Origin of the sequence: Streptomyces chryseus, assembly GCF_014650755.1 — a bacterium.
Classification (GTDB): Bacteria; Actinomycetota; Actinomycetes; order Streptomycetales; family Streptomycetaceae; genus Streptomyces; species Streptomyces chryseus.
Window position 1 is genome coordinate 283,687 of sequence record NZ_BMVO01000002.1, and the last position, 56,643, is coordinate 340,329.

The window sequence follows — 56,643 nt, forward strand, 5'->3', positions numbered from 1 at the left end:
CCCCGTCGGCCGGATCGCCGCACTGCGCATCGACGAGCCCGACCGGCGCCGCGGCAGGGCGACGGTCGCCGCGCTCGCCGCCGAGGAGGTGCTGCGGGGCTGGGGCTGCCGCCAGGTGGAGATCTCCGTCCCCGCGCAGGCGTCGGCCGCGCGGCGCATGGCGGCGGCCCTCGGCTACACGGAACGCCGCCGCGTCATGACCAAGGCACTGCCCGCACAGCCGCCCGGCCTGCCCCCGGGCGTCGTGGGAAGGCCGATGACGGAGGGCGAGTTCTCGACCTGGCTCGTCCACACCAAGGCCGGGTACGTCCGGACCCTGACCGCGCGCGGCTGGTCCGAGGAGGCGGCGCGGGCCAAGTCCGAGGCGGACCACGCGACCGCCCTCGCCGACGGGGCCGCCACCCCGGACACGTACCTGGGCGTCCTGGTCCGCGACGGCGCGGTGGTGGGCACGCTCTGGCTGGCGCTGCGCCACCCGCACCCCGGGCAGAGCGGGTCGTACGTCTTCGATGTCGAGGTGCCCGGGGAGTACCGGGGCCAGGGGCTCGGGCGGGCGCTGCTGCTGCTCGCGGAGCGGGAAACCCTGGCGGCCGGACTGGAGCGCGTGGGACTCAACGTCTACACGGACAACACCCCGGCCCTGCGGCTGTACGAGTCCCTGGGCTACGAGCCGGTGTCGTACCACCTCTTCAAGCAGCTCCTCTGAGACGGCGTCGCGGGCCCGCGTGCGGTCAGGCGAGCAGCCGGTCGACGATCTCCTCGATGCGCGCGCGCAGCCCTTCCTGGCTCTTGCCGCCGTCCAGCCGCTCGCCGTCGATCACGTACGTCGGCGTGCCCGTGACGCCGATGGCCTTGCCCTCGGCCTGGTCGGCGTCGACGATCAGCAGGTGCCTGCCGTCGATCAGGGCGGTGTCGAACTCCTCGGCGTCCAGGCCCAGTCCGGCCGCGACCTCGAGCAGCAGGGGCTCGCCCTTGGCCGTCAGCTCCTCGTTGCGCGCGAGCACGGCCTCCACGTACGGCCAGCCCTTGCCCTGGTCGACGGCCTCCTCGGCGGCCTGCGCGGCGGCGTAGGCGTGCTTGTGCTTCTCGAGGGGGAAGTGGCGCAGGCGTACGTCGAGCCGGTCGCCGTAGCGCTCACGCAGGGCGCGCACGTCGTCCAGGGCGGCGTGGCAGTCGGGGCACTGGAGCTCGCACCAGACGTCGAGGACGACGGGGCGGGCGGAGGAGGAGTCGGTCATGGGGCCAGTCTTCCAGCCCCGTACCCCGCGCCCCAACCGGGACCTGGGGAGGAGCGCGCCCCCGAGATCTCCCTGAGGTCCGCAGGGGGCGTGGCCCGGCCGGCGCGGTCCGGTGCAGGATGGAGGGGAACGTACACCCTGGGGCTGGAGGACCGGATGCTGGCAGAGACCATCTGTTCCGCGGTGTCCGCGGCCGGTCTGGGCATCGCCGCGATCACCGCGTACCGCAAGCGATTCCTGGCCGCGACGCGCATCGCCGCGTACGCGCTCGTGCCGGTCGGGCTGGTGATGACCGGTGTGGTCGAGTGGGTTTCGGGCATCGCCCTCAAGCCGCAGGTCTGGGCAGGATTCGGAGTGCTCGCCCTGTCCTGGGTGCTTTTCATGACGACCAGGGCGGTGGAGCGCCGCGGCGGCGGCACCCGCAGGGAGCGCAGGGCCGCGCGTGCGGCGGGACGCGAGGCCGTCGCTCCGGGGGCGGCCGCGCCGTCGCTCGGCGCCGGGGCCCCGGCGGCCGCGCCGCAGCGGCAGCCGCGGTCCGGGGCGAAGGCGCAGGGCGACGACTTCAGTGACATCGAGGCGATCCTGAAGAAGCACGGCATCTGAGCGGGCACGGCGTCGCGGCGGGTCCGGCACCGGCGGGCCCGGCGTCCGGGCGCGCGGCGGCGCGGCCGAGGACGGTGCGGCTTCCGAAGCGAAAGCTGGCAACTCGGATGCCGAAGTGATCAGCGGAAGATCGCGTATCGCCAAGATCCGGCGAACTGCTGGCGCAGGTGGGCGTGTTGGTCGTGGGGGGTGGTCGGCCTGCGTCATCATCGGCCCGAGATGCTGGACACATCCCGGGGCGAAGCCCCCGCACCCACCGAAGAACCGCGCGGCTGCCTGTTCGCGCTTTCCCAGCCACCCCTGATGATCTTCCTCGGGGTGATCGGCTTCCTGTTGCTGATGGCCGCGATGCACGACCTCTTCCTGCTGTGAGGCCACGGCCCCGCTGGGCGGTCCCCGCCGCGCGGCACGTCAGCCGGCGGCTTCCTTGCGCCGCGCCCGGTACGCCGCCACGTGCAGCCGGTTGCCGCAGGTGCGGCTGTCGCAGTAGCGGCGGGACCGGTTGCGCGACAGGTCGACGAACGCGCGCCGGCAGTCCGGGGCCTCGCAGCGGCGCAGCCGTTCCTGCTCGCCCGAGACCACGATGAACGCCAGCGCCATCCCGCAGTCCGCCGCGAGATGGTCGGCGACCGACGCGCCGGGCGCGAAGTAGTGCACGTGCCAGTCGAAGCCGTCGTGGTCGGTCAGCCGGGGCGTGGTGCCGGCGGCCGCCACGAGCTGGTTGATCAGCTCCGCGCGGGTACGGGGATCGGGCGCCGCGAACACCTGCGCGAAGCGCCCTCGCACGTCCCGTACGGCCCTGAGGTCCGCGGCGGTGAGCGTTCCCACGTCGCTGACGTGGTGGAGCCGCACAAAGCCGTACAGCGCCTCGATGTCGGCGAGCCGGTCGCCCTGGTCGCTCTCCGGTGCCGTGTTCAGCAGATCGACGACGACGTCGAGGGCGCGCCGGGTGTCGTGGGGGATCAGCACGATTCGCTCCCTGGCCTGCCGCGGGCGGGCGCCCGCGGATGCCGGACGACTTTAGCGGCTCGTGCGTGAAGCGCACCGGCGCCGTCCCCGCGGTGGAACGCGCGGAGACGGCGCCGGTGTCTGCCGTATGCAGTTGTCCGCCCCTCGCCGTCGCCCCGAGTCGGACGGCGCTGGGTGGCTCTCGGCCTGGCTCAGTTCTCCGCCAGGATGTGTGAGAGTTCGGTGTCGAGATCGAAGTGGCGATGCTCGGTGCCCGGTGGAACCGCGGCGTCCGTCCGCTTCAGGAACGATTCCAGGGCCCGCGCCGGGGCTTCGAGCAAGGCTTCTCCTTCCGGGGAGCTCAGTGCGATGCAGACGACACCCTGGCCGTGGCTGCGGGACGGCCAGACTCTGACGTCTCCGGTACCGGTGGGCCGGTGCAGGCCCTCGGCGAGGAGATCGCGGGCGAACACCCACTCGACGGTTTCCTCGGCTCCGGTGTGGAAGGTGGCATGCACGGCGTAGGGATCGGCCGTGTCATACCGCAGGCCCGCGGGTACAGGCAGTGATGACTCGCTCGACACTACGAGGCGCAGGTGCAGCTCGCAGCTGACCGTGGTGTTCATAAGCGCCAGGGCCTTTCGCTCAGTGTGCGCTCGGGGATTCGCACGTCGGCGAAATCGACATGCCACCTACGGTGTCGTTGTAAACCCCTCTGACCTTTTTGCGGCGCTTCAGGTACCTCGTACGGCGGAGTGACACTTGAGGCAGTACGACCATTCCGGCCACGCGATCACGTCCGGTAGGTTGGGCCTCATGAACGCGGAGAGTAACGAGCGGGAAGAAGCCGTCGGCCCGGCGGCCGCAGAGCCCGCCGAGGAGGGCGCGACCGGGGGCGAGCGGGAGCTCGGGTCGCGGGCGCCGCAGGTCGTCAAGCGCTACCGCACCCTGCATCTGAGCTGGCAGGTCGGGGTTTTCGTCATCGGTCTGGCGGTCGTGGCGGCGGGCGTGGTCATGCTGCCCCTGCCGGGACCCGGCTGGCTGGTGATCTTCGGCGGCATGGCGATCTGGGCCACCGAGTTCGTGTGGGCGCAGCTGGTCCTGCGCTGGACGAAGCGGAAGGTCACCGAGGCGGCGCAGAAGGCGCTCGACCCCAGGGTCCGGCGACGCAACATGATCCTGACGACCGTGGGCCTGGTGATCATCGCCGTACTGGTCGCGGTCTACGTCTGGAACTTCGGCATGGCGATGCCGTGGCACATCGAGGAGTGACCGGGAAACGGTTCGGGGGACCCGCTGACATGGGGTAATGTGTGCGGAGCGCCGGGGCGATTAGCTCAGTGGGAGAGCGCTTCGTTCACACCGAAGAGGTCACTGGTTCGAACCCAGTATCGCCCACCCGGACCGAAGGCCCGGAAGACGAAAGTCTTCCGGGCCTTCGTCGTTCACCGCATCCGCCCCAGGGTGTCGCGCAGCCGGCGCGCGTCGCGCAGCCGCTGCTCGTACGTCGCCCCGACGGCCAGCAGCAGCAGACCGGCGAGGGCCGGCGGCAGCCAGCGGGGGAGTGCGCCGACCACCTGGACGACGTACGGCGCCAGCTCGTGCAACGCGACCAGGGCGAGGGCGGTGGAGCCGAGCACCAGCAGCGCCTGGAGCCGGTGCCGGGCGCCCGTGAGGGTCACCGCCAGGGCCGCCGCTCCCAGCAGCAACGGGCGCAGCCAGTGTCCGTCGCCCCAGGCCGCGAGCACGCTCGGCAGGAGGGTCGCGGCGAGACCGGGGCCGTACGCCGTCCAGGACGAGGCCCGGGGGTCGCGCCGCCGCCTCAGCACCCCGATCACCAGAGCCGGCACGGTCACGGGCAGCGTGTACGCCTCGGGCGTGGCCACGTCCGAGGCGCCGAGGCGGACCCAGGTGGCCAGCACGAGGAGCACGGCTGCCGCGTACCCGACCGGGCGCCGGTCGGCCCGTACGGCCGTGCCGGCGGCGATCACCCCGCACAGGGCCAGGACCAGCGCGAGCGTGGGCGCGTCGCCCGTCGCGAGCGCGATCGCGACCAGCGCCGCCGCGGCGCCCGACACCTCCAGGGGCAGGGCCGTGACGTGCCCGCGGACCCGGGCGGCGAGTACGGCGGCGAGCGCCGGTACGGCGAGGACCAGCAACGCGGCCCGGTGCGCCGGCAGCTCCAGCGAGGCGGCGCCGGCACCGCTCAGCCCGGTCGCCAGCGCGACGGCCGCGGGGGCGGAGGCGGCCGGGACGACGGGCCCGCCGCCGAGCGCGGCGGCCGTCGCGAAGAGCCCCAGCAGCACGCCGAGCACGGCGAAGGTCGGGAGCTGCGCGGCCAGCGACAGCAGCGAGACGGAGACCGCCGCCGCGAGGGCGCAGCCGAACGCGGTGAGCGCGAACGGCCCGCCGGTCGCGAGTCCCGCACCGGCGGCGGTGGGGCGTACCGCGAGGGCCAGGGGCGCGGCGGCCAGGAGCACGTAGAGGGCCAGGGCCACCGGGTGGCCGAGGTCGAGGGCCGCCGGGACGCTGTACGCCGCCGCCCAGGTCAGGGCGAGGGCGCCGCACGCCGCCGGGTCGCGCCAGGCGGGGCCCGGGGAGGTCCGGCGGCGCGCCGCCGCGAGGACGGCGGCCACGGTGAGCAGGACCACCGGGGCGGCGGAGGGCCAGGGCCAGGACGTCTGGGGGGACAGCGCCTCGCGGATACCGGCGGGGGCGCCCGACCAGACGTGCTCCGCCCAGCGGACGGGCCCCAGGACGGCGACCGCGACCGGCGGCAGCGCCCACAGCGCGCCCAGCGCCAGCACGGCGCCGGACGAACCGGCCGCACCCAGGACCATGGGGCGCGGCAGGCCCGGCCGTACGGCGGCCAGCATCGCCACGGCGCACAGCACGTACACGAGTACCGCCCACGCGCCCGGCACGAGGGGCCGAAGCACGCCGCCGACGGCGGCCAGTACGGCCAGGGCGGCGACGGCGGAGGCGGCGACCGCGTGCGGCGACCAGGTGGCGGCCGTGTCCGGTGCGGGGGCGTGGGTGCCGGGCACGGTGTCCGGTGCCACGCCGCCGCGCGGCGCCGGCGTCCGCCAGGCGGCGAACACCGCCAGGGCCGCGACGGCCAGCAGCAGTACGCCCGGACGCACCGCTTCGCCGAAGCCGCCCGCCGCCACCGACAGCGCGCCGGCGCTCAGCAGCGTCCCCGCTCCCGCCGGCCAGGCCAGGGCGCACGCCAGGGGACGGACCCCCCGGCCGCTGCCCCACAGCGCCACGGCCACGTCGAGCGCGGCCGTCGCCAGCAACGCCCAAGTGAGCGTGAGCGGACCGGCGTCGGCGGCCAGCGCCCAGAGCAGGAAGGGGAACTGAGCGGTGATCACCGCCGCGGGCAGCGGCAGGCGCAGTCGGCCCAGGCCCAGACCGTACGCCGCCCAGAGCACCGCCAGCGCCGCCGATCCGCCCGCGGCGTACGCCAGCGCGTCCGTGTCCGGCGCCGCAACGCGGTGCAGGGCGTACACGTCGAGCACCGTGAGCGCGAGGCCGAGCGCGGCCACCGACTCGGCCGTCGACACGAGCCCCCGGCGCAGCAGCACGGCGGGCGCCGCCAGCGCCAGCGCCGTGACGGCGGCCAGCACCGCCGAGCGGCCGCCGATGCCCAGGTGGCCCCAGCTGACCAGGGTGAAGGCGACGGCGGCGATCGTCAGCAGGACGCCGCCGAGCGTGAGCAGCACGTTCTGCGCGCCGCGCGGCGAGGCGTCCTTCGGCGCGGGCGGCGCGAAGGGGTGCGGGGGGCTCGGCGGGTACGGGGCGGCGACGGCGGCCTGCCGCATGACGCCGAGCAGCCAGGCCCGGCGAGCCAGCAGTTGGGCGCGACGGGCTTCGAGGTGTCCCAGTTCGCGGTCGAGGATCACCAGTTCCTCGGCGGGCGGTGGCGCGTTCTCCATGCCGACGAGTGTGGTGGCCGCCACACCCCGGGACATGGGTTCGCGTACTCAGATCGGTGCGTGAGTACGCGACGCGGGCAGACTGCGGGCATGAACTGGAGCCATTACCGCTTCCGCAGCGTGTGGGACCTGCCCGCCCCGCCCGGCGCGGTCTACACCGCCCTGGAACAGGTCGACGCGTACCCCCGCTGGTGGCCGCAGGTGCGGGCCGTCACCCGTCTCGACGAGAACACCGGCGTCGTCCGCGTGCGTTCCTTCCTGCCGTACGAACTGGTCGTCGCCGTGCGGGAGAAGCGGCGCGCACCCGAAGCCGGCGTGCTGGAGGTGGCCATCAGCGGCGACATGGACGGCTGGGCCCGCTGGACGGTGCGGCCGCGCGGCGCGGACGGGACGCGCGCCGTGTACGAGCAGGAGGTCGAGGTCCGCAAGACACTGGTGCGCCGGCTCGCCGTACCCGGGCGTCCCCTTCTCATCGCCAACCACGCGCTGATGATGCGCGGCGGGCGGCGTGCGCTGGCGGCAGCCCTCGCGGTTTGAACCGAACCCGCGAGGGGTTGTATGGTTCAGTCCGTTCCCGGGCGATTAGCTCAGTGGGAGAGCGCTTCGTTCACACCGAAGAGGTCACTGGTTCGAAACCAGTATCGCCCACCCCGGGAAAGGCCGGTCCGTCCCAGACGGACCGGCTTTTTCGTGCCCCCGCACCGTGCGTGTTCCCCTGCGCCCGGCCGCTCAGGCCGCGGCCGCCGGGATCTCGGGGCGCAGCGGCCACGCCGGATTCACCGCCTCCTCCGACCCGTTGCGCGCGAACCACGCCTGCAGCCCGCGTGCCTGCGCCGCGTGCCACACCGCCTGGAGGGAGTGCAGCTCGGCGGGGGAGAGCCGTTCGAGACGCGTGGCGAAACGGCGGCCCAGCGCGCGTACGACCTCCAGCGAGGCCGTCGCGTCGGCGGCCGCGTCGTGCGCCCCGTCCAGTTCCACCTCGTACTGCGCGCACAGGTCGGTGAGCGTACGGCGGCCCTTGCGGTAGCGGTCCAGATGCTTGTCCAGTACGCGCGGGTCCAGCACGCACAGCGGGCGGCTCTCCAGATACCGCGAAAGCGACGAAGCGCGGTGGCGCCGCAGCTCACGGTCCAGCAGCGTCAGATCGAACGGTGCGTTCATCACGACCAGCGGCCGGCGGGCGATGCTCTGCTCGGTGAGGCACCTGGCTATCTCCTCCATGACGGGGGCGGGCCAGCGGCCGTTGCGCTGGAGGTGATCGTCCGTCAGGCCGTGGATCGCGGCCGCTTCGGCCGGCACCGGGATTCCCGGATTCACCAGCCAGCGCGTCACCCGCACCCGCCCGCCCGGCGCGTCCTGCACGACGAGCGCGGCGGAGACGATGCGGTCCTCCTCGACATCCACCCCCGTCGTCTCGGTGTCGAACGCGGCGAGGGGTCCTTCGTACCAGCACGTCATGTCGAACTCCTCTGACTCCTATGGCAGATGGCGTGCGTCCCCTGCCCGAACCGGTGATACCCGGGACGTTTGCCCGGTACGCCGTTTGCGGGGCAGGCGGAGCGGAGACAACACAGGTGACGGCACGGGCGGTTGACGGACCGTCGCGGGGAAAGATCGGCAACAGCCCGGAAGGCACCGTCAGCCATGGCGCTCACGCAGCCCGAACCGGGCGGGCTGCTGCCCGAGCGGATCGCACCGCTGCGCGGCGGACTCGCCACCACCGCCTGCATGGAGACTCTTCAGGTGGGCTATCTGCACGCGGTCGCGGCGGCCGCGGGATGCTCTCTCTCACAGCCGTTTCCGGACAACGGCATCGACTGGCACGTGAGCCACAGCGCTCCCGAGCACACGGTCGACGACGAAGTCACCATCAAGGTGCAGCTCAAGTGCACCTACCAGATCCCGCCGCACCCGGCCGGGGGCGCCTTCTCCTTCACGCTCGACAACGCGCACCTGGAGAAGCTCGCCCGCAGCCCGGTGTCGGTGCACAAGATCCTGGTCGTGATGCTCGTGCCGCGGACCCAGGAGGACTGGCTGCGCGCCGGCCACGACCGGCTCGACCTGCGGCACTGCTGCTACTGGACCAACCTGGCCGGACACCCGGTGACGGGCAGGCGCAGGACCACTGTGCGGATCCCGACCTCACGGATATTCGACGACCGTGCGCTCTGCGAGATCATGACCCGGGTCGGGGTGGGAGGGAGACCCTGATGCAGCACCGGCCGAACGACGAGCCCGTACGACCCCACCCGAGCCCGGAGCCCGACGGCGGCTTCGCCGCGGGGCCCGGCGTCTGGGACGCCTGCGCGGGGCCCGATCCCGCGCAGGTCGACCCCGCCGTGCTCGGCGTGCTCCTCGCCCGGCACGGCTGGCGGCGGCGCGGAGGAGCGGCGGGGCGCTACGCGCGCTGGACCGCGCCGGGGCCTTCCGGTGGCGCCACCAGCCTGCTCGTACCGGAGAGCAGGGCGTTTCCCGACAGCGACGACCTGCTCGGCGAGGCGCTGACCGCGCTCGCCCGCTGCGCCGCGCCCTCCGCCCGCGAGGTGCTGGTCTCGCTCGCCGTCCCGAGCGACGAGATCAGGTGGTGGCGCGACGTACCGGAAAGCCCGTCCGGAGCCGCCTCGTGGACGGCGCAGGAACAACTGCGCTCGGCCGCGCGCCGGATGCTGCTCGCGGCGGCGCTCGCCGCGCGGGGGCGCGCCGGGTACTACGGGGCGCGGCACCGGCGGCAGGCGCAGGCGTCGCTGGAGGGCGTGCTGGTGGGACCGGTGCCCGGCGGGCGGGCGCTCGCCGCGTTCGTACCGGTGGAGGCGGGACGCGCGGCGGTCGTACGGCTGCACCACGCCCTGCACGCCGCGCGCGAAGCCGTCGACTACCAGCGGGCGACGGGCGGCATGGACGCCTTCGACTCCGCTGTCGAGGCGGGGGTGAGCCGCGAGCTGACGGACGCGGTGATCGCGCTGGTGCACGGCTCGGAGGGCGCGCGGATCGGGCTGGAGTGGTCGCCGGGCGCCGGAGTGCCCGAGGGCTGCGCGGTGCGTCCCGAGGCGGTCGAGTTCTCGCCCGGCGACCTGCCGGCGCTGAGGGCGGCGGCCGCGCGCTACACCCTCGACGAGCCGTCCGTCGCGGTACGGATCACCGGCGCCGTCGTCCGGATGCGGCGCTCGGGGCCGCGCGGGGCCGGCACGGTGCGGCTGCGCGTCCTGGCGGGCGCGGAGGTGCCGCACGTACGGATGGTGCTCGACGAGGAGGCGTACCGGACAGCGGGCCACGCCCACCTGGTCGGGCTGCCGATCAGGGTCCACGGGCAGCTGGAGAGCCGGGGCGGTTTCCGGCGGCTCACCGGCGCGCGGAGTGTGGTGCCCGTGCAGGTGGACGACGCGGAGCGGGACCGGCTGATGAAGTCGCTCCACGAGAACCTGGACTTCTTCGAGGAGGCGTGCGGCGGGGATTAACCGTTTCGCGAGGAGGTCACCCGGCTCGGTACAGTTACTAGCCACGCGCGCAAGCACTTACGCGCGACCCCTCAGTCAGGAGAGACCGGTGTCAGACGTCCGTGTGTTCATCCAACGCGATTCCGAGCGGGAAGAGCGCGTGGTGACGACGGGCACTACGGCGGCCGAGCTCTTCCCCGGCGAGCGCACCGTCGTGGCCGCGCGCATCGCCGGCGAGCTGAAGGACCTGGCGTACGTCGTCGCGGACGGCGAGGAGATCGAGCCGGTCGAGATCTCGTCCGAGGACGGCCTGAACATCCTGCGCCACTCGACCGCGCACGTCATGGCGCAGGCCGTCCAGGAGCTGTTCCCCGAGGCGAAGCTCGGCATCGGTCCGCCGGTCAAGGACGGCTTCTACTACGACTTCGACGTCGAGAAGCCGTTCACCCCCGAGGATCTCAAGGCCGTCGAGAAGAAGATGCAGGAGATCCAGAAGCGCGGGCAGCGCTTCTCGCGCCGCGTCGTCACCGACGAGGCCGCGCGCGACGAGCTGGCGGACGAGCCGTACAAGCTGGAGCTCATCGGCATCAAGGGCTCCGCGTCGAGTGACGACGGCGCGGACGTCGAGGTGGGCGGCGGCGAGCTGACCATCTACGACAACCTGGACGCCAAGACCGGTGAGCTGTGCTGGAAGGACCTCTGCCGGGGTCCGCACCTGCCCACGACCCGCAACATCCCCGCGTTCAAGCTGATGCGCAACGCCGCCGCCTACTGGCGCGGCAGCGAGAAGAACCCGATGCTCCAGCGCATCTACGGCACCGCGTGGCCGTCGAAGGACGAGCTGAAGGCGCACCTGGAGTTCCTCGCCGAGGCCGAGAAGCGCGACCACCGCAAACTCGGCAGCGAGCTGGACCTCTTCTCGATCCCCGAGCAGATCGGCTCCGGCCTCGCGGTCTTCCACCCCAAGGGCGGCATCATCCGCCGTGTCATGGAGGACTACTCGCGCCGCCGGCACGAGGAGGAGGGGTACGAGTTCGTCTACACCCCGCACGCCACCAAGGGGAAGCTCTTCGAGACCTCGGGCCACCTGGACTGGTACGCCGACGGCATGTACCCGCCCATGCAGCTCGACGAGGGCACGGACTACTACCTCAAGCCCATGAACTGCCCGATGCACAACCTGATCTTCGACGCGCGGGGCCGGTCCTACCGTGAACTGCCGCTGCGCCTGTTCGAGTTCGGGACCGTGTACCGGTACGAGAAGTCCGGCGTCGTGCACGGCCTGACCCGCGCCCGCGGCTTCACCCAGGACGACGCGCACATCTACTGCACCAAGGAGCAGATGGCGGAGGAGCTCGACCGTACGCTCACCTTCGTCCTCGGCCTGCTGCGCGACTACGGCCTGACCGACTTCTACCTGGAGCTGTCCACCAAGGACCCGGAGAAGTTCGTCGGCTCGGACGAGATCTGGGAAGAGGCCACCGAGACCCTGCGCCAGGTCGCCGAGAAGCAGGGGCTTCCGCTGGTCCCGGACCCGGGCGGCGCTGCCTTCTACGGCCCGAAGATCTCCGTCCAGTGCAAGGACGCCATCGGCCGCACCTGGCAGATGTCGACCGTGCAGCTCGACTTCAACCTGCCGGAGCGCTTCAACCTGGAGTACACCGGCCCCGACGGCAGCAAGCAGCGCCCGGTGATGATCCACCGCGCCCTGTTCGGCTCGATCGAGCGTTTCTTCGCGGTGCTCCTGGAGCACTACGCGGGCGCGTTCCCGGCGTGGCTCGCCCCCGTGCAGGCGGTCGGCATCCCGATCGGCGACGCGCACATCCCGTACCTCCAGGAGTTCGCCGCCGACGCGAAGAAGAAGGGCTTGCGGGTCGAGGTCGACGCCTCCTCGGACCGCATGCAGAAGAAGATCAGGAACCAGCAGAAGCAGAAGGTCCCCTTCATGATCATCGTCGGTGACGAGGACATGAACGCGGGCACCGTCTCCTTCCGCTACCGCGACGGGTCGCAGGAGAACGGCATCCCCCGCGAGGAGGCGCTGGCGAAGATCGCCGACGTCGTGGAGCGCCGCGTCCAGGTGTGAGCGGCCCTCCCGTGTGAACGGTGAGAACAGGCCCCCGGCGGGGCAGTCAGCCCGCCGGGGGCCTGTTCTCGTCCTCCCGCGCGAACGTCTGGATCAGCCAGGCCGAGAAGGAGCCCGTCACCGCTCCCAGCAGCGCCATGCCGCCGCCCATCATGGCGACCGCGATGAGCCGGCCGGCCCAGGTCACCGGCGTCACATCCCCGTACCCCACCGTCGTCAGCGTCGAGCAGGTCCACCACAGGGCGTCTCCGAAGGTGCGGATCGACGCGCCGGGCGCGGCGTGCTCCTGGTGGTAGACGGACAGGGCGCCGGCGAACCCCAGCAGCACGGCCGTCAGGCCCGCGTACGTGATCACCCGGGCGTGCAGGCTCAGCCGGGGCCGGTCCCGCCTGCGCTGCACCGCCCCGTACACCCGCACCATGCGGACCGGGCGCAGCAGCGGAAGCACCAGCACGACGGTGTCCAGCCAGTGCGTGCGGACGAAGCCCAGCCTCCGGCCCGACAGCCGCCAGCGCACCGCGTAGTCGGCGACGAACAGCACCCACAGGGCCACGGTCACCGCCAGGCACGCGTCCCGCCAGGCCGGGGCAAGATCGTGGGCCAGCACGCGGACCGCGTAGGAGGCGAGGAAGAGGAGCGACGCGGCGAAGAGCGGAAGCTCGGTCCGCTCCTCCCACCGCCCCAGCGGACTGTCGTGATCGTCGTGCATCGCCCCAGCATGGCCGCCGGGTGGCCGGCCTCGCCCCGGCGACACGTTCGGCGGGTACCACGTCATATGCTGCACTCCATGACGATTGAGCCGGAGCAGCAGATCGGAGTGGGGACGCCGGACGCGTTCCAGCGCCTGTGGACGCCCCACCGGATGGCGTACATCCAGGGGGAGAACAAGCCGACCGGTCCGGGGGCCGAGGACGGCTGCCCGTTCTGCTCGATTCCGGCGAAGTCCGACGAGGACGGGCTCGTCATCGCGCGCGGCGAGCACGTGTACGCGGTGCTGAACCTCTACCCGTACAACGGCGGCCACCTGATGGTCGTCCCGTTCCGCCACGTCGCCGACTACACGGACCTCGACGAGGCCGAGACCGCCGAACTCGGTGCCTTCACCAAGCGCGCGATGACGGCGCTGCGCACAGCTTCCGGCGCGCAGGGGTTCAACATCGGGATGAACCAGGGCTCGGTCGCCGGGGCGGGCATCGCCGCCCACCTGCACCAGCACGTGGTGCCGCGCTGGGGCGGCGACACGAACTTCATGCCGGTCGTCGGGCACACCAAGGTCCTGCCGCAGCTGCTGGGGGACACCCGCACCATGCTGGCCGACGCCTGGCCCGAGGCGCTCTGAGCGGGCCGCCCCCCGGCGGAGCTACGCGTCGTACACGTCGGCCTTCCTCGGCGCCGCGTCCTGGACCAGGCCGCTGAGGACCAGGGACCGGTTGGTGAAGCGGTCGGTGTCCACGCCGTGGTCGTCGAGCACGCGGATCGCCGCCGCGTGCACCACGCGCAGTACGGGCGTGGCCGCGCGCATCGCGTCGTCGGCCATGAAGCGGTGCCGCCAGGGCTTCTCGGCCCAGGCGTGCCGCAGGCCGAAGGGCTCGGGGAGCACGATCTTGCCGCCGAAGTAGTCGAGGACCGGCGGGAACCAGGTGAACGGGGCGCGGACCGCCAGCCTGACCACCTCGTTGGCGTCGACGAGCGGCAGGTTCTTGTCGACCGTCTCCCAGAACTTGACCGCCTTGCTGACCGTCACCGTCTTGGCCGCGGGCTTCGTGGTGAAGAGCGAGTGGACCGGACCCAGCGCGTGGCCGGTGACCTCGATGCGCAGCGTCTCGTGCAGCACGGTGACCGTGATCAGCATGGTGATGACGAGTTGGCCGTCCCACAGGGTGAACTGCACGCCCAGGTAGTGGCGGTTCCCGGCGCCGAACTGCTGCTCGTTGCAGATCCGCTGTATCTCGTGGCCCTTGATCTGGAACGCGTCGACGTCCTGGCCGTCGGGCCTGGCCACCTCGCCCGCGTTCTCGCCGATCGGGGCGACGATCCAGTGCCGTACGGACGGCTTGGGGAAGCCGCCGGTGTGCAGCGGGCCGCGCTCCAGCATGCGCAGCTGGTCGTGGATGGCGCGGATGACGTCCCAGCTGCGGAAGCCGTGGATCTCCTTGCCGGCCTCGCGGGGAACGAGTTCCTCGGCGAGCTGCCAGCTGCCCCAGCGGGTGCCCATGCCCAGTATCCCCTTGGGGCCCGCGTAGAAGACCGAATTGCTGTACTGCTCGGCGGTGAGCTTCGCGAGCGACTGGCGCAGCTGCTCGGCGGCGGACTCGTTGGGGTCGCGGGGCACGGCTTCGGGGATCTTCGCGCCCACCCCGCCGCCCCCCAGCAGACTCTCCCAGCGGGCCCGCATGTCCTTGGCCGTGGACTCGCTGATCCGCTTGGCCAGCACCCAGCCGACGACGGGGGCGACGAGCATCGCCCGCAGATAGATCGCCAGGACTCCGTCGAGGGGCAGCTTGACGAGGAGGATCAGCAGCAGGCCGCCCACGGCGACCAGGGCGGCGGTGCCGAACGCGCCGGCCCGCTTGCCCTGGGCGCCGGCGATCGTGCGGCGCAACTGGAAGACGGCGAGCCAGATGAGCAGGCCGGGCAGGAAGAGCAGACCGAAGAGCGCCATGACGGCGGTGAGCCTGGCGTCCCGCTCCTTGCGGATGCGGGTGGCGGCGAGGCAGTGCTCGACGACGGTCTGCGGCTCGGTGCCGAAGGACTGGATGAGCGCCTTGCGGGCCCCGCCGAGCATGCGCACCTGGACGGCGCGCGAGAAGGCCTCGCCCAGATTCGGTTCGAGGAGGGAGAGCTTGCCCTTCTTCACCTCGGACTTGTGCCATTCGCTGTTGGCCTTGATGATCTCGGTCACCGGGCTGTCGCGGTACGCCGCCGAGGCCAGGGCCTGCGTCGCGGCCGTCTGGCCCGCGGCGCCCTGGAGCGGGACCTGCGCCCCCGGTGAGAAGTCGAACCCGTCATCCGCCACTGCTGCCCCCATCGCCGCACGCAACCGCTCCTGCGGCCTTTGCCCAACTGCCCTGCCCCGCACACCTTCCGGGCCGGGGCGCCCCGGAGCACACCAGCGTATCCGGCGCGGCCGGGGACGGCCCCGGGGATGACCCTGCCCGTCATGGGACAGTGAAATGCCGCCCGCCGCAATCGAATTGGGCGGGCGGCCTGCCAACTATGATCCGTTTTCGGCCTGTTCGCGGATCTTGCCGGAAAGCTGCGGCGGCATCGGTTCGTGGCGTGCGTACGAGCGGCTGAACCCCCCGGTGCCGTGCGAGACCGACCGCAGGTCCACGGCGTACCGCCCGATCTCGATCTCCGGGACCTCCGCGCGCACGAGCGTGCGCCCCTGCCCCGCCTGCTCGGTCCCGACCACGCGCCCCCGCCGTCCCGACAGGTCGCTCATCACCGGCCCCACGTACGGGTCCGGCACCAGCACCACCACCTCGGCGACCGGCTCCAGGAGATGGATCCTGGCCTCGGCCGCCGCCTCGCGCAGCGCCAGAGCGCCCGCCGTCTGGAACGCCGCGTCGGAGGAGTCGACCGAGTGCGACTTCCCGTCGGTCAGCGTGACCCGCACGTCCACCAGCGGGTGTCCGGCGGCGACGCCCCGCGCCGCCTGGGCGCGTACCCCCTTCTCGACGGACGGGATGAACTGGCGCGGCACCGCCCCTCCCACGACCTTGTCGACGAACTCGATACCGCTCCCCGGCGGCAGCGGCTCCACCTCGATCTCGCAGATCGCGTACTGGCCGTGGCCGCCGGACTGCTTGACGTGCCGCCCGCGCCCGAACGCCTTGGCCCCGAACGTCTCGCGCAGCGACACCTTGTGCGGTACGACGTCCACCCGCACCCCGTACCGGCTGCGCAGCCGCTCCAGCGCCACGTCGCGGTGGGCCTCGCCCAGGCACCACAGGACGAGCTGCCGGGTTTCCTGGTTCTGCTCCAGGCGCATCGTCGGGTCCTCGGCGACCAGCCGGGCGAGCCCCTGGGAGAGCTTGTCCTCGTCCGCCTTGCTGTGCGCCTCGATGGCGAGGGGCAGCAGCGGGTCGGGCATGGTCCACGGTTCCATCAGCAGCGGGTCGTCCTTCGAGGACAGGGTGTCCCCGGTCTCGGCCCGCATGAGCTTCCCGACGGTGGCGATGTCGCCCGCGATGCAGCGGTTCAAGGTGCGCTGCTGCTTGCCGAAGGGTGAGGAGAGGGCGCCGATCCGCTCGTCCGCCTCGTGGAGGTCCTGGCCCTCGTGGTCCCGGTCCGTCAGGCCGTGTCCCGACACGTGCACCGTCTCGTCGGGCCGCAGGGTGCCGGAGAACACCCGGACCAGGCTGACCCGCCCGACGTACGGGTCGGACGCCGTCCGGACCACCTCGGCGGCCAGCGGCCCGTCGGGGTCGCAGGTGACCGGCGGGCGCGGCCGGCCGTCCGGTGTGGTGACGGCGGGCGCCTCGTGCTCGGCCGGGGTCGGGAAGCCGCCCGTGATCAGCTCCAGCAGCTCGACCGTGCCGATGCCCTCGCGGTTCCCGTCGGTCGGCGGGGCGGCGGCGAGCACCGGATGGAAGGTGCCCCGCGCCACGGCCCGTTCCAGATCGTCGACGAGCGTCTTGCAGTCGATCTCCTCGCCCGCGAGGTACCGGTCCATGAGGGTCTCGTCCTCGCTCTCGGCGATGATGCCCTCGATCAGCCGGCTGCGGGCCGCCTCGATCCGCGGCACCTGCTCGCCGTCCGGCGGCGACTCCTGGCGCGCGCCGGACGAGTAGTCGAAGACCCGCTGCGACAGCAGGCCGACGAGCCCTTCGACGGGGGCGTGGCCGTCCGCTCCCTGGGGTCCGTACAGCGGCAGGTACAGCGGCAGTACGGCGTCGGGGTCGTCGCCGCCGAACGTCCGCGCGCACACTCGGGTCATCTCGTCGAAGTCGGACCTGGCCGCTTCGAGGTGCGTGAAGACGATCGCCCGCGGCATGCCTACCGCCGCGCACTCGTCCCACAGCATCCGGGTCGAGCCGTCCACGCCGTCCGAGGCCGAGACGACGAAGAGGGCGGCGTCCGCCGCCCGCAGACCGGCCCGCAGTTCCCCGACGAAGTCGGCGTATCCGGGGGTGTCGATGAGGTTGATCTTCACGCCGCCCCATTCGACGGGGACCAGCGACAGCTGCACCGAGCGCTGCTGGCGGTGCTCGATCTCGTCGTAGTCGGAGACGGTCGCGCCGTCCTCGACGCGGCCCGCCCTGTTGACCGCTCCCGTCGCCAGCGCGAGAGCCTCGGTCAGGGTCGTCTTGCCCGATCCGCTGTGGCCGACCAGCACGACGTTGCGTATCGACGAGGGCCGGTCGGCCGTCGCCGCCCTGCCGGCGGCTCCGGGGTGGGTGTGCGTCTTTCCGCCCATGATCCTGCCTCCCAGTTCGAGCACGGTGAGGAGAGGGGGCGCGGACATGTGGGAGCCGCAGTGACGAGGCGACACCAGTGACGCCCGCGGTCATTCGAGCTTTCCACTCCGGCCACGGCGCGTCCATACGTAGTACGCGACCGGCAGGCGCCAGGAGCCCCCGTGGCGGCCCGGCGATGCCCCGGCACTGCCGGAGGCGGGTCGTCGCTACGATGGGCCAGCCGGTGGCCACAGGGGCCGCACGGCGCACCGACCCTCGGGAAGGCCATGCTGAACAAGTACGCGCGTGCATTCTTTACGCGTGTCCTCACACCGTTCGCCGCGTTCTTGCTCCGCCGAGGGGTGAGCCCCGACGCGGTGACGCTCATCGGTACGGCCGGAGTGATGGCGGGTGCGCTGGTCTTCTTCCCCCGGGGAGAGTTCTTCTGGGGCACGATCGTCATCACGCTGTTCGTCTTCTCCGACCTCGTCGACGGCAACATGGCGCGCCAGGCCGGGGTGTCGAGCCGCTGGGGCGCCTTCCTGGACTCGACCCTCGACCGGGTCGCGGACTCGGCCGTCTTCGGCGGGATCGCGCTCTGGTACGCGGGCCGCGGCGACGACAACGTGCTGTGCGCGGTCGCGATCTTCTGCCTCGCCAGCGGCCAGGTCGTCTCGTACACGAAGGCCCGCGGCGAGTCGATCGGACTGCCGGTGGCGGTCAACGGCCTCGTGGAGCGGGCCGAGCGGCTCGTCATCACGCTCGTCGCCGCGGGACTGGCCGGACTGCACGGCTTCGGCGTGCCCCACATCGACGTCCTGCTGCCCGTCGCGCTGTGGGTCGTGGCGGTCGGCAGCCTCGTCACGCTCGGGCAGCGTGTCGTGACCGTACGCAAGGAGGCGGGCGAGGCGGACGCCGCCGCGCCGGGGAGTGAGGCCACGTCGTGAGCGGCGCCAGGGAACGGCTGACGGACGGCCTGTACGGCCTCGGGTGGGCCACCGTCAAGAAACTGCCCGAACCGGTGTCCGTAGCCCTCGGGCGCGGGATCGCGGACACCGTATGGAAGCGGCGCGGGACCGCCGTGCTGCGCCTGGAGTCCAACCTCGCCCGCGTCGTCCCGGACGCCGGCCCCGAGCGCCTGGCCGAGCTGTCCCGGGCCGGCATGCGCTCGTACATGCGCTACTGGATGGAGTCCTTCCGGCTGCCCGCCTGGAGCAAGGAGCGCGTCAGCGACGGCGTGGAGGTCCAGGAGGTGCACCGCGTGACGGACGCCCTGGACGCCGGGCGGGGCGTCGTCCTCGCGTTGCCGCACCTGGCCAACTGGGACCTCGCGGGCGCCTGGGTCACCACCGCGCTCGGCGTCCCGTTCACCACCGTCGCCGAGCGGCTCAAGCCCGAGACGCTGTACGACCGGTTCGTCGCGTACCGCGAGAGCCTCGGGATGGAGGTCCTGCCGCACGAGGGCGGCAGCGCCTTCGGGACCCTGGCGCGGCGGCTGCGCGCCGGCGGCCTGGTCTGCCTGGTCGCCGACCGCGACCTGTCGGCCTCGGGCACCGAGGTGAAGTTCTTCGGCGACACGGCGCGGATGCCCGGCGGGCCCGCGCTGCTGGCGCAGCAGACCGGGGCGGTGCTGCTGCCGGCGACCCTCTGGTACGACGACTCGCCGGTCATGCGGGCGCGGGTCCACCCGCCCGTCGAGGTACCGGAGACGGGCACGCGTGCCGAGAAGACGTCCGTCATGACGCAGGCGCTCGCGGACGCCTTCGCCACCGGCATCGCCGAGCACCCCGAGGACTGGCACATGCTGCAACGGCTGTGGCTCGACGACCTCGAGCCGCGTCAGGAGACTTCGTGAAGATCGGCATTGTCTGTCCGTACTCGTGGGACGTTCCGGGCGGCGTCCAGTTCCACATCCGGGACCTCGCCGAGCACCTCATCGGGCTCGGGCACGAGGTCTCCGTCCTGGCGCCGGCCGACGACGAGACACCGCTGCCGCCGTACGTCGTCTCGGCCGGCCGGGCCGTCCCGGTGCCGTACAACGGCTCGGTCGCCCGCCTGAACTTCGGGTTCCTCTCCGCCGCGCGGGTACGGCGCTGGCTGCACGACGGCACCTTCGACGTCATCCACATCCACGAGCCGACCTCGCCCTCGCTCGGGCTGCTCGCCTGCTGGGCCGCGCAGGGGCCGATCGTCGCCACCTTCCACACCTCCAACCCCAAGTCGCGCGCGATGATCGCGGCGTACCCGATCCTCCAGCCGGCGCTGGAGAAGATCAGTGCCCGTATCGCCGTCAGCGAGTACGCGCGCCGCACCCTGGTGGAGCACCTGGGCGGGGACGCGGTCGTCATCCCCAACGGCGTCGACGTCGACTTCTTCGCGAAGGCCGAGCCGAAGGCGCGGTGGCAGGGGCGGACGATCGGCTTCATCGGCCGCATCGACGAATCCCGCAAGGGCCTGCCCGTCCTGATGCGCGCCCTGCCGAAGATCCTGGCCGAGTGCCCCGACGCGCGGCTGCTGGTGGCGGGGCGCGGGGACGAGGAGGAGGCGGTCGCCTCGCTGCCGAAGGAGATGCGCGAGCGCGTCGAGTTCCTCGGCATGGTCAGCGACGAGGACAAGGCGCGGCTGCTGCGCAGTGTCGATCTGTACGTCGCCCCGAACACCGGCGGCGAGAGCTTCGGCATCATCCTCGTCGAGGCGATGTCGGCGGGCGCCGCCGTTCTGGCGAGCGACCTCGACGCGTTCGCGCAGGTGCTCGACCAGGGGGCCGCGGGCGAGCTCTTCGCCAACGAGGACGCCGACGCGCTGGCCTCCGCCGCGGTGCGGCTGCTCGGGGACCCGGAGCGGCTGGCGGAGCTGCGGCTGAACGGCTCGGCGCACGTACGGCGCTTCGACTGGTCGACGGTGGCCGCCGACATCCTGTCGGTGTACGAGACGGTGACGGACGGCGCGGCGTCGGTGGACACCGACGAACGCTCCGGGCTGCGGGCCCGGTTCGGGCTGGCCCGGGACTGATCCGGGCTGCGGGCCCGGTTCGGGCTGCCCCGGGACTGATCCGGGCCGGGCGCCGGTGGGCGGCCGGGGCCCCGCCGGGCCCGGGTAACGTAGCCGCCCGTGACCGCAACCCTCATCTGGATCGTCGTAGCCCTCTTCGCGATCGGGCTGTACCTCAGCTGGACCGCCGGCCGGCTGGACCGCCTGCACGCCCGTATCGACGCCTCCCGTGCCGCGCTCGACGCCCAGCTGCTGCGCCGCGCCTCGGTCACCCAGGAGCTGGCCACCTCCGGGGTGCTCGACCCCGCCGCCTCGATCCTCCTCTACCAGGCCGCGCACGCCGCCCGGCAGGCCGAGGAGGACCACCGGGAGGTGGCGGAGAGCGAGCTCAGCCAGGCGCTGCGGGCGGTGTTCGGGGAGACGGCGCAGGTCGAGGCGGTCAAGGAGGCTCCCGGCGGTGAGGACGCGGCCGGGGAACTGGCGGCGGCCGTGCGCCGGGTGCCGATGGCCCGGCGCTTCCACAACGACTCCGTACGCGCCGCACGGGCGCTGCGCCGCCACCGCACGGTGCGCTGGTTCCGGCTGGCGGGCCACGCGCCGTTCCCGCTGGCCTTCGAAATGGACGACGAGCCCCCGGTGGCGCTGGCCGACCGCCCCGGCAGCTGACAAAACGATCCACCGGCTGCACATTGGCCCTTGCGGTGGACTGGTCGGGCGATGTTCTCTCAGAGACAGCAAGAACCTTCTTTCTCCGAGTGAGGTCCATCCGTGTCCAGCACCAGCAACTTCCAGGCCCCGGAGACCGGCACCGCACGCGTGAAGCGCGGCATGGCCGAGCAGCTCAAGGGCGGCGTGATCATGGACGTCGTCAACGCCGAGCAGGCGAAGATCGCCGAGGACGCGGGCGCCGTGGCCGTCATGGCGCTGGAGCGCGTGCCCGCCGACATCCGCAAGGACGGCGGCGTGGCCCGGATGTCCGACCCCAACATGATCGAAGAGATCATCGAGGCCGTCTCGATCCCGGTCATGGCCAAGTCCCGCATCGGCCACTTCGTCGAGGCCCAGGTCCTGCAGTCCCTCGGTGTCGACTACATCGACGAGTCCGAGGTGCTGACCCCGGCCGACGAGGTCAACCACTCCGACAAGTGGGCCTTCACGACCCCCTTCGTCTGCGGCGCCACCAACCTGGGCGAGGCGCTGCGCCGCATCGCCGAGGGCGCGGCCATGATCCGCTCGAAGGGCGAGGCCGGCACCGGCAACGTCGTCGAGGCCGTCCGCCACCTGCGCCAGATCAAGAACGAGATCGCCAAGCTGCGCGGCTTCGACAACAACGAGCTGTACGCCGCCGCCAAGGAGCTCCGCGCCCCGTACGAGATCGTCAAGGAGGTCGCCGAGCTCGGCAAGCTCCCCGTGGTGCTGTTCTCCGCCGGTGGCGTCGCCACCCCCGCCGACGCCGCGCTGATGCGCCAGCTCGGCGCCGAGGGCGTCTTCGTCGGCTCCGGCATCTTCAAGTCCGGCGACCCGGCCGCCCGCGCCGCCGCGATCGTGAAGGCCACCACCTTCTACGACGACCCGAAGATCATCGCGGACGCGTCCCGCAATCTCGGCGAGGCCATGGTCGGCATCAACTGCGACACCCTCCCCGAGTCCGAGCGCTACGCCAACCGCGGCTGGTAGTCACGGTGATGAGCAACCCCGTGATCGGAGTCCTGGCTCTCCAGGGCGACGTACGGGAGCACCTGGTCGCCCTGGCCGTGGCGGACGCCACGGCCAGGCCGGTCCGGCGCCCCGAGGAGCTCGCCGAGATCGACGGCCTGGTCATCCCCGGTGGCGAGTCCACCACGATGTCCAAGCTGGCCGTGCTCTTCGGCATGCAGGAGCCGCTGCGCGAGCGCATCAAGGACGGCCTGCCGGTCTACGGCACCTGCGCCGGCCTGATCATGCTCGCCGACAAGATCCTCGACCCGCGCTCGGGCCAGGAGACGTTCGGCGGCATCGACATGATCGTGCGCCGCAACGCCTTCGGGCGGCAGAACGAGTCGTTCGAGGCCCACGTCGAGATCGCCGGCATCGAGGACGGCCCCGTGGAGGGCGTCTTCATCCGCGCCCCGTGGGTGGAGTCGGTCGGCGCCCGGACCGAGGTGCTCGCGGAGCACGACGGCCACATCGTCGCCGTCCGCCAGGGCAACGCCCTCGCCACGTCGTTCCACCCCGAACTGACGGGCGACCACCGGGTGCACCGGCTCTTCACCGAGATGGTGCGCGCCGTACGCTGACGGGATCCCGGTAGGATCTCTGCCGAACGCAGCAGTATTTGGTGACGCGAAGGAGACAGGCGGATGTCCGGCCACTCTAAATGGGCTACGACGAAGCACAAGAAGGCCGTGATCGATGCCAAGCGCGGCAAGCTCTTCGCGAAGCTGATCAAGAACATCGAGGTCGCGGCGCGCACCGGCGGCGCCGACATCGACGGCAACCCGACTCTCTTCGACGCCATCCAGAAGGCGAAGAAGAGTTCCGTCCCCAACAAGAACATCGACTCCGCGGTCAAGCGCGGTGGCGGGCTCGAGGCGGGCGGCGTCGACTACGAGACCATCATGTACGAGGGTTACGGCCCCAACGGCGTCGCGGTGCTCATCGAGTGCCTCACCGACAACCGCAACCGCGCCGCCTCCGACGTGCGGGTCGCCATGACCCGCAACGGCGGCTCGATGGCCGACCCCGGCTCCGTCTCGTACCTCTTCAACCGCAAGGGCGTCGTGGTCGTCCCCAAGGGCGAGCTGTCCGAGGACGACGTGCTCGGCGCGGTCCTCGACGCGGGCGCCGAGGAGGTCAACGACCTCGGTGAGTCCTTCGAGGTGCTGAGCGAGGCCACCGACCTGGTCGCGGTCCGCACCGCGCTCCAGGACGCCGGCATCGACTACGACTCGGCGGACGCCAACTTCGTCCCGACCATGCAGGTCGAGCTCGACGAGGAGGGCGCGCGGAAAATCTTCAAGCTGATCGACGCGCTGGAGGACAGCGACGACGTGCAGAACGTCTTCGCCAACTTCGACGTGTCCGACGAGGTCATGGAGAAGGTCGACGCCTGACGCTCTTGTCAGTGGCGCGAAACAGCGGCGGGCCGACGGGACACACCCGTCGGCCCGCCGCTTTGTCACTGGTAGCCGATAGCCTGCACAAACAGGTGATCGAAGGGGAGGGCATCGTGCGCGTACTGGGCGTGGACCCGGGGCTGACCCGGTGCGGCGTCGGCGTCGTCGAGGGCGTCGCGGGCCGTCCCCTGAAGATGCTCGGCGTCGGAGTCGTACGGACGTCGGCGGACGCGGAGCTGGGGGACCGGCTGGTCGCCATCGAGCGCGGCATAGAGGCGTGGCTCGACGAGCACCGGCCCGAATGCGTCGCGGTGGAGCGGGTGTTCAGCCAGCACAACGTCCGTACGGTGATGGGCACCGCCCAGGCCAGCGCGGTCGCGATGCTCTGCGCCGCGCGCCGCGGGCTGCCCGTCGCCCTGCACACGCCCAGCGAGGTCAAGGCGGCCGTCACCGGCAACGGCCGGGCCGAGAAGGACCAGGTAGGGGCCATGGTGACCCGTCTGCTGCGGCTCGACGCCCCGCCGAAACCGGCCGATGCCGCCGACGCCCTCGCGCTCGCCATCTGCCACATCTGGCGCGCCCCCGCGGTCAACCGCCTCCAGCAGGCGCACGCCGCGGCCCGCGCGCCCCGCATCCCCGTACGGAAGGTCACGCGATGATCGCGTTCGTCAGCGGCCCGGTCGCCGCACTCGCTCCCACCACGGCGGTCATCGAGGTCGGCGGCATCGGCATGGCCGTGCAGTGCGCGCCGAACACGCTGTCCACCCTCCGCGTCGGCCAGGACGCGAAGCTCGCGACCTCGCTGGTCGTACGGGAGGACTCGCTGACCCTCTACGGCTTCGCCGACGACGACGAGCGCCAGGTCTTCGAGCTGCTCCAGACCGCCAGCGGCGTCGGCCCCCGGCTCGCCCAGGCCATGCTCGCCGTGCACTCGCCCGACGCGCTGCGCCTGGCCGTCTCGACGGGCGACGAGAAGGCGCTCACCGCCGTGCCCGGCATCGGCAAGAAGGGCGCCCAGAAGCTCCTGCTGGAACTCAAGGACCGGCTCGGAGAGCCGCTCGGCACCGGCCGCCACGTCGGCGCCCAGCGCGCCGCGTCGGGCCCCGCGCCCTGGGGCGAGCAGCTCCAGGCCGCGCTCATCGGCCTCGGCTACGCGACGCGGGAGGCCGAGGAGGCGGTCGCGGCGGTCGCCCCGCAGGCCGAGGCGGCCCTCGCGGAAGGCAACCGGCCGCCCGTGCCGCAGCTGCTGCGCGCCGCGCTCCAGACCCTCAACCGCGCCCGCTGACTCCGGCCGGCCGGCTCCGACCGCTCACTTCCGATGCGAGAGACCCGTACATGAACTGGGACGACAACGGACCCGACATCGACCAGAGACTGGTCGACTCCGGCCCCGACGGCGAGGACCAGGCCGTCGAGGCCGCGCTGCGCCCCAAGGACCTCGACGAGTTCGTCGGCCAGGAGAAGGTCCGCGAGCAGCTCGACCTGGTCCTGAAGGCGGCCCGCGCCCGCGGCGCCACCGCCGACCACGTGCTGCTGTCGGGCGCCCCCGGCCTGGGCAAGACCACCCTCTCGATGATCATCGCGGCCGAGATGAACGCCCCGATCCGCATCACCTCGGGCCCCGCCATCCAGCACGCCGGTGACCTCGCCGCGATCCTCTCCTCCCTCCAGGAGGGCGAGGTCCTCTTCCTCGACGAGATCCACCGGATGTCCCGCCCCGCCGAAGAGATGCTCTACATGGCCATGGAGGACTTCCGCGTCGACGTGATCGTCGGCAAGGGCCCCGGCGCCACCGCCATCCCGCTGGAGCTGCCGCCGTTCACCCTGGTCGGAGCCACCACGAGGGCCGGCCTGCTGCCGCCCCCGCTGCGCGACCGGTTCGGCTTCACCGGGCACATGGAGTTCTACGAACCGGCGGAGCTGGAGCGCGTCCTTCACCGCTCCGCGCGGCTGCTCGACGTGGAGATCGACACGGACGGCGCCGCCGAGATCGCCGGCCGCTCCCGCGGCACGCCGCGCATCGCCAACCGGCTGCTGCGCCGCGTCCGTGACTACGCCCAGGTCAAGGCCGACGGGATCATCGACCGGGACATCGCCGCCGCGGCCCTGAAGGTGTACGAGGTGGACGCCCGCGGCCTCGACCGCCTCGACCGGGCCGTCCTCAAAGCCCTGCTCAAGCTGTTCGGCGGCGGCCCCGTGGGGCTGTCCACGCTGGCCGTGGCCGTGGGGGAGGAGCGCGAGACGGTCGAGGAAGTGGCCGAACCCTTCCTCGTACGGGAAGGGCTGCTGGCCCGTACGCCGAGGGGCCGGGTGGCCACGCCCGCGGCCTGGGCGCACCTGGGGCTCGTACCGCCGCAGCAGGGTAACGGAAGAATCGGACAACAGGGTCTCTTTGGGACGTGATGGACCTGACGGCGCGGAGGGTCGCCCTGTCAGGAACCCCGGTGCCATGCTGGGCGTTGTTCCATTGATGCGGACTCGCTTAGACTCCGCCGATGCCGCCCTTCCAGGGCCGGCGTGCCCACCCCCGTAGATCAGGCCGCTCCCCGGCGCGGTCGTGCGAAGGAATTTCCGTCCCGTGAATATCGTGACCCTCCTCCCCTTCATCGTGCTCATCGGGGCCATGTTCCTGATGACCCGGTCCGCCAAGAAGAAGCAGCAGGCGGCTGCGCAGATGCGCAACGAAATGCAGCCCGGCACCGGCGTCCGGACGATCGGGGGCATGTACGCCACCGTCAAGGAAGTTCACGACGACACGATCCTCCTCGAGGTCGCGCCGGGCGTGCACGCCGTCTACGCGAAGAACGCCGTCGGCGCCGTCCTCGAGGACGAGGAGTACAACCGCATCGTCCACGGCGACGGTGACCTCAAGATCGACGCTCCGGTTGTGCCGGACGACGCCTCTTCGCTGACCGAGTCCGCGGACTCCGGCGACGTCGCGCGCATCGACCTGGGCAAGAAGGACGAGGCGGGCGAGGCGGACAAGGCGCACGACGCGGCCGACGTGGCCGCCGACGAGCCGAAGGACAAGAAGACCGACGGCGAGAGCGACGCGAAGTAGTCACGTACGGGGACCGGGGCGCGCCCACCGGCGTGCCCCGGTTTCCGGACCGTGTCGACTTCCGCGGGGCTGGGCCCCACATACTTCGTGGCCGCCTTGGCGCTCACCCGGCGCGGGGGCGGTTGGACAGGGAGAAACGAGAAGGTGGCAGCACCGAAGAAGGGCCGCAGGCCCGCGGGGGCTCCGGGCAGGCCAGGTCGAGCCCTGGCTCTGATCCTGATCGCCATGGTCGCGCTCACCAGCGGCATGTTCGCGACCGGTGAGCTCACACCGCGCCTGGGCATCGACCTTGCCGGCGGCACGAGCATCACGCTCAAGGCCAAGCCCGAGCCCGGCAAGCCGAACTCGATCAACAAGACCAACATGGACACCGCGGTCGGCATCATCGACCGCCGCGTCAACGGTCTTGGTGTTTCCGAGGCCGAGGTTCAGACCCAGGGCAACGACAACATCATTGTCAACATCCCCCGGGGCACGAACGAGAAGCAGGCCCGGGAGCAGGTCGGCACGACCGCCCAGCTCTACTTCCGGCCCGTGGTGACGTACACCGCCGGTACGCCGACGCCGGACGCCACTCCCTCCCCGAAGCCCTCGGCGGGCGGCAAGGACGGCAAGGACGGCAAGTCCACGCCGACCGCCACCGCCACCACGCAGGGCCGCGCCGTGACGGACGGGCTCAAGAAGGACGCGACGCCGACGCCCACGGGCAGCGCGTCGAAGAGCCCGGAGAAGAGCGGCGAGCCGTCGGCCACCCCGCCGGCCGACCCCGCGACCGCCGCGCTCGAGAAGAAGTTCACGGCGCTGGACTGCGAGAAGACCGACCGGGTCCAGGTCAACGTGGGCGTCAAGCCCGAGGACCCGATGGTCGCCTGCGGCAAGAACAACGGGGGCCAGTGGGAGAAGTACATCCTGGGCCCGGCCGAGGTCAACGGCAAGGACGTCGACGACGCCAGCGCCACCCTCGACACCCAGCGCGGCGGCGGCTGGAAGGTGAACATGGAGTTCACCGACGCGGGCTCCAAGAAGTTCCAGAAGATCACCGGCAAGCTCTCGCAGCAGCAGCCCCCGCAGAACCAGTTCGCGATCGTCCTCGACGGCGAGGTCGTCTCGGCCCCGTCGGTCAACGAGACGCTGAGCGCCAACGCCGAGATCTCCGGCAGCTTCACCCAGGAGTCGGCCCAGGACCTGGCCAACATCCTGTCGTACGGCGCGCTTCCGCTCACCTTCAGCACGGAGACCGTCACCACCGTGACGGCCGCGCTCGGCGGCGAGCAACTGCAGGCCGGCCTGATCGCCGGCGCCATCGGTCTCGCGCTGGTCGTCGTCTACCTGCTGGCGTACTACCGCGGCCTGGCGTTCGTGGCGATCGTGAGCCTCGTCGTCTCCGCGATCCTGACGTACACGATCATGACGCTGCTCGGCCCGGCCATCGGCTTCGCCCTGAACCTCCCCGCGGTGTGTGGTGCGATCGTTGCCATCGGCATCACCGCGGACTCGTTCATCGTGTACTTCGAACGCATCCGTGACGAGATCCGCGACGGCCGCACGCTCAAGCCCGCCGTGGAGCGCGCCTGGCCGCGTGCCCGCCGCACGATCCTGGTCTCCGACTTCGTGTCGTTCCTCGCCGCCGCGGTGCTGTTCGCCGTGACCGTCGGCAAGGTGCAGGGCTTCGCGTTCACGCTCGGCCTCACCACCCTGCTCGACGTGGTCGTGGTGTTCCTCTTCACCAAGCCGCTGATGACGCTGCTGGCGCGCACGAAGTTCTTCGGCCAGGGCCACACGTGGTCCGGCCTGGACCCGAAGCGGCTCGGCGTACAGCCTCCCCTGCGCCGTACCCGTCGCGTCTCCGCCCCCATCGACCCGAAGGAGGCCTGAGATGTCCCGACTCGGAAGCCTCGGCGCCCGCCTCTACAACGGTGAGGTCGGTTACGACTTCGTCGGCAAGCGGAAGATCTGGTACGGCCTCTCGATCCTGATCACCATCACGGCCATCGTCGGCCTGGCGGTGCGCGGCCTGGTCATGGGCATCGAGTTCGAGGGCGGCGCCGTCTTCACGACGTCCAAGACCGGCGTCTCCGTCGCCCAGGTCCAGGAGGACGCCGAGAAGGCCTCCGGGCACGAGGCGATCGTCCAGGAGCTCGGCAACGGCGGCATGCGGATCCAGATCAGCGGTCTGGACACCGACACCGCCACCCCGGTCAAGGACGAGCTCGCCAAGGACCTCGGGATCTCGGCGGAGGACATCACCTCCGAGTTGGTCGGCCCCAGCTGGGGCGAGCAGATCGCGAACAAGGCCTGGACCGGCCTCGCGATCTTCATGGTGCTGGTGGTGGTCTACCTCGCCATCGCCTTCGAGTGGCGGATGGCCCTGGCCGCCCTCATCGCCCTGGTCCACGACCTCACGATCACCGTCGGTGTGTACGCGCTGGTCGGCTTCGAGGTCACCCCGGGCACCGTGATCGGTCTGCTGACGATCCTCGGTTACTCCCTCTACGACACCGTCGTCGTCTTCGACGGTCTCAAGGAGGGGTCGAAGGACATCACCAAGCAGACGCGCTGGACGTACAGCGAGATCGCCAACCGCAGCCTCAACGGCACGCTGGTGCGTTCCATCAACACCACCGTCGTCGCGCTGCTCCCGGTGGCGGGCCTGCTGTTCATCGGCGGCGGTGTGCTGGGCGCGGGCATGCTCAACGACATCTCGCTGTCGCTCTTCGTCGGCCTGGCGGCCGGCGCGTACTCCTCGATCTTCATCGCCACTCCGCTCGTCGCCGACCTGAAGGAAGGCGACCCGCAGATGAAGGCCCTGAAGAAGCGCGTCCTCGCCAAGCGGGCGGCCGCGACGGCCAAGGGCGAGAACCCGGACGCCGACGGCTACGACGCCTCCGGCGAGCCCTTGGACGGCTCCGCGGGCGACGCGGCGCCGGCCGGCGCCGTCGTCGGTCAGCCGCGCGGCCGCAGCGGGGGCCGGGGCAGGCCCTCGGGGAAGCGCCGATGACGACGGGCACGCAGGACCTCCTGCTCAGCCGCATCCGGGACGTGCCGGACTATCCCAAGCCCGGAGTGATGTTCAAGGACATCACCCCGCTGCTCGCGGACCCGGCGGCGTTCACGGCCCTGACCGACGCCCTCGCGGAGCTGTGTGTGAGCTGCGGCGCCACGAAGATCGTCGGTCTGGAGGCGCGCGGCTTCATCCTGGCCGCGCCGGTCGCCGTCCGCGCCGGCCTCGGGTTCATCCCCGTACGCAAGGCGGGGAAGCTGCCGGGTGCGACGCTGAAGCAGGCGTACGAGCTGGAGTACGGCACGGCCGAGATCGAGATCCACGCCGAGGACCTGGCGGACGGCGACCGCGTCATCGTGATCGACGACGTCCTCGCCACCGGCGGCACCGCCGAGGCCTCGCTGGAGCTCATCCGGCGGGCCGGCACCGAGGTCGCCGGGGTCGCGGTCCTCATGGAGCTCGGATTCCTGGGCGGGCGCGCCCGTCTGGAACCGGCGCTCCGAGGGGCTCCGCTGGAGGCCCTGATCACGGTCTGACCAGCACGGCTGTAGGTGGAAGGCGGGTCCCGGAGGAATTCCGGGGCCCGCCTTCCGCGTTGTGCCTGGTGTCAGGCCGGGGGCGAACCGGAGGCCGGGCATCGTTACCATGGGCTTTCCGGGCCTGACCGGGGGACCCGGACCCGCACGAGGAGCGCTCTTGCCAGACGAGGCCCAGCCACTCTCCCCCAGCTCCCGTCCGGGGGACCCCGCAGCCGCCAAGCCCGACCAGCAGCAGGCCGCAGAGGCCGCGGCGGGCCCGGCCACGCCCGGATCGGGGCCCTCGGCCACGCCCGCGAAGGGCGGCCCCCCGGCGAGCGGCGGCCCCCCGGCCAAGAGCGGCCCTCCCGCCGACGGTGGCGCCCCGGCGGGCGGCGGCGACCCCGTCAGGAATCCCGAGCCCACCGGCAAGCCGAAGTCCGCCCCCGAGCGGGCCGGGTCCACGCCGCCGGTGGCCGGCTCCAAACCGGCCCAGGGCTCCGCCCCGCGCTCCGCCAGCGGGTCCTCCAACCGCGTACGGGCCAGGCTCGCCCGGCTGGGCGTCCAGCGTTCCAGCCCGTACAACCCGGTCCTCGAACCGCTCCTGCGGGCCGTCCGCAGCAACGACCCGAAGATCGAGACGGCGACGCTGCGCCAGATCGAGCGCGCCTACCAGGTCGCCGAACGCTGGCACCGGGGCCAGAAGCGCAAGAGCGGCGACCCGTACATCACGCACCCGCTGGCCGTCACGACCATCCTCGCCGAGCTCGGCATGGACCCGGCGACCCTCATGGCGGGGCTGCTGCACGACACCGTCGAGGACACCGAGTACGGCCTGGACACCCTGCGCCGCGACTTCGGCGACCAGGTCGCCCTCCTCGTGGACGGCGTCACCAAGCTCGACAAGGTCAAGTTCGGCGAGGCCGCGCAGGCCGAGACCGTACGCAAGATGGTCGTCGCCATGGCCAAGGACCCGCGCGTCCTGGTCATCAAGCTCGCCGACCGGCTGCACAACATGCGCACCATGCGCTATCTCAAGCGGGAGAAGCAGGAGAAGAAGGCCCGCGAGACCCTGGAGATCTACGCGCCCCTGGCCCACCGGCTGGGCATGAACACCATCAAGTGGGAGCTGGAGGACCTCGCCTTCGCGATCCTCTACCCCAAGATGTACGACGAGATCGTGCGGCTCGTCGCCGAGCGTGCCCCCAAGCGCGACGAGTACCTGGCCATAGTGACCGACGAGGTCCAGGCCGACCTGCGCGCCGCCCGCATCAAGGCCACCGTCACCGGCCGGCCGAAGCACTACTACAGCGTCTACCAGAAGATGATCGTCCGCGGCCGTGACTTCGCGGAGATCTACGACCTGGTGGGTATTCGGGTACTTGTCGACACGGTCCGCGACTGTTACGCCGCCCTCGGCACCGTCCACGCGCGATGGAATCCGGTCCCCGGCCGGTTCAAGGACTACATCGCGATGCCGAAGTTCAACATGTACCAGTCGCTGCACACGACGGTCATCGGACCCAGCGGCAAGCCCGTCGAACTCCAGATCCGCACGTTCGACATGCACCGCCGCGCCGAGTACGGCATCGCCGCGCACTGGAAGTACAAGCAGGAGGCCGTCGCGGGCGCCTCCAAGGTGCGCACCGACGTGCCCAAGAACACCGGGCGCGGCCAGGACACCGTCAACGACATGGCGTGGCTGCGCCAGCTCCTGGACTGGCAGAAGGAGACCGAGGACCCCAGCGAGTTCCTGGAGTCCCTGCGCTTCGACCTGTCCCGCAACGAGGTCTTCGTCTTCACGCCCAAGGGCGACGTCATAGCGCTGCCGGCCGGTGCGACACCCGTCGACTTCGCGTACGCCGTCCACACGGAGGTCGGCCACCGGACGATAGGGGCGCGGGTCAACGGGCGGCTCGTACCGCTCGAATCCACGCTCGACAACGGCGACCTGGTGGAGGTCTTCACCTCCAAGGCCGCCGGCGCGGGCCCGTCCCGCGACTGGCTCGGCTTCGTCAAGTCGCCGCGCGCCCGCAACAAGATCCGCGCCTGGTTCTCCAAGGAGCGCCGCGACGAGGCCATAGAGCAGGGCAAGGACGCCATCGCGCGGGCCATGCGCAAGCAGAACCTGCCGATCCAGCGCATCCTCACCGGCGACTCCCTCGTCACGCTCGCGCACGAGATGCGCTACAGCGACATCTCCTCGCTGTACGCCGCGATCGGCGAGGGTCACGTCACAGCCCAGAGCATCGTCCAGAAGCTGGTGCAGGCGCTCGGCGGCGAAGAGGCCGCCACCGAAGACATCGCCGAGAGCGCGCCGCCCTCGCGCGGCCGCGGCAAACGCCGCTCGAACACCGACCCGGGCGTCGTGGTCAAGGGCGTCGACGACGTGTGGGTCAAGCTGGCCCGCTGCTGTACGCCCGTGCCCGGCGACCCGATCATCGGGTTCGTCACGCGCGGCAGCGGCGTATCGGTGCACCGCGCCGACTGCGTCAACGTCGACTCGCTGTCGAAGGAGCCGGAGCGCATCCTCGACGTCGAGTGGGCCCCGACCCAGTCCTCGGTTTTCCTGGTCGCCATCCAGGTCGAGGCACTGGACCGGTCCAGGCTGCTGTCCGACGTCACCCGCGTCCTGTCCGACCAGCACGTCAACATCCTGTCCGCGGCCGTCCAGACGTCCCGCGACCGGGTGGCCACCTCGCGCTTCACCTTCGAGATGGGCGACCCCAAGCACCTGGGGCACGTCCTGAAGGCGGTGCGCGGCGTGGAGGGCGTGTACGACGTCTACCGCGTCACCTCGGCCCGCCGGCCGTAGCACGACACGCGCGAGGCCCCGGTACGGACATCCGTACCGGGGCCTCGCGCGTACCCGCCGGGTGTCAGCCGCCGAACTCCTGGAGCCCCTTGAGGGCCTGGTCCAGCAGCGCCTGCCGGCCTTCGAGCTCGCGGGCGAGCTTGTCGGCCCTGGCGTTGTTGCCCGCCGCGCGCGCCTGGTCGATCTGACCGCGCAGCTTGTCGACGGCGTCCTGGAGCTGGCCCGTCAGACCCGCGGCGCGGGCGCGCGCCTCAGGGTTCGTACGGCGCCACTCGTTCTCCTCGGTCTCCTGGAGCGCCTTCTCCACGGCGTGCATACGCCCCTCGACCTTCGGGCGGGCGTCGCGCGGCACATGGCCGACGGCCTCCCAGCGCTCGTTGATGGAGCGGAACGCGGCCCTGGCCGCCTTCAGGTCCTTCACCGGCACCAGCTTCTCGGCCTCGGTCGCGAGCTCCTCCTTGAGCTTGAGGTTCTCGGCCTGCTCGGCGTCGCGCTCCGCGAAGACCTCGCCGCGCGCCGCGAAGAAGACGTCCTGGGCGCCGCGGAAACGGTTCCACAGGTCGTCCTCGGCCTCGCGCTGGGCGCGGCCCGCGGCCTTCCACTCGGTCATCAGGTCGCGGTAACGCGCGGCCGTGGCGGCCCAGTCGGTGGAGCCCGAGAGGCTCTCCGCCTCCGCGACCAGCTTCTCCTTGGTCTTGCGGGCCTCCTCGCGCTGGGCGTCCAGCGAGGCGAAGTGGGCCTTGCGCCGCTTGGAGAACGCCGAGCGCGCGTGCGAGAAGCGGTGCCACAGCTCGTCGTCGGACTTCCGGTCGAGCCTCGGCAGGCCCTTCCAGATGTCCACGAGCGCCCGCAGTCGCTCGCCGGCGGCCCGCCACTGCTCACTCTGCGCCAGCTCCTCGGCCTCGACGACCAGAGCCTCCTTGGCGTGCTTCGCCTCGTCGGTCTGCTTCGCCTTCTCGGCCTTGCGCTCCTCGCGGCGCGCCTCGACCGTCGCCACCAGTGCGTCGAGGCGCTTGCTCAGCGCGTCGAGGTCACCGACCGCGTGGTGCTCGTCGACCTGCTGACGCAGATGCCCGATCGCGGCCTGGGCGTCCTTGGCGGACAGGTCGGTGGTCTTCACCCGCCGCTCGAGGAGGCCGATCTCGACAACCAGGCCCTCGTACTTGCGCTCGAAGTAGGCCAGGGCCTCCTCGGGAGAGCCCGCCTGCCAGGAACCGACGACCTTCTCGCCCTCGGCCGTACGCACGTACACGGTGCCGGTCTCGTCGACTCGGCCCCACGGGTCGCTGCTCACAGCGCCTCCTCCACATGATGCCCGCGAGGGCTGTTCACCCCGGGCATCGTCCACAGTTTCCTTCGCGGGGCTGCATGCGCCCTGCACACCGCCAACATAGGCGAACGGCAGGGCGGCTGTCCGCATCCCGCACCTCCGGATTTACTTGGTGACGGTCGCCCTGTCGATGACGACGGTGGCATTCGGCGCCCCGTCGCCCTGACCAGTCGCCTCACCCGCCCCGGCGATCTTCTTCAGCACGTCCTGACCACCCGCGATGGTTCCGAACGGTGTGTAGTTGGCGGGCAACTTGCTGTCCTGGTAGACGAGGAAGAACTGGCTGCCGCCGGTCCCCGGACCCGCGTTCGCCATGGCGACCGTGCCCGCCGGGTAGACGCCGCCCTTGAGCTTCGGGTCTTTCAGGTTCTCGTCCGGCAGCTTGTAGCCGGGCGTGCCCGAGCCCTGCGCCGTCGGGTCGCCGCACTGCAGGACGTAGATGCCGCTCGTCGTCAGCCGGTGGCACTTCGTGTGGTCGAAGTAGCCCTTGGAGGCGAGGAAGTTGAAGGAGTTCACCGTGCGCGGGGCCTTCGCCGGGTCCAGCGCCAGCGTGATGTCACCGCAGGTGGTGTCGAGCTTCATCGTGTACGTGGCCGACTTGTCGACGGTGAGCGCCGGCTCCTTCTTGTACGACAGCTTCTTGACCGAGCCCGGCGCGGGCTTGGCGCACGGGTCTTGCGCCTTCGAGGGCGTGGAGCTGGGCGTCGCGTCGGCGACGGTGTCGTCCTTGTCGTCGCCGCCCAGCACACCCGTCGCGAACGCCGTCGCGCCGGCCGCGAGCACCACGGCGAGCGCCGAGGCGATCACGGCGTTGCGGCGGCGCGCCTTGCGCCGGTTCTCGGCGCGGCGCTGCTGCTGGCGTTCGAACTTCTCCCGGGCGAGCTGGCGCCGCCGCTGATCGCTGCTGACCACCGGTGTTCTCCTCGTACGTCTCGTGTGTCACTGCTGTCGCACTGCTGTCCGGCCGAGCCGAGCTTGCCCGTACCGTATATGGGTTCGCTGTGCGATGAGCGGCGCCGGTAGGCTCTGATCTGCTGCAATCGACAGCGGCATCTCCCGCCGGACGACATATTGAGGACGATCGTGCTTATTGCCGGGTTCCCCGCCGGGGCCTGGGGGACCAACTGTTACCTGGTCGCCCCCGCCGCGGGCGAGGAGTGCGTGATCATCGACCCCGGCCACCAGGCCGCCGCGGGCGTCGAGGAAGCGCTCGCGAAGCACCGCCTCAAGCCGGTCGCCGTCGTCCTCACCCACGGCCACATCGACCACGTCGCCTCGGTCGTCCCGGTGTGCGGAGCGCACGACGTACCCGCGTGGATCCATCCCGCCGACCGGTACATGATGAGCGACCCCGAGAAGGCGCTCGGCCGCTCGATCGGCATGCCGCTGATGGGCGAGCTGACCGTGGGCGAGCCCGACGACGTCAAGGAACTGGCCGACGGCGCCGAGCTGAAGCTGGCGGGCCTCGACTTCACCGTCTCGCACGCGCCCGGCCATACCAAGGGGTCGGTGACCTTCCGGCTGCCCGAGCAGGCCGACATCCCGTCGGTCTTCTTCTCGGGCGACCTGCTGTTCGCCGGCTCCGTCGGACGCACCGACCTGCCCGGCGGCGACCACACCGAGATGCTCGAGTCGCTGGCCCGCGTGTGCCTGCCGCTCGACGACTCGACCGTGGTGCTGGCCGGCCACGGCTCCCAGACGACCATCGGCCGCGAGCGCGCCACCAACCCGTATCTCAACGGTCTGGCCGCCGCTCCCCGACGAGGAATGTGACGAGACTTCCTGTGAGCACCTTCAAGGCCCCCAAGGGCACGTACGACCTCATCCCGCCGGACTCCGCGACCTTCCTTGCGGTCCGCGAGGCGATCTCCGCGCCGCTGCGGAACTCCGGCTACGGCTACATCGAGACGCCCGGCTTCGAGGACGTCGCGCTCTTCTCGCGCGGTGTGGGCGAGTCCACCGACATCGTCTCCAAGGAGATGTACGCCTTCGAGACCAAGGGCGGCGACAAGCTGGCGCTGCGCCCCGAGGGCACCGCCTCCGTGCTGCGCGCGGCCCTCGAAGCCAACCTGCACAAGAGCGGCAACCTGCCGGTCAAGCTCTGGTACTCCGGCTCGTACTACCGCTACGAGCGCCCGCAGAAGGGCCGCTACCGCCACTTCTCGCAGGTCGGCGCCGAGGCGATCGGCGCCGAGGACCCGGCCCTGGACGCCGAGCTGATCATCCTCGCCGACCAGGCGTACCGCTCGCTCGGCCTCTCGCAGTTCCGCATCCTGCTGAACTCGCTGGGCGACAAGGAGTGCCGCCCCGTCTACCGGGAGGCCCTCCAGGGCTTCCTGCGCGACCTCGACCTCGACGAGGACACCCGCCGCCGCATCGAGATCAACCCCCTGCGGGTCCTCGACGACAAGCGCGCCGAGGTGCAGAAGCAGCTCGTGGGCGCGCCGATGCTGCGCGACTACCTGTGTGACGCGTGCAAGGCGTACCACGAGCAGGTCCGCGAGCTGCTGAACGCGGCGGGCGTCGCCTACGAGGACGACGAGAAGCTGGTGCGCGGCCTCGACTACTACACCCGCACCACCTTCGAGTTCGTCCACGACGGCCTCGGTTCGCAGTCCGCGGTGGGCGGCGGCGGCCGCTACGACGGCCTGTCCGAGATGATCGGCGGCCCCGCGCTGCCGTCCGTCGGCTGGGCGCTCGGCGTGGACCGCACGGTGCTGGCGCTGGAGGCGGAGGGCGTCGAGCTCGACCTGCCGGCCACCACCAGCGTGTACGCGGTGCCGCTCGGCGAGGAGGCGCGCCGCGTCCTGTTCGGTACGGTCACCGGGCTGCGCAGGGCCGGAATCGCGGCCGACTTCGCGTACGGCGGCAAGGGCCTCAAGGGCGCCATGAAGAACGCCAACCGCTCCGGGGCCCGGTACACGATCGTCGCCGGTGAGCGGGATCTGGCCGACGGCCAGGTCCAGCTCAAGGACATGGAGACCGGCGAGCAGGTCCCGGTCGCCCTCGACGGGGTCACCGCGGAGCTGCGCCGCCGCCTGGCCTGAGCACCTTTCCCGCCAAGCAGGGGCCCGGCCGTCGCGACGACGACCGGGCCCCTGCCCGTGCGGCACCCACTCGTACACCCGCTCGTACGGTCAACTCCGCGGGCGCGGATTCGCCCGGCCGGGGCCGGTGCCCGCGTACCTCACTTCGCGCCGGTCACAGCCCTGCGGGAGGGCGCGCGGCGGGGCGTGGGCCCGTATCCCTTTATGTCCATCGAACGGTGGACCGGGGCGGCGGTGCGGCAGAATGAGCCTGTCCGGCAGCCCACTCAGTGACGGAACGGCGATATGACGACTGCAGCGGTGGACGACCGCACCTCCAACGGCACGCAGGACGGCCCGAAGGGCGCGACCGGCAGCGGCCGTCCCCTCGCCCTGCTGCTGGTGATCACGGGTCTGGCCGGGCTGCTGGCCTCCTGGGTCATCACGCTCGACAAGATCAAGCTGCTCGAGGACCCGGGCTTCGAACCGGGCTGCAGCCTCAACCCCGTGGTCGCGTGCGGCAACATCATGAAGAGCGAGCAGGCCGAGGCCTTCGGGTTCCCCAACCCGATGCTCGGACTCGTCACCTACGCGATGGTCGTCTCCATCGGCGTCGGCCTGCTGGCGGGGGCGCGCTACCGCCGCTGGTTCTGGCTCGGCCTGAACGCGGGCACCCTCTTCGGCGTCGGATTCTGCACCTGGCTCCAGTACCAGTCGCTGTACAACATCGGCTCGCTGTGCCTGTGGTGCTGCCTGGCCTGGGTCGCCACCATCGTGATGTTCTGCTACGTCACCACGCACAACATCAAGCACCGCCTGCTCCCCGCCCCCAAGGGCCTGCGCAGCGTCCTCATCGAGTTCCACTGGCTGCCGCCGGTCCTGTGGATCGGGATCATCGGCATGCTGATCCTGACCCGCTGGTGGACGTTCTGGACCAGCTGAGCCGGACGGCGTTGTCAGTGGGCTGACATAGGCTTCACGCGTGGAGCCAGACCTGTTCACCGCAGCCGCCGAAGAGCGTCAGCTCAAGGATCCGTCCAGCAGCCCCCTCGCCGTACGGATGCGTCCGCGCACCCTCGACGAGGTCGTCGGCCAGCAGCACCTGCTGAAGCCGGGGGCGCCGCTGCGCCGGCTCGTCGGTGAGGGCAGCGGGGGCCCAGCCGGACCCTCCTCGGTGATCCTCTGGGGCCCGCCCGGCACCGGTAAGACCACGCTGGCGTACGTCGTGAGCCTGGCCACCCAGAAGCGCTTCGTCGAGCTCTCCGCTATCACCGCCGGCGTGAAGGAAGTACGCGCCGTCATCGACGGGGCCCGCCGCGCCTCCGGCGGCTTCGGCAAGGAGACCGTCCTCTTCCTCGACGAGATCCACCGCTTCAGCAAGGCCCAGCAGGACTCACTGCTGCCCGCCGTCGAGAACCGCTGGGTCACGCTCATCGCGGCGACCACCGAGAACCCGTACTTCTCGGTCATCTCCCCGCTGCTCTCCCGCTCCCTCCTGCTGACGCTGGAACCGCTGACCGACGACGACCTGCGGGCCCTGGTGCGCCGGGCGCTCACCGAGGAGCGCGGTCTGGGCGGAGCGGTCACACTCGCCAACGACGCCGAGGCGCACCTGCTGCGGATCGCGGGCGGCGACGCCCGGCGCGTGCTCACCGCGCTCGAAGCGGCCGCCGGAGCGGCCATCGCCAAGGGCGAGGAGGAGATCACCCTCGAAACGGTCGAGGAGACGGTCGACCGGGCGGCGGTGAAGTACGACCGCGACGGCGACCAGCACTACGACGTGGCGAGCGCCCTCATCAAGTCCATCCGCGGCTCCGACGTCGACGCCGCCCTGCACTACCTGGCGCGCATGATCGAGGCGGGGGAGGACCCCCGGTTCATCGCGCGGCGGCTGATGATCTCGGCGAGCGAGGACATCGGCCTCGCCGACCCGACCGCCCTGCCGACGGCCGTGGCCGCCGCCCAGGCCGTGGCCATGATCGGCTTTCCGGAGGCGGCCCTCACCCTCAGCCACGCCACCATCGCGCTGGCTCTCGCGCCCAAGTCCAACGCCGCGACGAACGCGATCTTTGCCGCCCAGGCCGACGTACGGAAGGGACTGGCGGGCCCGGTCCCCGCGCACCTGCGCGACGGGCACTACCAGGGCGCGGCCAAGCTCGGCCACGCGCAGGGCTACGTCTATCCGCACGACGTACCCGGCGCGATCGCCGCCCAGCAGTACGCACCGGACGCCGTACAGGGCCGCCACTACTACGAGCCCACGCGTTACGGTGCGGAAGCCCGGTACGCCGACGTCGTCGAGAAGGTGCGCGGCCGGCTGCGCGGCGACGGTCAGGCCGAAACCCGCCCCTGACCCAGCGCCGGCCCGCCCGCCGGGTTCAGTGCGCGGCCGCCTCGAACAGCTGGTGCATGGCCCGGCGCAGCCCGACGATGTCCCGCACCGGCTCGCGGAAGTCGAACCGCGCGTCGAAGACCCGCCCCCGCTCACCGCCGCTGAAGCGCACCCGCAGCCCGAACCGGTCCAGCCCCACGGGCACCGCGGCGGTGTCGGCGGCCCTTTCGCCGACCAGACCGCACAGCTGCCGCACCTGGTCGCCGTGCGCCGCGTGCAGATGCTGGAGCAGCTCCGCCTCGTGCTCGACGAGCGGATCGGCGGCCGCCGCCGCGAACGACTCGGGCTCGACCATGCCGGTGCCCCACAGATCGTCCACCCGCGCCTCCCCGACCTCCAGCCGCAGCAGCATGCGCCCCGGCTCCGCGACCCCGCGTACGCAGGTCAGCCAGCCGGAGACCCAGGCGCGGCCCCGGATACGGTTGGGCACGGACACCGGGGCGACGTCCGTGATCTCCAGCACCGCCGGGAGCTCGTCGTCCTGGGCGTGGGTGGCGGCCCGTACGACCGGTGAGTCGGCGGGGAAGACCAGCAGCACCTCGCCGTCGGGCCCCACGCTCCGCTCCTCGGGAACCAGCTGCTCGGGGAGGGCCGCGACGGGACGGGGGAGAAGCACTACCGCGGAGCAGGTACTCTGTACGAGAGTTCGTGTGCGCTCGGCTGCTGACGGCATCCGCGCGATTTCAAGTCCGCTGGGACGCGGCTGACCACGATCTGATCGGACCTCCGTCGCGTCGACACTTTTGATGTCGGCCTTCTTTGTGTTGTCCGTGACGTGACTGGTGTTCCCCGGACGAGACATGCGATCTCCTTGAGTAAGGTGAGCCTAACCTAACCTACAACGGAGGTCTGGAGAACGTGCCTAACCAGTCGCGTCCCAAGGTCAAGAAGTCCCGTGCGCTCGGTATCGCGCTGACGCCGAAGGCTGTCAAGTACTTCGAGGCCCGCCCCTACCCGCCGGGCGAGCACGGCCGTGGGCGCAAGCAGAACTCGGACTACAAGGTCCGTCTGCTCGAGAAGCAGCGTCTGCGCGCGCAGTACGACATCAGCGAGAAGCAGATGGCCCGCGCCTACGACCGCGCCAAGAAGGCCGAAGGCAAGACCGGCGAGGCCCTGGTCATCGAGCTCGAGCGCCGCCTCGACGCCCTGATCCTGCGTTCGGGCATCGCCCGCACGATCTACCAGGCCCGTCAGATGGTCGTCCACGGCCACATCGAGGTCAACGGTGGCAAGGTCGACAAGCCGTCGTTCCGCGTCCGTCCCGACGACGTCGTGATGGTCCGCGAGCGCAGCCGCGAGAAGCACCCCTTCCAGGTTGCCCGCGAGGGTGGCTACGACACCGAGGGTGAGACGCCGCGCTACCTCCAGGTGAACCTGAAGGCCCTGGCCTTCCGCCTGGACCGCGACCCGAACCGCAAGGAAATCCCGGTCATCTGCGACGAGCAGCTCGTCGTCGAGTACTACGCCCGCTGATCCAGCGGCCGCAGTAGTCGGGCACGTGCCTCAGCCCGTCGTCTCCCCGTTCCGCACGGAACGGGAGGCGGCGGGCTCGCGCGTGTGCGGGGCGGCGCCGCGCGCCGTCGTGGTCGCCGCGCGCGGCCGGGGCGGGACGGGTGCCGGGCGGGGAGGCCCTTCGAGAGCCCTGACCACCGCCGCGTCCAGGGACAGCGAGGCGCCCTCGCACCGGAACGCCTCGTACCGGCCGTCACCGAGGCGCTCGCGTGCCTTGCGCTCGCAGAGCGCGTGCGGCGCGTTGTAGTACGCCGAACCGAACAGCGGCAGGCCCACCGACGGCCAGATCCGTTCGGCCGCCCCCTGGAGCACGGCCGCCTCCGCCGGATCGCCGGCGTCCAGGGTGACCAACGCCAGCAGCTCCAGGGCCAGTACCACGCCGAGCAGGTCGTGGAACGCGTGGTCGATCGCCAGGCACTCCAGCAGCAGGTCGCGCGACCGGTCCAGCCGGCCGTCCGTGTGCGCGGCGTAGGCCAGGACGTACAGCGCGTACGCGAGAGCCCAGCGCTCCCCGTGGTCCTCGCAGACCTCGGTGACCTCCTCGCAGATCGCCACGGCCTGGGCCAGGTCGCCACGGAAGGCAACGGCCATCGCCAGTTCGATCCGCGCCATCAGCACATTGCTGTTCAGCTCGCCGATCTCCTCGTACCGCGTCAGCGCCTCACGCAGCAGCTCCTCGGCACGCGCCATGTCGTCGGAGACCAGCGCCAGGCAGCCCGAGCGGTGCACGGCGTACGCCGCCGCCGACGCGTTCGCGCTCAGCTCCGCGCCGTCGCGGCACTCCTGCAGGGCGGCGAGCGCCCCGATGGCGTCGCCCTGGAGCACGGCCACGTAACCGAGCACCCACAGCGCCTTCAGCCGGTGCGCCTCGTGCTCGCCCTCCGGCTCCAGCGCGTGGTCCAGCCAGTGCCGGCCCTCCGCCAGCCGCCCGCAGCCGACCCAGTAGAACCACAGGGTGCCCGCCAGGTACTGGCCCAGGTGCACGTCCTGGGGATGCTCGAGCGAGTACTCCATCGCCCGGCGCAGATTGGGCAGTTCACTGTCGACGCGCGCGGCGACATCGGCCTGCCGGGGGCTGAACCAGTCCAGCTCGCACCACGTCGCGAGCCCCAGGTACCAGTCGCGGTGCCGGCGGTGCACGCGCTCCGCGTCGCCCATGGCCACCAGCCACTCGGCGCCGTACTCCCGGACGGTGTCGAGCATCCGGTACCGGACACCGGCCGCCGAGTCCTCGCGGATCAGGACGGACTGCGCGATCAGATCGGTGATCAGGTCGAGGACGCCGAGCACACTGTCGTCCAGGAGCTCCGGGCCGCCGCAGACGTACTCGGCCGCCTCCAGGTCGAACGGCCCCGCGAACACGGACAGGCGCGCCCACAGCAACCGCTGCTCGGGCGTGCACAGTTCATGGCTCCAGCCGATCGCGGTGCGCAGGGTCTGGTGGCGGGGGAGGGAGCCCCGGGCCGATCCGGTCAGCAGCCGGAAACGGTGGTCGAGCCGGTCGAGCACCTGCTCGACGGAGAGGGCCGTCAGCCGGCCCGCCGCCAGTTCGAGCGCCAGCGGAATCCCGTCCAGGCGACGGCACAGCTCGTGCACGGCGTCGCTGTCGGCCTCCGTCAGCCGGAACCCGGACCGCCCGGCGGCCCGGTCGGTGAAGAGCCGTACCGCCTCCGGGCCGGGCATCGGCGGCAGTGCGAAGGTCTGTTCGCCGTCGACGCACAGCGGCAGCCGCCCGGTGGCCAGCACGGTCAACCCGGGCGCCCGCCGCAGCAGCTCCCTGGTCAGCCCGGCGACGGCGTCGACGAGGTGCTCGAAGCCGTCGAGCACGAGCAGCGTCCGGCGCCCCGCCAGATGCTCCGCCAGCACCGCGCGCGGCGGCTTGCCGGAGTGGTCGGTCAGCCCCAGCGCCTCGGCCAGCGCGTGCTCCAGCAGCCCGGGGTCCGTGAGCGCGGACAGCTCGGCGAGCCGGACGCCGTCGCAGTACCGTTCCTGCGCCTCGCACGCGGCACGCAGGGCGAAACGGGTCTTGCCGACGCCGCCGACCCCGGTCACGGTGACCAGCCGGGCCTCCTCCAGCAGGCGGCCCAGTTCCAGCAGTTCCGCGCGGCGCCCGACGAACCGGTTCAGCTCAGCCGGGAGTCCGCCGTGCGCGGGGGAGTGGGACACGGGAGGGGAAGTGCGTCGCATAGGACACGGAGCGTACCGATCCGTAAGCACTCCGTACAATCGGGCCGGACGGCCCCCGCCCCCGGCCTCAATGCGGTACGGACCCGGAGCCCCGGCGCGATAGGCTCGCAGAACGACTTTTCTCAATGTCAGGGAGCGGTGCAACGTGTCCGGTGGAGAGGTGGCCGGCATCCTGGTTGCCGTCTTCTGGGCGATCCTGGTCTCCTTCCTCGCCGTGGTTCTGGTGAGGCTGGCCCAGACGCTGAGGGCGACGACCAAGCTTGTCGCGGACGTGACCGAACAGGCCGTCCCGCTGCTGGCGGACGCGTCCGCCACCGTACGGTCCGCGCAGACCCAGCTCGACCGGGTCGACGCCATCGCGACCGACGTCCAGGAAGTCACCTCGAACGCGTCCGCGCTCTCGACGACCGTCGCGTCGACCTTCGGCGGCCCGCTCGTGAAGGTCGCCGCCTTCGGGTACGGCGTCCGCCGGGCGCTCGGCCGCGACAAGGACGCTCCGGCTCAGCAGCCGTCGCGTCGCACCGTGATCGTCGGCCGGACCGTGCCGTCCGCCCGGCGCAGGAAGCGGAAGGGCTGAAGCCGCAATGTTCCGCCGTACGTTCTGGTTCACCGCGGGCGCTGCCGCCGGTGTGTGGGCCACCACCAAGGTCAACCGCAAGCTCAAGCAGCTGACGCCCGAGAGCCTCGCCGCGCAGGCCGCCGACAAGGCGGTCGAAGCAGGCCACCGGCTCAAGGAGTTCGCGCTCGACGTCAAGGCCGGCATGGCGCAGCGCGAAACCGAACTCGGCGAGGCGCTCGGCCTCGAAGCGCGGAACGACCCGCAAGCCGTCGAGTACCGACGCGTCGCCGCTCTCGACCACACCAAGCATTCGTACAACCGGAATGAGGACCACTGATGGAGTCGGCTGAAATCCGCCGCCGCTGGCTGCGCTTCTTCGAGGAGCGCGGACACCACGTCGTGCCTTCGGCGTCGCTCATCGCGGACGACCCGACCCTGTTGCTGGTCCCCGCGGGCATGGTGCCCTTCAAGCCGTACTTCCTCGGCGAGGTCAAGCCGCCCGCCCCGCGCGTCACCAGCGTGCAGAAGTGCGTGCGCACGCCGGACATCGAAGAGGTCGGCAAGACCACCCGCCACGGCACCTTCTTCCAGATGTGCGGCAACTTCTCGTTCGGCGACTACTTCAAGGAAGGCGCCATCTCGTACGCCTGGGAGCTGCTCACCAGCTCCGTGGCGGACGGCGGCTTCGGGCTCGACCCCGAGCGGCTGTGGATCACGGTCTACCTCGACGACGACGAGGCCGAGCAGATCTGGCGCGACAGGATCGGCGTACCGGCCGAGCGCATCCAGCGCCTGGGCAAGAAGGACAACTTCTGGTCCATGGGTGTCCCCGGGCCCTGCGGCCCGTGCTCCGAGATCAACTACGACCGGGGCCCCGAGTTCGGCGTCGAGGGCGGCCCGGCCGTCAACGACGAGCGCTATGTGGAGATCTGGAACCTGGTCTTCATGCAGTACGAGCGCGGCGCCGGCGACGGCAAGGAGGACTTCCCGATCCTCGGCGACCTGCCGTCGAAGAACATCGACACGGGTCTCGGCCTCGAACGTCTCGCCATGATCCTGCAGGGCGTGCGGAACATGTACGAGACCGACACCCTGCGCGTCGTCATGGACAAGGCCACCGGGCTCACCGGAGTCCGCTACGGCGCCGACGCCGGCTCGGACGTCTCGCTGCGCGTCGTCGCCGACCACATCCGTACGTCGGTGATGCTCATCGGCGACGGCGTGACCCCCGGCAACGAGGGCCGCGGCTACGTGCTGCGCCGCATCATGCGCCGTGCCATCCGCAACATGCGCCTCATGGGCGCCACGGAGCCGGTCGTCGCCGAGCTCGTCGACGTGGTCGTCACGACCATGGGCGAGCAGTACCCGGAGCTGCTGACCGAGCGCAAGCGCATCGAGACGGTCGCCGTCGCCGAGGAGGCCGCGTTCCTCAAGGCCCTCAAGGGCGGCACCAACATCCTCGACACCGCCGTGACGGAGACCAAGGCCGCCGGCGGCCAGGTCCTCTCCGGCGACAAGGCGTTCCTGCTCCACGACACCTGGGGCTTCCCGATCGACCTCACCCTCGAGATGGCCGCCGAACAGGGCCTGTCCGTGGACGAGGACGGCTTCCGCCGCCTGATGAAGGAGCAGCGGGACCGCGCCAAGGCCGACGCCAAGGCCAAGAAGACCGGCCACGCCGACGTCTCCGCCTACCGCGAGGTCGCGGACAACTCCGGCTCGACGGAGTTCACCGGCTACACCCACACCGAGGGCGAGTCGACCATCGTCGGCCTGCTCGTCGACGGACTGCCCTCGCCGGCCGCCACCGAGGGCGACGAGGTCGAGGTCGTCCTCGACCGCACGCCGTTCTACGCCGAGGGCGGCGGCCAGCTCGCCGACACCGGCCGCATCAAGCTGGACACGGGCGCCGTCATCCAGATCCGCGACGTGCAGCAGCCGGTCCCGGGCGTCTCCGTCCACAAGGGGTCGGTCCAGGTCGGCGAGGTGACCGTCGGCGCCTCCGCCTACGCCGCCATCGACCTGAAGCGCCGCCGCGCCATCGCCCGCGCCCACAGCGCCACGCACCTGACCCACCAGGCGCTGCGCGACGCGCTCGGCCCGACGGCCGCCCAGGCCGGTTCGGAAAACTCGCCGGGCCGCTTCCGCTTCGACTTCGGCTCGCCGAACGCCGTACCGGGAACCGTGCTGACCGACGTCGAGCAGAAGATCAACGACGTGCTGGCCCGGGAACTCGACGTCCAGGCCGAGGTCATGTCGATCGACGAGGCCAAGAAGCAGGGCGCCATCGCCGAGTTCGGCGAGAAGTACGGCGAGCGCGTGCGCGTCGTGACCATCGGCGACTTCTCCAAGGAGCTGTGCGGCGGCACGCACGTCCACAACACCGCCCAGCTGGGCCTGGTGAAGCTGCTCGGCGAGTCCTCGATCGGCTCCGGCGTACGGCGCATCGAGGCCCTGGTCGGCGTCGACGCGTACAACTTCCTGGCCCGTGAGCACACGGTCGTCGCCCAGCTCCAGGAGCTGGTCAAGGGCCGTCCGGAGGAGCTGCCGGAGAAGATCTCCGGGATGCTCGCCAAGCTCAAGGACGCCGAGAAGGAGATCGAGAAGTTCCGCGCGGAGAAGGTCCTCCAGGCCGCCGCCGGTCTCGCCGCCGGTGCCAAGGACGTGCGCGGCGTCGCGGTCGTCACCGGTCAGGTACCGGACGGTACCTCGGCCGACGACCTGCGCCGGCTCGTCCTGGACGTACGCGGCCGCATCCCGTCCGACCGCCCGGCGGTGGTGGCGCTCTTCACCACCGCCAACGGCCGCCCGCTGACCGTCATCGCCACCAACGAGGCCGCCCGCGAGCGCGGTCTCAAGGCCGGCGACCTGGTCCGTACGGCGGCCAAGACCCTCGGCGGCGGCGGTGGCGGCAAGCCGGACGTGGCCCAGGGCGGCGGCCAGAACCCGCAGGCCATCGGTGACGCCGTGGCCGCGGTCGAGCGCGCCGTGGGCGAGAGCGCCTGATGCGACGCGGCCGTCGGCTCGCGATCGACGTCGGGGACGCCCGCATCGGGGTCGCCTCGTGCGACCCCGACGGGGTGCTGGCCACGCCGGTGGAGACCGTGCCGGGACGCGACGTCCCGGCCGCCCACCGGCGGCTCGGGCAGCTCGTCGAGGAGTACGAACCGATCGAGGTCGTGGTCGGCCTCCCTCGCTCCCTCAGCGGGGGCGAGGGGCCGGCGGCCGTCAAGGTCCGGGCGTTCGCCCAGGAGCTCGCTCGCGGCATCGCACCCGTCCCGGTGCGACTGGTTGACGAGAGGATGACCACAGTGACGGCCAGTCAGGGGCTGCGCGCTTCGGGCGTGAAGTCCAAGAAGGGCAGATCTGTGATCGACCAGGCGGCCGCGATCGTCATCCTTCAGAACGCCCTGGAGGCCGAACGGGTCTCCGGGAGTCCCCCGGGCGAGGGCGTCGAAGTGGTTGTCTGATCGCGATACGGTAACGTTCCGCGCGATGCGGCGGTGTTCGAACAGCTGCCGCACAAAGAAGAGGCGGACCGGATGCCGTGCCCCCACGCGCGAAGCAGCCACCGCCTCGCGGCACACTATGGGGTTTCATGACTGAGTACGGCCGGGGCGCAGGCCACGAACCGTGGCATCCCGAGGACCCGTTGTACGGGGACCAGGGGTGGGCAGGGCAGCAGGCCGAACAGGGCACGCAGGACCCGTACGGCGGCCAGCCACAGCACTACCAGCAGGAGCCGCAGCAGTACCAGCACGACGCGCAGCAGCAGCAGTATCAGCACGAGCAGCAGCCGCAGCCGCAGCAGCCGTACTACGACGGCGGGCAGCACTACGCCGAGCAGCAGCAGTACGGCCACAACGGCGGCTGGGACACGCCCCAGCAGCAGGAGCCGGTGCCGTACGGGATGAACCCGGCGGCCGACCCCTACGCCGGCCAGCAGCCCGCCTACGGCGCCGACGGGAACGACTACTACGCCGCGCCCGACGCGTACCCCCCGCCGCAGCCTCCCAACCAGCGCCGCACCCCCGAGCCGGAACCGACGGCCGAGTGGGACGCGGAGCAGGAGGCCCCGGAGAAGCACCCCTTCTTCACGGGCGCCGACGAGGGCGACGACGCGGAACCGGACCAGCCCCGCGAGCCCCGGCGCGGCCGGGGCGGCAACGACCGCCGCGGCGGGAAGCCCAAGAAGAAGAGCCGCAACGGGACGGCGTGCCTGTTCGTCGCGGTGGTCCTGGTCGGCGGTGTGGGCGGCCTCGGCTACTTCGGATACCAGTTCTATCAGGACCAGTTCGGTGCTCCCGAGGACTTCGCGGGCAGCGGCACCGGTTCCGTCGAGGTCGAGATCCCCAAGGGCGCGGGGCTGGGGCAGATCGGCAGCATCCTCGCCCGCAAGGGAGTGGTCAAGAGCTCGGGTGCCTTCGTGTCGGCGGCGACGGCCAACCCGAAGAGCCAGGGAATCCAGCCCGGCGTCTATCCGATGAAGAAGGAGATGTCCGGCAAGGCGGCCGTCGATCTCATGATCAACCCGTCGAACCTGAACGCCCTCATCGTCAAGGAGGGCGAGCGGAACGTCGGGATCTACGAGGCGATCGACAACAAGCTGAAGCTGGACGCCGGTACCACGGAGGACGTCGCCGAGAAGGAGTTCAAGGACCTCGGCCTGCCCGAATGGGCCAACGACGACCCCGACATCAAGGACCCGCTGGAAGGCTTCCTCTACCCGTCGCGGTACGACATCGGCAAGAAGTCGACGCCCAAGTCCGTGCTCAAGGAAATGGTGACGCGGGCCAAGGCGAAGTACGAGGCCGCGAACGTCGAAGCCGAGGCGCAGAGGCTCGGGCTCGACTCGCCGATGCAGCTGATCACGGTGGCGAGCCTCGTCCAGGTCGAAGGCAAGTACAAGCACGACTTCGAGAAGGTCTCCAGGGTCGTCTACAACCGGCTCAAGCCGAACAACACCGAGACGGTGGGACGGCTCGAGTTCGACTCCACGATCAACTACATCAAGGCCGAGAGCAGGCTGGACATCGGGGCCGTCGACAGCCTGCGCCAGATCAAGGACCCGTACAACACGTACGACATCAAGGGCCTGCCGCCGGGCGCCATCAGCAACCCCGGCGCCGACGCGCTGCACTCGGCGATCAACCCGAAGCCCGGCCCCTGGTACTACTTCGTGTCGGTCACAGCGGACAAGACGCTCTTCGCGGTGACCAACGCCGAGCACGAGAAGAACCGGCGGCAGTACGAGGAAGAGCTGGAGAAGTCCGGACAGTGAGCACGCCCCGACGCGCGGCCGTCCTCGGCTCGCCCATCGCCCACTCCCTCTCGCCGGTGCTCCACCGCGCCGCGTACGCGGAACTCGGGCTCGCCCACTGGTCGTACGACCGCTTCGAGGTGGACGAGGCCGGGCTCCCGCGCTTCTTCGCGGAGCTCGACGCGTCCTGGGCGGGGCTGTCCCTGACCATGCCGCTCAAGCGGGCCGTCATCCCGCTGCTCGACGAGATCAGCGACACGGCGGCCGCCGTCGAGGCGGTCAACACCGTGGTCTTCAGGGAGGACGGCCGGCGCCTCGGCGACAACACCGACATCCCGGGGATGATCGCCGCCCTGCGTGAAAGGGGCATCGAGAAAGTCGACTCCGCCGCGGTCCTCGGCGCCGGGGCCACCGCCTCGTCCGCCCTGGCCGCGCTCTCCCGGCTGTGCACCGGCCCGGTGACGGCGTACGTCCGCAGCCCCGCCCGGGCCGACGAGATGCGGCAGTGGGGCGAGCGGCTCGGAGTCGACGTACGGATCGCCGACTGGGCCCAGGCGGACCGGGCGTTCGACGCGCCGCTCGTCGTCGCCACCACCCCGGCCGGCACGACCGACGCGTTGGCCGGAGCCGTGCCGGACCGCCCCGGCACGCTGTTCGACGTGCTGTACGAGCCGTGGCCGACGGCGCTCGCGGCGGCCTGGTCCGCCCACGGTGGCGCGGTCGTCGGCGGCCTCGACCTGCTGGTCCACCAGGCCGCGCTCCAGGTGGAGCAGATGACGGGCCGCGCCACCGCGCCGCTCCCCGTCATGCGGGCCGCGGGTGAGCGCGCACTCGCCGCCCACTAGGATCTGCGGAGAGAACCGCAGGTCACAGGGGGAGAAGCGATCATGAGCAGGGCGGCGGAGCAGACGCTGGCGGCGCCGGACCTGCTGAAGCTGACGCTGTACCTCCTGCCGGAGTGGCTCCGTATCGCGCTCGGCGCGGCCGTTCTGCTCCTGATGACGGCCTACGGCATCGGCCGGCTGAGGCGCGCCGTGGCGGCGCGGCGGAGCCCCTCCGCGCGTCCCGCGGAGTGAGAAGGTCGTCCGACTGATGGACCGGCGGCCGGGACGGGCGCCCGGTCGTGGGAGGATCAGGGGTGGCGGGCCAGGGCCGCGCACCCGGTCGCGCCGTCGCAGTTCCAGGCGCGAGCATGAGGAGCACCGTTGAGCAGGTTGCGCTGGCTGACCGCGGGGGAATCCCACGGCCCCGCACTCGTGGCGACGCTGGAGGGCCTTCCCTCCGGTGTCCCCGTCACCACGGAGATGGTGGCGGACGCGCTCGCCCGGCGGCGGCTCGGCTATGGGCGCGGCGCGCGGATGAAGTTCGAGAGGGACGAGGTCACGTTCCTCGGCGGCGTACGGCACGGCCTGACGATGGGCGGCCCCGTCGCCGTCATGGTGGGCAACACCGAATGGCCCAAGTGGGAGCAGGTCATGGCGGCCGACCCCGTCGACCCCGACGAGCTGGCCCAGCTGGCGCGCAACGCGCCGCTGACCCGCCCGCGCCCCGGCCACGCCGACCTCGCCGGCATGCAGAAGTACGCCCTGGACGAGGCCCGGCCGGTACTGGAGCGCGCGAGCGCCCGCGAGACCGCCGCCCGCGTCGCGCTGGGCACCGTCGCGCGGTCGTACCTGAAGGAGACCACCGGCGTCGAGATCGTGTCGCACGTCGTGGAACTGGCCGCGGCCAAGGCGCCGTACGGCGTGCTTCCCGTGCCCGCCGACGAGGCGCGGCTCGACGAGGACCCGGTGCGCTGCCTGGACGCCGACGCGTCGAAGGCGATGGTCGCGGAGATCGACCAGGCACACAAGGACGGCGACACGCTCGGCGGCGTCGTGGAGGTGCTGGCGTACGGCGTGCCCGTCGGCCTCGGCTCCTTCGTGCACTGGGACCGCCGGCTCGACGCCCGGCTCGCCGCCGCGCTGATGGGCATCCAGGCGATCAAGGGCGTCGAGGTCGGCGACGGCTTCGACCTGGCCCGGGTGCCCGGTTCCAAGGCGCACGACGAGATCGTTCCCACCGCCGAGGGCGTACGCCGCACCTCCGGGCGGGCCGGCGGCACCGAGGGCGGCATGTCCACCGGCGAGCTGCTGCGCGTACGGGCCGCGATGAAGCCCATCGCCACCGTGCCGCGCGCGCTGGCCACCATCGACACCGCCACCGGCGAGGTCGCGGCGGCCCACCACCAGCGTTCCGACGTGTGCGCCGTCCCGGCGGCCGGCATCGTGGCCGAGGCCATGGTCGCGCTGGTCCTCGCGGACGCCGTCGCGGAGAAGTTCGGTGGCGACAGCGTCGGCGAGACCCGGCGCAACGTCCAGGGTTACCTCGACAACCTGGTCGTGCGGTGAGCGAGGCAGGCGGCCCGCTGGTCGTGCTCGTCGGGCCCATGGGGGTCGGCAAGTCGACCGTCGGGGAGCTCCTCGCCGCGCGGCTGAACGTGCCGTACCGCGACACGGACGCCGACATCGTCGAGGCCGAGGGCCGGCCGATCGCCGAGATCTTCGTCGACGAGGGCGAGGCCCACTTCCGCGAGCTGGAGCGGCAGGCCGTACGGGCCGCTCTCGCCGCGCACCCGGGCGTACTCGCGCTCGGCGGCGGCGCGGTCATGGACGACGGCACACGTGCGGCCCTGGCCGGGCTGCCCGTCGTCTACCTCTCCATGAAGGTCACCGAGGCGATCAAGCGGGTCGGGCTCAACACGGCACGCCCGCTGCTGGCCGTCAATCCGCGACAGCAGTGGAAGCAGCTGATGGAATCGCGCCGTCATCTGTACACCGAGGTCGCCCACGCGGTGGTCGAGACGGACGACCGCACCCCCGAAGAGGTCGCGCAGGCAGTCCTCGACGCACTCGAATTGAAGGAAGCATGACGGAGCAGGCAGTCACCCGTATCCAGGTCGGCGGCAGCGAGGGCGCGGAGCCGTACGAGGTGCTGGTCGGCCGGCAGCTGCTCGGTGAGCTGCCCGGGCTGATCGGCCGCGCCCAGCGCGTCGCCGTCCTGCACCCGGAGGCGCTCGCCGGCACCGGCGAGGCGATCCGCGAGGACCTGGCGGCCCAGGGGTACGAGGCCATCGCGATCCAGCTGCCGAACGCGGAGGAGTCCAAGACCGTCGAGGTCGCGGCGTACTGCTGGAAGGCGCTCGGGCAGACCAACTTCACCCGCACCGACGTGATCGTGGGCGTGGGCGGGGGAGCCACGACCGACGTGGCCGGTTTCGTCGCGGCCACCTGGCTGCGCGGGGTGCGCTGGATCGCCGTACCCACGACCGTGCTCGGCATGGTCGACGCGGCTGTCGGCGGCAAGACGGGCATCAACACCGCCGAGGGCAAGAACCTCGTCGGCGCCTTCCACCCGCCTGCCGGCGTGCTCTGCGACCTGGCGGCACTGGACTCGCTGCCGGTCAACGACTACATCAGCGGCCTCGCCGAGATCATCAAGGCCGGCTTCATCGCCGACCCGGTGATCCTCGACCTGATCGAGGAGGACCCCGCGGCGGCCCGTACGCCCCAGGGGACGCGCACCGCCGAGCTGATCGAGCGCGCCATCCGGGTCAAGGCCGACGTCGTGTCGAGCGACCTGAAGGAATCCGGACTGCGCGAGATCCTCAACTACGGTCACACGCTGGCGCACGCCATCGAGAAGAACGAGCGCTACAACTGGCGCCACGGCGCGGCCGTCTCCATCGGCATGGTCTTCGCCGCCGAACTGGGCCGCCTCGCCGGCCGGCTCGACGACGCGACCGCCGACCGCCACCGCACGGTGCTGGAGTCGGTCGGGCTGCCGCTGGCCTACCGGGGCGACCAGTGGCCCAAGCTGCTGGAGACCATGAAGGTCGACAAGAAGTCGCGCGGCAACCTGCTGCGCTTCATCGTCCTGGACGGGCTCGCCAAGCCGACCGTCCTCGAAGGCCCCGACCCGGCGGTGCTGCTCGCCGCCTACGGCGAGGTGTCCAAGTGACCGCCGCCCGGCGCGTGTTGGTCCTGAACGGACCCAACCTGGGCAGGCTCGGCTCGCGCGAGCCCGACGTGTACGGCGCGACGTCGTACGCCGGGCTCGTCGAGGAGTGCGGACGGCTCGGCAAGGAGCTCGGCTTCGACGTCGACGTACGGGAGACCAACGACGAGGGGGAGCTGATCCGCTGGCTGCACGAGGCCGCGGACGAGTCAATTCCGGTCGTTCTCAACCCGGGTGCCTTCACGCACTACTCGTACGCGATGAGGGACGCGGCGGCCCAGCGCACCGCGCCGCTCATCGAAGTGCACATCTCGAACCCGTACACCCGCGAGGAGTTCCGCCACACGTCGGTGGTCGCCGCGGTGGCCAGCGGTACGGTCGCGGGCTTCGGGATCGGCTCCTACCGCCTCGCCCTGCGCGCCCTCGCCGAGGAACTCGGCGGCTGACGGGGCACTCTGGACCTGCCCCCGCCGTTCACAGTAGAACGGCGGGGGCAGGTACCTTTCGGTAGGCCCGGGCCGTCCTGGTCCGCCAAGAGTCGCCTGTACGAGACGGAGTCGCACCGGATGCAGCACGCAGTGGGGGCTCCGCTGCCACCGCCCCAGAGGCCCGCCGCAGGGTGGGCACACGGCGCCCCGCAACCCGCCGGACCGCACGCGGGCCCGCCTCCCGGCCCCGCAGGGCCTCCCGGGCCCCCAGGGCCGCCCCACCCGCCCCAGGCGCCACAGGTCCCCGCGCCTCCCGGCTGGAGCGGTCCCGTCCAGCAGCACGCCCAGCACGCCTCCGTGCCGCCGGGCCGGGAGATCACCGGGCACGTGCAGCTGCCGCCGGGCGGGCCGGTCCCCGTCCCGGCGCCGCCGCACGCCGCCGCGCCCACGGACACCGGCACCACCACGCTCGCGGTGCTGCTCATCGGCCCCGCCGGCGCGGGCAAGACGACCGTCGCCCGGCACTGGGCGCGGCACCGCCGGGTGCCGACCGCCCACATCAGCCTCGACGACGTACGCGAATGGGTGTGCTCGGGGTTCGCCGACCCGCAGTCCGGCTGGAACGACCAGTCCGAGGCCCAGTACCGCCTCGCCCGCCGCACGTGCGGCTTCGCCGCCCGCAACTTCCTCGCCAACGGCATCTCGTGCATCGTCGACGACGCGGTCTTCCCGGACCGCCCCGTCGTCGGGCTCGGCGGCTGGAAGCGGCACGTGGGGCCGGGGCTGCTGCCGGTCGTCATCCTCCCCGGCCTGGAGATCGTGCTGGAGCGCAACGCGCAGCGCAGCGGCAACCGGCGCCTGTCCGACGAGGAAGTCGCCCGGATCCACGGCCGGATGGCCGGGTGGTACGGCTCCGGGCTGCCGATCATCGACAACTCGCAGTACGACGTGCCGACCACGGCCCGCGTCCTGGACGAGGTGCTCGCCCGCTCCATAGCCAGCCCGCCCGCCTGGTAGAGCCACCGTGACCTCCCGCCGGCGCGCCCCACGCCGCCCGGTCGGACGCGCTGAACCGGCCGGACGCGGGCGGCGCTCGTACGCTCGAACCATGTCAGAGCTGTATGCGGTCCGCCGTGGACGGCTGCGCGACCGGTGTGCCGCTGCCGGCAGCGCCGCCTCGCTGGTCTCCCGTCCCGCCAACGTCCGCTACCTCGCCGGCGGGGCGCCGCCCGGCGCCGTACTGCTGCTCGGGCCGGACGAGGACGTCCTGATCTGCCCCGGTACGTCGGTGCCCGACCCGGGGGAGGGCCGCCCCGACGACCGGCTGCGGATCACCGTGCTACCCGCGCCCGGAGGCGACACCGTCGTCGCGGCGGCGCGCACGGCCGCGGCGGCCGGCGCCGAGTCGCTCGCCGTGGAGGAGACCCACCTGACCGTCGCCCGGCACCGGGCTCTGGGCTCGGTCGCACCCCGGCTGCGCCTGGGCGACCTGTCGGGCGCCGTCGAGCAGCTGCGGATCGTCAAGGACGAGGAAGAGATCGCGTCCCTGCGGATCGCGGCCGAGATCACCGACCAGGCGCTCGGAGAGCTGCTCGAATCGATCCTGGTCGGCCGGACCGAGCGGCACCTCGCGCTGGAGCTGGAGCGCCGCCTGGTCGACCACGGCGCGGACGGGACCGCCTTCCCCACGTCGGTCGCCACCGGTCCGAACGCGGGCCTGGGCCGGCACCGGCCCTCGGACCGACGCGTCGAGGAGGGAGATTTCCTCTCGGTCTGCCTCGGCGCCAACTACCGCGGCTACCGGTGCGAGATCGGCCGTACCTTCGTCATCGGCACGACGCCCGCCGACTGGCAGATCGAGCTGTACGAGGTCGTATTCGCCGCTCAGCGGGCGGGCCGGGAGGCGCTCGTACCGGGTGCGGAGTACCGCGAAGTCGACCGCGCGGCCCGCCACGTACTCGCCGCCGCGGGCCACGGCGAGGGGCTCGCGCCGAAGACCGGGCACGGTGTCGGGCTCGAAATCGAGGAGGACCCGCAGTTGGCACCTGCGGCCATGGGTAAACTGGACGCTTGTGTGCCGGTCACCGTCGAACCGGGGGTCCACCTCCCGGGCCGGGGCGGTGTCCGGATCGATGACACGCTCGTCGTACGCCCCGACGCGGACGGCGGACCCGAGCTACTCACCATCACGACCAAGGAGCTGCTCGCGCTGTAGCCCAGCGCCACAGTGCGACCCCCAGGTCACAGCAGCCCCACCAGCCTTCAGTCCAGGAGATTCCGCAACCGTGGCTTCCACGAACGACCTCAAGAACGGCATGGTGCTCAAGCTCGACGGGGGCCAGCTCTGGTCCGTCGTCGAGTTCCAGCACGTCAAGCCCGGCAAGGGCCCTGCCTTCGTGCGCACCAAGCTCAAGAACGTGCTCTCCGGCAAGGTCGTCGACAAGACCTTCAACGCCGGCGTGAAGGTCGAGACGGCCACCATCGACCGACGCGACATGCAGTTCTCGTACATGGACGGCGAGTACTTCGTCTTCATGGACATGGACACGTACGACCAGCTCATGGTCGACCGCAAGTCCGTCGGCGACGCCGCCAACTTCCTGATCGAGGGCTTCACCGCCTCCGTCGCCCAGCACGAGGGCGAGGTGCTGTACGTCGAGCTGCCCGCCGCGGTCGAGCTGACCGTCAAGCACACCGACCCGGGCGTCCAGGGCGACCGCTCCACCGGCGGCACCAAGCCGGCCACGCTGGAGACGGACCACGAGATCCAGGTCCCGCTCTTCATCACCACCGGTGAGAAGATCAAGGTCGACACCCGCACGAGCG

Annotated in this window: 55 protein-coding genes and 2 tRNA genes (2 of these 57 cut by a window edge); 45 read left to right on the plus strand and 12 right to left on the minus strand. The window is 71.6% G+C overall.

What is annotated here, in order from left to right; translation table 11 throughout:
* Positions 1-706 carry the 3' portion of a GNAT family N-acetyltransferase gene (locus tag IE185_RS05955; RefSeq protein ID WP_138897138.1) on the plus strand. It extends 140 nt beyond the left edge of the window, so 706 of the gene's 846 nt are visible here — the last part of the coding sequence; its start codon lies off the left edge, out of view; the stop codon is at positions 704-706.
* Between the two features lie 25 nt (positions 707-731).
* Here the strand turns inward: IE185_RS05955 and IE185_RS05960 are convergent, their stop codons facing one another.
* A complete protein-coding gene (locus IE185_RS05960; RefSeq protein WP_138897139.1) occupies positions 732-1,238 on the minus strand; it encodes a DsbA family protein in 507 nt (168 codons plus the stop codon).
* A 156-nt stretch (positions 1,239-1,394) separates the two neighbouring features.
* Here IE185_RS05960 and IE185_RS05965 point away from each other — a divergent pair, with 156 nt between their 5' ends.
* Both IE185_RS05965 and IE185_RS05970 read left to right on the plus strand, forming a co-directional pair.
* On the plus strand, positions 1,395-1,841 hold the full coding sequence (locus tag IE185_RS05965; RefSeq protein WP_138897140.1) for a hypothetical protein: 447 nt from the start codon (positions 1,395-1,397) through the stop codon (positions 1,839-1,841).
* A 219-nt stretch (positions 1,842-2,060) separates the two neighbouring features.
* Entirely contained in the window at positions 2,061-2,213 is a 153-nt protein-coding gene (locus tag IE185_RS05970) for a hypothetical protein (protein WP_167368049.1), read from the plus strand.
* A gap of 39 nt (positions 2,214-2,252) precedes the next feature.
* On the opposite strand, the gene IE185_RS05975 is transcribed toward IE185_RS05970, so the two are convergent.
* Both IE185_RS05975 and IE185_RS05980 read right to left on the minus strand, forming a co-directional pair.
* A complete protein-coding gene (locus IE185_RS05975) occupies positions 2,253-2,810 on the minus strand; it encodes a CGNR zinc finger domain-containing protein (protein WP_138897141.1) in 558 nt (185 codons plus the stop codon).
* Positions 2,811-3,001: 191 nt separating this feature from the next.
* Positions 3,002-3,415 (minus strand): SsgA family sporulation/cell division regulator, encoded by a 414-nt coding sequence (locus IE185_RS05980; protein ID WP_003987206.1) that lies wholly within the window; start codon positions 3,413-3,415, stop codon positions 3,002-3,004.
* Between the two features lie 190 nt (positions 3,416-3,605).
* Here IE185_RS05980 and IE185_RS05985 point away from each other — a divergent pair, with 190 nt between their 5' ends.
* Entirely contained in the window at positions 3,606-4,061 is a 456-nt protein-coding gene (locus IE185_RS05985) for a TIGR02611 family protein (protein WP_138897142.1), read from the plus strand.
* Positions 4,062-4,115: 54 nt separating this feature from the next.
* Positions 4,116-4,187: transfer RNA gene (locus IE185_RS05990), tRNA-Val, on the plus strand.
* 47 nt (positions 4,188-4,234) lie between these two features.
* Here IE185_RS05990 and IE185_RS05995 read toward each other — a convergent pair.
* Positions 4,235-6,727, minus strand: coding sequence for an SCO7613 C-terminal domain-containing membrane protein (locus IE185_RS05995; protein WP_189714762.1), 2,493 nt, complete (start codon positions 6,725-6,727; stop codon positions 4,235-4,237).
* A 90-nt stretch (positions 6,728-6,817) separates the two neighbouring features.
* Between IE185_RS05995 and IE185_RS06000 the strand changes: the two genes are divergently transcribed.
* Together IE185_RS06000 and IE185_RS06005 are read left to right on the plus strand one after the other, a co-directional pair.
* On the plus strand, positions 6,818-7,264 hold the full coding sequence (locus tag IE185_RS06000; protein WP_189714764.1) for an SRPBCC family protein: 447 nt from the start codon (positions 6,818-6,820) through the stop codon (positions 7,262-7,264).
* 39 nt (positions 7,265-7,303) lie between these two features.
* Positions 7,304-7,375: transfer RNA gene (locus tag IE185_RS06005), tRNA-Val, on the plus strand.
* Positions 7,376-7,456: 81 nt separating this feature from the next.
* Here the strand turns inward: IE185_RS06005 and IE185_RS06010 are convergent.
* The gene (locus tag IE185_RS06010) at positions 7,457-8,185 is read right to left on the minus strand and encodes a 3'-5' exonuclease (protein WP_138908632.1); all 729 of its coding nucleotides are present in this window, start codon (positions 8,183-8,185) and stop codon (positions 7,457-7,459) included.
* 186 nt (positions 8,186-8,371) lie between these two features.
* Between IE185_RS06010 and IE185_RS06015 the strand changes: the two genes are divergently transcribed.
* From IE185_RS06015 to thrS, 3 genes are all read left to right on the plus strand, one after another.
* On the plus strand, positions 8,372-8,938 hold the full coding sequence (locus tag IE185_RS06015) for a DUF4365 domain-containing protein (protein WP_189714766.1): 567 nt from the start codon (positions 8,372-8,374) through the stop codon (positions 8,936-8,938).
* The gene (locus IE185_RS06020; protein ID WP_138897704.1) at positions 8,938-10,182 is read left to right on the plus strand and encodes a hypothetical protein; all 1,245 of its coding nucleotides are present in this window, start codon (positions 8,938-8,940) and stop codon (positions 10,180-10,182) included. Before IE185_RS06015 ends, IE185_RS06020 begins: the two co-directional genes overlap by 1 nt.
* A gap of 88 nt (positions 10,183-10,270) precedes the next feature.
* On the plus strand, positions 10,271-12,247 hold the full coding sequence (thrS, locus tag IE185_RS06025) for a threonine--tRNA ligase (RefSeq protein WP_138897705.1): 1,977 nt from the start codon (positions 10,271-10,273) through the stop codon (positions 12,245-12,247).
* 46 nt (positions 12,248-12,293) lie between these two features.
* Here thrS and IE185_RS06030 read toward each other — a convergent pair whose 3' ends face one another.
* Complete coding sequence (locus IE185_RS06030; RefSeq protein ID WP_229843363.1) at positions 12,294-12,956, minus strand: potassium channel family protein; 663 nt, start codon at positions 12,954-12,956, stop codon at positions 12,294-12,296.
* Positions 12,957-13,022: 66 nt separating this feature from the next.
* Here IE185_RS06030 and IE185_RS06035 point away from each other — a divergent pair, with 66 nt between their 5' ends.
* Complete coding sequence (locus tag IE185_RS06035; RefSeq protein ID WP_138897707.1) at positions 13,023-13,586, plus strand: HIT family protein; 564 nt, start codon at positions 13,023-13,025, stop codon at positions 13,584-13,586.
* Positions 13,587-13,607: 21 nt separating this feature from the next.
* Here the strand turns inward: IE185_RS06035 and IE185_RS06040 are convergent, their stop codons facing one another.
* Positions 13,608-15,263 (minus strand): AbeC-like domain-containing protein, encoded by a 1,656-nt coding sequence (locus IE185_RS06040; protein ID WP_138897709.1) that lies wholly within the window; start codon positions 15,261-15,263, stop codon positions 13,608-13,610.
* A gap of 198 nt (positions 15,264-15,461) precedes the next feature.
* Complete coding sequence (locus IE185_RS06045) at positions 15,462-17,669, minus strand: elongation factor G-like protein EF-G2 (RefSeq protein WP_189714798.1); 2,208 nt, start codon at positions 17,667-17,669, stop codon at positions 15,462-15,464.
* Between the two features lie 267 nt (positions 17,670-17,936).
* Here IE185_RS06045 and pgsA point away from each other — a divergent pair, with 267 nt between their 5' ends.
* From pgsA to IE185_RS06120, 15 genes are all read left to right on the plus strand, one after another.
* Positions 17,937-18,596: a phosphatidylinositol phosphate synthase gene (gene pgsA, locus IE185_RS06050; protein WP_138894465.1), complete on the plus strand. Its 660-nt coding sequence runs from the start codon at positions 17,937-17,939 to the stop codon at positions 18,594-18,596.
* Positions 18,593-19,504 (plus strand): phosphatidylinositol mannoside acyltransferase, encoded by a 912-nt coding sequence (locus IE185_RS06055; RefSeq protein ID WP_138894464.1) that lies wholly within the window; start codon positions 18,593-18,595, stop codon positions 19,502-19,504. Before pgsA ends, IE185_RS06055 begins: the two co-directional genes overlap by 4 nt.
* On the plus strand, positions 19,501-20,661 hold the full coding sequence (locus tag IE185_RS06060) for a glycosyltransferase family 4 protein (RefSeq protein WP_138894463.1): 1,161 nt from the start codon (positions 19,501-19,503) through the stop codon (positions 20,659-20,661). Before IE185_RS06055 ends, IE185_RS06060 begins: the two co-directional genes overlap by 4 nt.
* A gap of 99 nt (positions 20,662-20,760) precedes the next feature.
* Positions 20,761-21,306: a hypothetical protein gene (locus tag IE185_RS06065; protein ID WP_138894462.1), complete on the plus strand. Its 546-nt coding sequence runs from the start codon at positions 20,761-20,763 to the stop codon at positions 21,304-21,306.
* A gap of 102 nt (positions 21,307-21,408) precedes the next feature.
* Positions 21,409-22,317 carry a pyridoxal 5'-phosphate synthase lyase subunit PdxS gene (gene pdxS, locus IE185_RS06070; protein WP_028814108.1) on the plus strand — a complete coding sequence of 303 codons (909 nt, stop codon included), beginning with the start codon at positions 21,409-21,411 and terminating at the stop codon, positions 22,315-22,317.
* 5 nt (positions 22,318-22,322) lie between these two features.
* Positions 22,323-22,916 carry a pyridoxal 5'-phosphate synthase glutaminase subunit PdxT gene (pdxT, locus tag IE185_RS06075; RefSeq protein WP_138894461.1) on the plus strand — a complete coding sequence of 198 codons (594 nt, stop codon included), beginning with the start codon at positions 22,323-22,325 and terminating at the stop codon, positions 22,914-22,916.
* Positions 22,917-22,979: 63 nt separating this feature from the next.
* Positions 22,980-23,732, plus strand: coding sequence for a YebC/PmpR family DNA-binding transcriptional regulator (locus IE185_RS06080; protein ID WP_138894460.1), 753 nt, complete (start codon positions 22,980-22,982; stop codon positions 23,730-23,732).
* Positions 23,733-23,848: 116 nt separating this feature from the next.
* Entirely contained in the window at positions 23,849-24,394 is a 546-nt protein-coding gene (gene ruvC / locus IE185_RS06085; RefSeq protein WP_138894466.1) for a crossover junction endodeoxyribonuclease RuvC, read from the plus strand.
* Positions 24,391-25,020, plus strand: coding sequence for a Holliday junction branch migration protein RuvA (gene ruvA / locus IE185_RS06090; protein WP_138894459.1), 630 nt, complete (start codon positions 24,391-24,393; stop codon positions 25,018-25,020). Before ruvC ends, ruvA begins: the two co-directional genes overlap by 4 nt.
* Before the next feature lie 50 nt (positions 25,021-25,070).
* Positions 25,071-26,138, plus strand: coding sequence for a Holliday junction branch migration DNA helicase RuvB (gene ruvB / locus IE185_RS06095; RefSeq protein ID WP_138894458.1), 1,068 nt, complete (start codon positions 25,071-25,073; stop codon positions 26,136-26,138).
* 175 nt (positions 26,139-26,313) lie between these two features.
* A complete protein-coding gene (yajC, locus tag IE185_RS06100) occupies positions 26,314-26,796 on the plus strand; it encodes a preprotein translocase subunit YajC (RefSeq protein WP_138894457.1) in 483 nt (160 codons plus the stop codon).
* A 144-nt stretch (positions 26,797-26,940) separates the two neighbouring features.
* The gene (secD, locus tag IE185_RS06105) at positions 26,941-28,671 is read left to right on the plus strand and encodes a protein translocase subunit SecD (RefSeq protein WP_138894456.1); all 1,731 of its coding nucleotides are present in this window, start codon (positions 26,941-26,943) and stop codon (positions 28,669-28,671) included.
* 1 nt (position 28,672) lies between these two features.
* On the plus strand, positions 28,673-29,794 hold the full coding sequence (secF, locus tag IE185_RS06110; protein WP_138894455.1) for a protein translocase subunit SecF: 1,122 nt from the start codon (positions 28,673-28,675) through the stop codon (positions 29,792-29,794).
* On the plus strand, positions 29,791-30,333 hold the full coding sequence (locus IE185_RS06115) for an adenine phosphoribosyltransferase (RefSeq protein WP_138894454.1): 543 nt from the start codon (positions 29,791-29,793) through the stop codon (positions 30,331-30,333). Before secF ends, IE185_RS06115 begins: the two co-directional genes overlap by 4 nt.
* A gap of 160 nt (positions 30,334-30,493) precedes the next feature.
* Entirely contained in the window at positions 30,494-33,127 is a 2,634-nt protein-coding gene (locus IE185_RS06120; protein ID WP_138894453.1) for a RelA/SpoT family protein, read from the plus strand.
* Positions 33,128-33,191: 64 nt separating this feature from the next.
* On the opposite strand, the gene IE185_RS06125 is transcribed toward IE185_RS06120, so the two are convergent.
* Positions 33,192-34,421: a DUF349 domain-containing protein gene (locus IE185_RS06125; RefSeq protein WP_138894452.1), complete on the minus strand. Its 1,230-nt coding sequence runs from the start codon at positions 34,419-34,421 to the stop codon at positions 33,192-33,194.
* A gap of 141 nt (positions 34,422-34,562) precedes the next feature.
* A complete protein-coding gene (locus tag IE185_RS06130) occupies positions 34,563-35,369 on the minus strand; it encodes a peptidylprolyl isomerase (RefSeq protein ID WP_138894451.1) in 807 nt (268 codons plus the stop codon).
* Between the two features lie 171 nt (positions 35,370-35,540).
* Here IE185_RS06130 and IE185_RS06135 point away from each other — a divergent pair, with 171 nt between their 5' ends.
* The 4 genes from IE185_RS06135 to IE185_RS06150 all read left to right on the plus strand — a co-directional run bounded on the left by IE185_RS06135 (position 35,541) and on the right by IE185_RS06150 (position 39,836).
* Positions 35,541-36,230, plus strand: a complete 690-nt coding sequence (locus IE185_RS06135) for an MBL fold metallo-hydrolase (RefSeq protein ID WP_138894450.1) — start codon at positions 35,541-35,543, stop codon at positions 36,228-36,230.
* Positions 36,231-36,241: 11 nt separating this feature from the next.
* Positions 36,242-37,504 carry a histidine--tRNA ligase gene (hisS, locus tag IE185_RS06140; RefSeq protein ID WP_138894449.1) on the plus strand — a complete coding sequence of 421 codons (1,263 nt, stop codon included), beginning with the start codon at positions 36,242-36,244 and terminating at the stop codon, positions 37,502-37,504.
* A gap of 285 nt (positions 37,505-37,789) precedes the next feature.
* Entirely contained in the window at positions 37,790-38,425 is a 636-nt protein-coding gene (locus IE185_RS06145; RefSeq protein ID WP_138894448.1) for a vitamin K epoxide reductase family protein, read from the plus strand.
* A gap of 40 nt (positions 38,426-38,465) precedes the next feature.
* On the plus strand, positions 38,466-39,836 hold the full coding sequence (locus IE185_RS06150; RefSeq protein WP_138894447.1) for a replication-associated recombination protein A: 1,371 nt from the start codon (positions 38,466-38,468) through the stop codon (positions 39,834-39,836).
* A gap of 25 nt (positions 39,837-39,861) precedes the next feature.
* Here IE185_RS06150 and IE185_RS06155 read toward each other — a convergent pair whose 3' ends face one another.
* A complete protein-coding gene (locus IE185_RS06155; protein ID WP_138894446.1) occupies positions 39,862-40,548 on the minus strand; it encodes a DUF2470 domain-containing protein in 687 nt (228 codons plus the stop codon).
* Between the two features lie 185 nt (positions 40,549-40,733).
* Here IE185_RS06155 and rpsD point away from each other — a divergent pair, with 185 nt between their 5' ends.
* Positions 40,734-41,348 (plus strand): 30S ribosomal protein S4, encoded by a 615-nt coding sequence (rpsD, locus tag IE185_RS06160; RefSeq protein WP_138894445.1) that lies wholly within the window; start codon positions 40,734-40,736, stop codon positions 41,346-41,348.
* A gap of 30 nt (positions 41,349-41,378) precedes the next feature.
* Here the strand turns inward: rpsD and IE185_RS06165 are convergent, their stop codons facing one another.
* Positions 41,379-43,574: an ATP-binding protein gene (locus tag IE185_RS06165; RefSeq protein ID WP_189714770.1), complete on the minus strand. Its 2,196-nt coding sequence runs from the start codon at positions 43,572-43,574 to the stop codon at positions 41,379-41,381.
* 145 nt (positions 43,575-43,719) lie between these two features.
* On the opposite strand from IE185_RS06165, the gene IE185_RS06170 reads away from it, so the two are divergent.
* The 14 genes from IE185_RS06170 to efp form a co-directional block, all read left to right on the plus strand.
* Positions 43,720-44,151, plus strand: a complete 432-nt coding sequence (locus tag IE185_RS06170; RefSeq protein WP_138897878.1) for a DUF948 domain-containing protein — start codon at positions 43,720-43,722, stop codon at positions 44,149-44,151.
* A 7-nt stretch (positions 44,152-44,158) separates the two neighbouring features.
* Positions 44,159-44,470 carry a DUF6167 family protein gene (locus tag IE185_RS06175; RefSeq protein ID WP_138897877.1) on the plus strand — a complete coding sequence of 104 codons (312 nt, stop codon included), beginning with the start codon at positions 44,159-44,161 and terminating at the stop codon, positions 44,468-44,470.
* Positions 44,470-47,139 carry an alanine--tRNA ligase gene (alaS, locus tag IE185_RS06180; RefSeq protein WP_138897876.1) on the plus strand — a complete coding sequence of 890 codons (2,670 nt, stop codon included), beginning with the start codon at positions 44,470-44,472 and terminating at the stop codon, positions 47,137-47,139. The genes IE185_RS06175 and alaS overlap by 1 nt, the downstream gene beginning before the upstream one ends.
* Positions 47,139-47,603, plus strand: a complete 465-nt coding sequence (gene ruvX / locus IE185_RS06185) for a Holliday junction resolvase RuvX (RefSeq protein WP_138897875.1) — start codon at positions 47,139-47,141, stop codon at positions 47,601-47,603. The genes alaS and ruvX overlap by 1 nt, the downstream gene beginning before the upstream one ends.
* 128 nt (positions 47,604-47,731) lie before the next feature.
* A complete protein-coding gene (mltG, locus tag IE185_RS06190) occupies positions 47,732-49,414 on the plus strand; it encodes an endolytic transglycosylase MltG (RefSeq protein WP_189714772.1) in 1,683 nt (560 codons plus the stop codon).
* Positions 49,411-50,238, plus strand: coding sequence for a shikimate dehydrogenase (locus tag IE185_RS06195; RefSeq protein WP_138898956.1), 828 nt, complete (start codon positions 49,411-49,413; stop codon positions 50,236-50,238). The genes mltG and IE185_RS06195 overlap by 4 nt, the downstream gene beginning before the upstream one ends.
* Positions 50,239-50,280: 42 nt before the next feature.
* Positions 50,281-50,469, plus strand: coding sequence for a hypothetical protein (locus IE185_RS06200; protein WP_138898957.1), 189 nt, complete (start codon positions 50,281-50,283; stop codon positions 50,467-50,469).
* A 129-nt stretch (positions 50,470-50,598) separates the two neighbouring features.
* Complete coding sequence (gene aroC / locus IE185_RS06205) at positions 50,599-51,783, plus strand: chorismate synthase (RefSeq protein ID WP_138906979.1); 1,185 nt, start codon at positions 50,599-50,601, stop codon at positions 51,781-51,783.
* A gap of 38 nt (positions 51,784-51,821) precedes the next feature.
* Positions 51,822-52,304 carry a shikimate kinase gene (locus IE185_RS06210; protein ID WP_138899011.1) on the plus strand — a complete coding sequence of 161 codons (483 nt, stop codon included), beginning with the start codon at positions 51,822-51,824 and terminating at the stop codon, positions 52,302-52,304.
* Positions 52,301-53,392, plus strand: coding sequence for a 3-dehydroquinate synthase (aroB, locus tag IE185_RS06215; RefSeq protein ID WP_138899009.1), 1,092 nt, complete (start codon positions 52,301-52,303; stop codon positions 53,390-53,392). Before IE185_RS06210 ends, aroB begins: the two co-directional genes overlap by 4 nt.
* Positions 53,389-53,835 (plus strand): type II 3-dehydroquinate dehydratase, encoded by a 447-nt coding sequence (gene aroQ / locus IE185_RS06220; RefSeq protein ID WP_138899010.1) that lies wholly within the window; start codon positions 53,389-53,391, stop codon positions 53,833-53,835. The genes aroB and aroQ overlap by 4 nt, the downstream gene beginning before the upstream one ends.
* A 120-nt stretch (positions 53,836-53,955) precedes the next feature.
* Entirely contained in the window at positions 53,956-54,834 is an 879-nt protein-coding gene (locus IE185_RS06225; protein ID WP_189714774.1) for a Pro-rich N-terminal domain-containing protein, read from the plus strand.
* A gap of 91 nt (positions 54,835-54,925) precedes the next feature.
* A complete protein-coding gene (locus IE185_RS06230) occupies positions 54,926-56,032 on the plus strand; it encodes an aminopeptidase P family protein (RefSeq protein WP_138894956.1) in 1,107 nt (368 codons plus the stop codon).
* A gap of 70 nt (positions 56,033-56,102) precedes the next feature.
* Positions 56,103-56,643, plus strand: partial view of an elongation factor P gene (efp, locus tag IE185_RS06235; RefSeq protein WP_138894955.1) — the 5' portion only. 26 nt of this gene lie beyond the right edge of the window; the window shows 541 of its 567 coding nt (coding positions 1-541); its start codon is at positions 56,103-56,105; its stop codon lies off the right edge, out of view.

Excerpts from the sequence above, each read along its gene's own strand:
- IE185_RS06045 (WP_189714798.1), bottom strand. The coding sequence starts at position 17,669 with ATGGGCGGAAAGACGCACACCCACCCCGGAGCCGCCGGCAGGGCGGCG.
- mltG (WP_189714772.1), top strand. The coding sequence starts at position 47,732 with ATGACTGAGTACGGCCGGGGCGCAGGCCACGAACCGTGGCATCCCGAG.
- IE185_RS06145 (WP_138894448.1), top strand. The coding sequence starts at position 37,790 with ATGACGACTGCAGCGGTGGACGACCGCACCTCCAACGGCACGCAGGAC.
- IE185_RS05960 (WP_138897139.1), bottom strand. The coding sequence starts at position 1,238 with ATGACCGACTCCTCCTCCGCCCGCCCCGTCGTCCTCGACGTCTGGTGC.
- IE185_RS05985 (WP_138897142.1), top strand. The coding sequence starts at position 3,606 with ATGAACGCGGAGAGTAACGAGCGGGAAGAAGCCGTCGGCCCGGCGGCC.
- aroB (WP_138899009.1), top strand. The coding sequence starts at position 52,301 with ATGACGGAGCAGGCAGTCACCCGTATCCAGGTCGGCGGCAGCGAGGGC.
- ruvX (WP_138897875.1), top strand. The coding sequence starts at position 47,139 with ATGCGACGCGGCCGTCGGCTCGCGATCGACGTCGGGGACGCCCGCATC.
- ruvB (WP_138894458.1), top strand. The coding sequence starts at position 25,071 with ATGAACTGGGACGACAACGGACCCGACATCGACCAGAGACTGGTCGAC.
- IE185_RS06020 (WP_138897704.1), top strand. The coding sequence starts at position 8,938 with ATGCAGCACCGGCCGAACGACGAGCCCGTACGACCCCACCCGAGCCCG.
- IE185_RS06225 (WP_189714774.1), top strand. The coding sequence starts at position 53,956 with ATGCAGCACGCAGTGGGGGCTCCGCTGCCACCGCCCCAGAGGCCCGCC.
- IE185_RS05980 (WP_003987206.1), bottom strand. The coding sequence starts at position 3,415 with ATGAACACCACGGTCAGCTGCGAGCTGCACCTGCGCCTCGTAGTGTCG.
- IE185_RS06015 (WP_189714766.1), top strand. The coding sequence starts at position 8,372 with ATGGCGCTCACGCAGCCCGAACCGGGCGGGCTGCTGCCCGAGCGGATC.
- IE185_RS06155 (WP_138894446.1), bottom strand. The coding sequence starts at position 40,548 with ATGCCGTCAGCAGCCGAGCGCACACGAACTCTCGTACAGAGTACCTGC.
- IE185_RS06115 (WP_138894454.1), top strand. The coding sequence starts at position 29,791 with ATGACGACGGGCACGCAGGACCTCCTGCTCAGCCGCATCCGGGACGTG.
- IE185_RS06035 (WP_138897707.1), top strand. The coding sequence starts at position 13,023 with ATGCTGCACTCCATGACGATTGAGCCGGAGCAGCAGATCGGAGTGGGG.
- IE185_RS05995 (WP_189714762.1), bottom strand. The coding sequence starts at position 6,727 with ATGGAGAACGCGCCACCGCCCGCCGAGGAACTGGTGATCCTCGACCGC.
- IE185_RS06080 (WP_138894460.1), top strand. The coding sequence starts at position 22,980 with ATGTCCGGCCACTCTAAATGGGCTACGACGAAGCACAAGAAGGCCGTG.
- IE185_RS06010 (WP_138908632.1), bottom strand. The coding sequence starts at position 8,185 with ATGACGTGCTGGTACGAAGGACCCCTCGCCGCGTTCGACACCGAGACG.
- IE185_RS06210 (WP_138899011.1), top strand. The coding sequence starts at position 51,822 with ATGGGGGTCGGCAAGTCGACCGTCGGGGAGCTCCTCGCCGCGCGGCTG.
- alaS (WP_138897876.1), top strand. The coding sequence starts at position 44,470 with ATGGAGTCGGCTGAAATCCGCCGCCGCTGGCTGCGCTTCTTCGAGGAG.
- IE185_RS06230 (WP_138894956.1), top strand. The coding sequence starts at position 54,926 with ATGTCAGAGCTGTATGCGGTCCGCCGTGGACGGCTGCGCGACCGGTGT.
- pgsA (WP_138894465.1), top strand. The coding sequence starts at position 17,937 with ATGCTGAACAAGTACGCGCGTGCATTCTTTACGCGTGTCCTCACACCG.
- IE185_RS06000 (WP_189714764.1), top strand. The coding sequence starts at position 6,818 with ATGAACTGGAGCCATTACCGCTTCCGCAGCGTGTGGGACCTGCCCGCC.
- IE185_RS05965 (WP_138897140.1), top strand. The coding sequence starts at position 1,395 with ATGCTGGCAGAGACCATCTGTTCCGCGGTGTCCGCGGCCGGTCTGGGC.
- IE185_RS06175 (WP_138897877.1), top strand. The coding sequence starts at position 44,159 with ATGTTCCGCCGTACGTTCTGGTTCACCGCGGGCGCTGCCGCCGGTGTG.
- secF (WP_138894455.1), top strand. The coding sequence starts at position 28,673 with ATGTCCCGACTCGGAAGCCTCGGCGCCCGCCTCTACAACGGTGAGGTC.
- IE185_RS06165 (WP_189714770.1), bottom strand. The coding sequence starts at position 43,574 with ATGCGACGCACTTCCCCTCCCGTGTCCCACTCCCCCGCGCACGGCGGA.
- ruvA (WP_138894459.1), top strand. The coding sequence starts at position 24,391 with ATGATCGCGTTCGTCAGCGGCCCGGTCGCCGCACTCGCTCCCACCACG.
- IE185_RS06030 (WP_229843363.1), bottom strand. The coding sequence starts at position 12,956 with ATGCACGACGATCACGACAGTCCGCTGGGGCGGTGGGAGGAGCGGACC.
- IE185_RS05970 (WP_167368049.1), top strand. The coding sequence starts at position 2,061 with ATGCTGGACACATCCCGGGGCGAAGCCCCCGCACCCACCGAAGAACCG.
- IE185_RS06200 (WP_138898957.1), top strand. The coding sequence starts at position 50,281 with ATGAGCAGGGCGGCGGAGCAGACGCTGGCGGCGCCGGACCTGCTGAAG.